The sequence below is a fragment of the Pseudonocardia yuanmonensis genome (genome assembly GCF_039542425.1).
Taxonomy (GTDB): Bacteria; Actinomycetota; Actinomycetes; order Mycobacteriales; family Pseudonocardiaceae; genus Pseudonocardia; species Pseudonocardia yuanmonensis.
On sequence record NZ_BAABIC010000001.1, the window covers coordinates 456,926 to 513,109 of the forward strand.

General features: G+C 74.3%; 57 protein-coding genes (1 of these 57 running past the window's edge). 28 read left to right on the forward strand and 29 right to left on the reverse strand.

The window, feature by feature from the left end; all coding sequences use genetic code 11:
• Positions 1-39 precede the first annotated feature (39 nt).
• A complete protein-coding gene (locus tag ABD990_RS34275) occupies positions 40-114 on the forward strand; it encodes a 50S ribosomal protein bL37 (protein ID WP_370467464.1) in 75 nt (24 codons plus the stop codon).
• Between the two features lie 69 nt (positions 115-183).
• On the opposite strand, the gene rsrA is transcribed toward ABD990_RS34275, so the two are convergent.
• A complete protein-coding gene (gene rsrA, locus ABD990_RS02060; protein WP_345377904.1) occupies positions 184-531 on the reverse strand; it encodes a mycothiol system anti-sigma-R factor in 348 nt (115 codons plus the stop codon).
• Positions 528-1,208 carry a sigma-70 family RNA polymerase sigma factor gene (locus ABD990_RS02065; protein WP_345377906.1) on the reverse strand — a complete coding sequence of 227 codons (681 nt, stop codon included), beginning with the start codon at positions 1,206-1,208 and terminating at the stop codon, positions 528-530. The genes rsrA and ABD990_RS02065 overlap by 4 nt, the downstream gene beginning before the upstream one ends.
• A 200-nt stretch (positions 1,209-1,408) precedes the next feature.
• On the opposite strand from ABD990_RS02065, the gene ybaK reads away from it, so the two are divergent.
• A complete protein-coding gene (gene ybaK / locus ABD990_RS02070; protein WP_345377907.1) occupies positions 1,409-1,888 on the forward strand; it encodes a Cys-tRNA(Pro) deacylase in 480 nt (159 codons plus the stop codon).
• Between the two features lie 29 nt (positions 1,889-1,917).
• Here ybaK and ABD990_RS02075 read toward each other — a convergent pair whose 3' ends face one another.
• Together ABD990_RS02075 and ABD990_RS02080 are read right to left on the reverse strand one after the other, a co-directional pair.
• Positions 1,918-2,631: an alpha/beta hydrolase family protein gene (locus tag ABD990_RS02075; protein WP_345377909.1), complete on the reverse strand. Its 714-nt coding sequence runs from the start codon at positions 2,629-2,631 to the stop codon at positions 1,918-1,920.
• On the reverse strand, positions 2,628-3,440 hold the full coding sequence (locus tag ABD990_RS02080; RefSeq protein ID WP_345377910.1) for an SOS response-associated peptidase: 813 nt from the start codon (positions 3,438-3,440) through the stop codon (positions 2,628-2,630). Before ABD990_RS02080 ends, ABD990_RS02075 begins: the two co-directional genes overlap by 4 nt.
• A gap of 92 nt (positions 3,441-3,532) precedes the next feature.
• On the opposite strand from ABD990_RS02080, the gene aroA reads away from it, so the two are divergent.
• Genes aroA through ABD990_RS02100 form a run of 4 tightly spaced genes read left to right on the forward strand, consistent with a single transcriptional unit; the run spans position 3,533 to position 8,164 of the window.
• Positions 3,533-4,825 carry a 3-phosphoshikimate 1-carboxyvinyltransferase gene (gene aroA / locus ABD990_RS02085; protein WP_345377912.1) on the forward strand — a complete coding sequence of 431 codons (1,293 nt, stop codon included), beginning with the start codon at positions 3,533-3,535 and terminating at the stop codon, positions 4,823-4,825.
• Positions 4,822-5,847 carry a ribosome small subunit-dependent GTPase A gene (gene rsgA, locus ABD990_RS02090; protein ID WP_345377913.1) on the forward strand — a complete coding sequence of 342 codons (1,026 nt, stop codon included), beginning with the start codon at positions 4,822-4,824 and terminating at the stop codon, positions 5,845-5,847. Before aroA ends, rsgA begins: the two co-directional genes overlap by 4 nt.
• Positions 5,848-5,880: 33 nt before the next feature.
• On the forward strand, positions 5,881-6,717 hold the full coding sequence (locus ABD990_RS02095; RefSeq protein ID WP_345377914.1) for an SCO4651 family lipoprotein: 837 nt from the start codon (positions 5,881-5,883) through the stop codon (positions 6,715-6,717).
• Positions 6,718-6,739: 22 nt separating this feature from the next.
• Positions 6,740-8,164: a protein kinase domain-containing protein gene (locus ABD990_RS02100; protein ID WP_345377915.1), complete on the forward strand. Its 1,425-nt coding sequence runs from the start codon at positions 6,740-6,742 to the stop codon at positions 8,162-8,164.
• Between the two features lie 62 nt (positions 8,165-8,226).
• On the opposite strand, the gene ABD990_RS02105 is transcribed toward ABD990_RS02100, so the two are convergent.
• On the reverse strand, positions 8,227-8,370 hold the full coding sequence (locus ABD990_RS02105) for a hypothetical protein (RefSeq protein ID WP_345377916.1): 144 nt from the start codon (positions 8,368-8,370) through the stop codon (positions 8,227-8,229).
• Between the two features lie 639 nt (positions 8,371-9,009).
• Here ABD990_RS02105 and ABD990_RS02110 point away from each other — a divergent pair.
• Entirely contained in the window at positions 9,010-9,498 is a 489-nt protein-coding gene (locus ABD990_RS02110) for a DUF1707 SHOCT-like domain-containing protein (RefSeq protein WP_345377918.1), read from the forward strand.
• Between the two features lie 6 nt (positions 9,499-9,504).
• On the opposite strand, the gene ABD990_RS02115 is transcribed toward ABD990_RS02110, so the two are convergent.
• From ABD990_RS02115 to ABD990_RS02130, 4 genes are read right to left on the reverse strand one after another with little or no spacing between them, the layout of a single operon-like run.
• Positions 9,505-10,422 (reverse strand): crotonase/enoyl-CoA hydratase family protein, encoded by a 918-nt coding sequence (locus ABD990_RS02115; protein ID WP_345377920.1) that lies wholly within the window; start codon positions 10,420-10,422, stop codon positions 9,505-9,507.
• Positions 10,419-11,216 carry an enoyl-CoA hydratase/isomerase family protein gene (locus ABD990_RS02120; RefSeq protein WP_345377922.1) on the reverse strand — a complete coding sequence of 266 codons (798 nt, stop codon included), beginning with the start codon at positions 11,214-11,216 and terminating at the stop codon, positions 10,419-10,421. Before ABD990_RS02120 ends, ABD990_RS02115 begins: the two co-directional genes overlap by 4 nt.
• A gap of 13 nt (positions 11,217-11,229) precedes the next feature.
• Positions 11,230-12,330: an acyl-CoA dehydrogenase family protein gene (locus ABD990_RS02125; protein ID WP_345377923.1), complete on the reverse strand. Its 1,101-nt coding sequence runs from the start codon at positions 12,328-12,330 to the stop codon at positions 11,230-11,232.
• Positions 12,327-13,544: an acyl-CoA dehydrogenase family protein gene (locus ABD990_RS02130; RefSeq protein WP_345377924.1), complete on the reverse strand. Its 1,218-nt coding sequence runs from the start codon at positions 13,542-13,544 to the stop codon at positions 12,327-12,329. The genes ABD990_RS02125 and ABD990_RS02130 overlap by 4 nt, the downstream gene beginning before the upstream one ends.
• A 105-nt stretch (positions 13,545-13,649) precedes the next feature.
• On the opposite strand from ABD990_RS02130, the gene ABD990_RS02135 reads away from it, so the two are divergent.
• Both ABD990_RS02135 and ABD990_RS02140 read left to right on the forward strand, forming a co-directional pair.
• On the forward strand, positions 13,650-14,270 hold the full coding sequence (locus ABD990_RS02135) for a TetR/AcrR family transcriptional regulator (RefSeq protein WP_345377926.1): 621 nt from the start codon (positions 13,650-13,652) through the stop codon (positions 14,268-14,270).
• 113 nt (positions 14,271-14,383) lie between these two features.
• Entirely contained in the window at positions 14,384-15,526 is a 1,143-nt protein-coding gene (locus ABD990_RS02140) for an acetyl-CoA C-acetyltransferase (RefSeq protein ID WP_345377928.1), read from the forward strand.
• Between the two features lie 132 nt (positions 15,527-15,658).
• Here the strand turns inward: ABD990_RS02140 and ABD990_RS02145 are convergent, their stop codons facing one another.
• From ABD990_RS02145 to ABD990_RS02160, 4 genes are read right to left on the reverse strand one after another with little or no spacing between them, the layout of a single operon-like run.
• Positions 15,659-16,690: an ABC transporter ATP-binding protein gene (locus ABD990_RS02145; RefSeq protein ID WP_345377929.1), complete on the reverse strand. Its 1,032-nt coding sequence runs from the start codon at positions 16,688-16,690 to the stop codon at positions 15,659-15,661.
• Positions 16,687-17,679: an ABC transporter ATP-binding protein gene (locus ABD990_RS02150; RefSeq protein WP_345377930.1), complete on the reverse strand. Its 993-nt coding sequence runs from the start codon at positions 17,677-17,679 to the stop codon at positions 16,687-16,689. The genes ABD990_RS02145 and ABD990_RS02150 overlap by 4 nt, the downstream gene beginning before the upstream one ends.
• A complete protein-coding gene (locus ABD990_RS02155; protein ID WP_345377931.1) occupies positions 17,676-18,569 on the reverse strand; it encodes an ABC transporter permease in 894 nt (297 codons plus the stop codon). Before ABD990_RS02155 ends, ABD990_RS02150 begins: the two co-directional genes overlap by 4 nt.
• Positions 18,566-19,510 (reverse strand): ABC transporter permease, encoded by a 945-nt coding sequence (locus tag ABD990_RS02160; protein ID WP_345377932.1) that lies wholly within the window; start codon positions 19,508-19,510, stop codon positions 18,566-18,568. The genes ABD990_RS02155 and ABD990_RS02160 overlap by 4 nt, the downstream gene beginning before the upstream one ends.
• A 450-nt stretch (positions 19,511-19,960) precedes the next feature.
• Between ABD990_RS02160 and ABD990_RS02165 the strand changes: the two genes are divergently transcribed.
• The 13 genes from ABD990_RS02165 (at position 19,961) to ABD990_RS02225 (ending at position 36,205) form a co-directional block, all read left to right on the forward strand.
• Positions 19,961-21,544 (forward strand): ABC transporter substrate-binding protein, encoded by a 1,584-nt coding sequence (locus ABD990_RS02165; RefSeq protein WP_345377934.1) that lies wholly within the window; start codon positions 19,961-19,963, stop codon positions 21,542-21,544.
• Positions 21,541-23,067 (forward strand): ABC transporter substrate-binding protein, encoded by a 1,527-nt coding sequence (locus ABD990_RS02170; protein ID WP_345377936.1) that lies wholly within the window; start codon positions 21,541-21,543, stop codon positions 23,065-23,067. The genes ABD990_RS02165 and ABD990_RS02170 overlap by 4 nt, the downstream gene beginning before the upstream one ends.
• A complete protein-coding gene (locus ABD990_RS02175) occupies positions 23,064-24,611 on the forward strand; it encodes an ABC transporter substrate-binding protein (protein WP_345377937.1) in 1,548 nt (515 codons plus the stop codon). Before ABD990_RS02170 ends, ABD990_RS02175 begins: the two co-directional genes overlap by 4 nt.
• Complete coding sequence (locus ABD990_RS02180) at positions 24,608-26,188, forward strand: ABC transporter substrate-binding protein (RefSeq protein ID WP_345377938.1); 1,581 nt, start codon at positions 24,608-24,610, stop codon at positions 26,186-26,188. The genes ABD990_RS02175 and ABD990_RS02180 overlap by 4 nt, the downstream gene beginning before the upstream one ends.
• 102 nt (positions 26,189-26,290) lie before the next feature.
• Positions 26,291-27,850 carry an ABC transporter substrate-binding protein gene (locus ABD990_RS02185; RefSeq protein ID WP_345377939.1) on the forward strand — a complete coding sequence of 520 codons (1,560 nt, stop codon included), beginning with the start codon at positions 26,291-26,293 and terminating at the stop codon, positions 27,848-27,850.
• A 99-nt stretch (positions 27,851-27,949) separates the two neighbouring features.
• The gene (locus ABD990_RS02190; protein ID WP_345377940.1) at positions 27,950-28,531 is read left to right on the forward strand and encodes a TetR/AcrR family transcriptional regulator; all 582 of its coding nucleotides are present in this window, start codon (positions 27,950-27,952) and stop codon (positions 28,529-28,531) included.
• Positions 28,532-28,677: 146 nt separating this feature from the next.
• A complete protein-coding gene (locus tag ABD990_RS02195) occupies positions 28,678-29,082 on the forward strand; it encodes a hypothetical protein (protein ID WP_345377941.1) in 405 nt (134 codons plus the stop codon).
• Complete coding sequence (locus ABD990_RS02200) at positions 29,079-30,521, forward strand: APC family permease (protein WP_345377942.1); 1,443 nt, start codon at positions 29,079-29,081, stop codon at positions 30,519-30,521. The genes ABD990_RS02195 and ABD990_RS02200 overlap by 4 nt, the downstream gene beginning before the upstream one ends.
• Entirely contained in the window at positions 30,518-31,741 is a 1,224-nt protein-coding gene (locus tag ABD990_RS02205; RefSeq protein ID WP_345377943.1) for an acyl-CoA dehydrogenase family protein, read from the forward strand. Before ABD990_RS02200 ends, ABD990_RS02205 begins: the two co-directional genes overlap by 4 nt.
• Positions 31,738-32,667, forward strand: coding sequence for an alpha/beta hydrolase fold domain-containing protein (locus ABD990_RS02210; protein ID WP_345377944.1), 930 nt, complete (start codon positions 31,738-31,740; stop codon positions 32,665-32,667). Before ABD990_RS02205 ends, ABD990_RS02210 begins: the two co-directional genes overlap by 4 nt.
• Positions 32,664-33,743, forward strand: a complete 1,080-nt coding sequence (locus tag ABD990_RS02215) for a Glu/Leu/Phe/Val dehydrogenase dimerization domain-containing protein (RefSeq protein WP_345377945.1) — start codon at positions 32,664-32,666, stop codon at positions 33,741-33,743. Before ABD990_RS02210 ends, ABD990_RS02215 begins: the two co-directional genes overlap by 4 nt.
• 32 nt (positions 33,744-33,775) lie before the next feature.
• A complete protein-coding gene (locus tag ABD990_RS02220) occupies positions 33,776-35,497 on the forward strand; it encodes a gamma-glutamyltransferase family protein (protein ID WP_345378011.1) in 1,722 nt (573 codons plus the stop codon).
• Between the two features lie 24 nt (positions 35,498-35,521).
• Entirely contained in the window at positions 35,522-36,205 is a 684-nt protein-coding gene (locus tag ABD990_RS02225) for a GntR family transcriptional regulator (protein ID WP_345377946.1), read from the forward strand.
• 95 nt (positions 36,206-36,300) lie between these two features.
• Here the strand turns inward: ABD990_RS02225 and ABD990_RS02230 are convergent, their stop codons facing one another.
• The 11 genes from ABD990_RS02230 to ABD990_RS02280 form a co-directional block, all read right to left on the reverse strand.
• Positions 36,301-36,918 (reverse strand): GNAT family N-acetyltransferase, encoded by a 618-nt coding sequence (locus ABD990_RS02230; RefSeq protein WP_345377947.1) that lies wholly within the window; start codon positions 36,916-36,918, stop codon positions 36,301-36,303.
• 163 nt (positions 36,919-37,081) lie between these two features.
• Complete coding sequence (locus ABD990_RS02235; protein WP_345377948.1) at positions 37,082-37,315, reverse strand: DUF7661 family protein; 234 nt, start codon at positions 37,313-37,315, stop codon at positions 37,082-37,084.
• Positions 37,316-37,441: 126 nt separating this feature from the next.
• Positions 37,442-38,491, reverse strand: coding sequence for a phosphotransferase family protein (locus ABD990_RS02240; protein ID WP_345377949.1), 1,050 nt, complete (start codon positions 38,489-38,491; stop codon positions 37,442-37,444).
• Positions 38,488-39,279, reverse strand: a complete 792-nt coding sequence (locus ABD990_RS02245; RefSeq protein WP_345377950.1) for an enoyl-CoA hydratase/isomerase family protein — start codon at positions 39,277-39,279, stop codon at positions 38,488-38,490. The genes ABD990_RS02240 and ABD990_RS02245 overlap by 4 nt, the downstream gene beginning before the upstream one ends.
• The gene (locus tag ABD990_RS02250) at positions 39,276-40,952 is read right to left on the reverse strand and encodes a class I adenylate-forming enzyme family protein (RefSeq protein WP_345377951.1); all 1,677 of its coding nucleotides are present in this window, start codon (positions 40,950-40,952) and stop codon (positions 39,276-39,278) included. Before ABD990_RS02250 ends, ABD990_RS02245 begins: the two co-directional genes overlap by 4 nt.
• A complete protein-coding gene (locus ABD990_RS02255) occupies positions 40,949-41,923 on the reverse strand; it encodes an SMP-30/gluconolactonase/LRE family protein (RefSeq protein WP_345377952.1) in 975 nt (324 codons plus the stop codon). The genes ABD990_RS02250 and ABD990_RS02255 overlap by 4 nt, the downstream gene beginning before the upstream one ends.
• A 64-nt stretch (positions 41,924-41,987) precedes the next feature.
• Positions 41,988-43,541, reverse strand: coding sequence for a class I adenylate-forming enzyme family protein (locus ABD990_RS02260; RefSeq protein WP_345377953.1), 1,554 nt, complete (start codon positions 43,539-43,541; stop codon positions 41,988-41,990).
• Between the two features lie 39 nt (positions 43,542-43,580).
• Positions 43,581-44,975 carry a phosphotransferase family protein gene (locus ABD990_RS02265; protein ID WP_345377956.1) on the reverse strand — a complete coding sequence of 465 codons (1,395 nt, stop codon included), beginning with the start codon at positions 44,973-44,975 and terminating at the stop codon, positions 43,581-43,583.
• Positions 44,976-44,991: 16 nt separating this feature from the next.
• Entirely contained in the window at positions 44,992-45,633 is a 642-nt protein-coding gene (locus ABD990_RS02270) for a TetR/AcrR family transcriptional regulator (protein ID WP_345377957.1), read from the reverse strand.
• A gap of 87 nt (positions 45,634-45,720) precedes the next feature.
• Complete coding sequence (locus tag ABD990_RS02275) at positions 45,721-46,644, reverse strand: cyclase family protein (RefSeq protein ID WP_345377959.1); 924 nt, start codon at positions 46,642-46,644, stop codon at positions 45,721-45,723.
• Positions 46,644-47,900: an acyl-CoA dehydrogenase family protein gene (locus tag ABD990_RS02280; protein ID WP_345377961.1), complete on the reverse strand. Its 1,257-nt coding sequence runs from the start codon at positions 47,898-47,900 to the stop codon at positions 46,644-46,646. The genes ABD990_RS02275 and ABD990_RS02280 overlap by 1 nt, the downstream gene beginning before the upstream one ends.
• Before the next feature lie 63 nt (positions 47,901-47,963).
• Between ABD990_RS02280 and ABD990_RS02285 the strand changes: the two genes are divergently transcribed.
• The gene (locus ABD990_RS02285) at positions 47,964-48,731 is read left to right on the forward strand and encodes an enoyl-CoA hydratase/isomerase family protein (protein WP_345377962.1); all 768 of its coding nucleotides are present in this window, start codon (positions 47,964-47,966) and stop codon (positions 48,729-48,731) included.
• Between the two features lie 4 nt (positions 48,732-48,735).
• Positions 48,736-49,566: a crotonase/enoyl-CoA hydratase family protein gene (locus tag ABD990_RS02290; protein ID WP_345377964.1), complete on the forward strand. Its 831-nt coding sequence runs from the start codon at positions 48,736-48,738 to the stop codon at positions 49,564-49,566.
• A gap of 200 nt (positions 49,567-49,766) precedes the next feature.
• Here the strand turns inward: ABD990_RS02290 and ABD990_RS02295 are convergent, their stop codons facing one another.
• Both ABD990_RS02295 and ABD990_RS02300 read right to left on the reverse strand, forming a co-directional pair.
• Complete coding sequence (locus ABD990_RS02295; protein WP_345377966.1) at positions 49,767-50,279, reverse strand: DUF6912 family protein; 513 nt, start codon at positions 50,277-50,279, stop codon at positions 49,767-49,769.
• Positions 50,280-50,295: 16 nt separating this feature from the next.
• A complete protein-coding gene (locus ABD990_RS02300; protein WP_345377967.1) occupies positions 50,296-51,708 on the reverse strand; it encodes a WS/DGAT/MGAT family O-acyltransferase in 1,413 nt (470 codons plus the stop codon).
• Positions 51,709-51,744: 36 nt separating this feature from the next.
• Here ABD990_RS02300 and ABD990_RS02305 point away from each other — a divergent pair, with 36 nt between their 5' ends.
• From ABD990_RS02305 to ABD990_RS02315, 3 genes are all read left to right on the forward strand, one after another.
• Complete coding sequence (locus ABD990_RS02305; protein WP_345377968.1) at positions 51,745-52,500, forward strand: TrmH family RNA methyltransferase; 756 nt, start codon at positions 51,745-51,747, stop codon at positions 52,498-52,500.
• Positions 52,501-52,692: 192 nt separating this feature from the next.
• Positions 52,693-53,913 carry an alpha-hydroxy acid oxidase gene (locus tag ABD990_RS02310; protein ID WP_345377970.1) on the forward strand — a complete coding sequence of 407 codons (1,221 nt, stop codon included), beginning with the start codon at positions 52,693-52,695 and terminating at the stop codon, positions 53,911-53,913.
• A 44-nt stretch (positions 53,914-53,957) separates the two neighbouring features.
• Positions 53,958-54,185, forward strand: a complete 228-nt coding sequence (locus tag ABD990_RS02315) for an antitoxin (RefSeq protein WP_345377971.1) — start codon at positions 53,958-53,960, stop codon at positions 54,183-54,185.
• 60 nt (positions 54,186-54,245) lie between these two features.
• On the opposite strand, the gene ABD990_RS02320 is transcribed toward ABD990_RS02315, so the two are convergent.
• Both ABD990_RS02320 and ABD990_RS02325 read right to left on the reverse strand, forming a co-directional pair.
• Complete coding sequence (locus ABD990_RS02320; protein ID WP_345377972.1) at positions 54,246-54,620, reverse strand: HAD-IA family hydrolase; 375 nt, start codon at positions 54,618-54,620, stop codon at positions 54,246-54,248.
• Positions 54,617-55,033, reverse strand: a complete 417-nt coding sequence (locus ABD990_RS02325) for a MarR family winged helix-turn-helix transcriptional regulator (RefSeq protein WP_345377973.1) — start codon at positions 55,031-55,033, stop codon at positions 54,617-54,619. Before ABD990_RS02325 ends, ABD990_RS02320 begins: the two co-directional genes overlap by 4 nt.
• Positions 55,034-55,134: 101 nt before the next feature.
• Between ABD990_RS02325 and ABD990_RS02330 the strand changes: the two genes are divergently transcribed.
• Complete coding sequence (locus ABD990_RS02330; RefSeq protein WP_345377974.1) at positions 55,135-55,746, forward strand: Rv3235 family protein; 612 nt, start codon at positions 55,135-55,137, stop codon at positions 55,744-55,746.
• Between the two features lie 62 nt (positions 55,747-55,808).
• On the opposite strand, the gene secA is transcribed toward ABD990_RS02330, so the two are convergent.
• Positions 55,809-56,184: the 3' portion of a preprotein translocase subunit SecA gene (gene secA / locus ABD990_RS02335; RefSeq protein WP_345377975.1), read on the reverse strand. Its footprint extends 2,591 nt past the window's final position; the window shows 376 of its 2,967 coding nt (coding positions 2,592-2,967); the start codon falls outside the window, past its right edge; its stop codon occupies positions 55,809-55,811.

Here is a 56,184-nt window from a genome sequence, read left to right on the forward strand (position 1 = left end):
CTGGTGCCAGTCCTGCGTACATGTGAAGGAGGGACGAGCATGTCGAAGCGCGCGCGCAAGCGTCGCGACCGCAAGAAGGGCGGCGCGAACCACGGCAAGCGGCCCAACACCTGAGGGCCCACCCCGGAACGCACGAACGGCCCCTCCGCTCCCGCCGGGAGCCGAGGGGCCGTTCGTGTGCGGTCAGGCGTGACGTTCGATCCGGGTCGTGCTGATCTCGGTGCGGACCTCGACGGTCGTGCCGCCGGGCCCGGACTCGACGCTCACCTCGGCCTGCTCCAGCACCGCGGTGCGGATCTGCCGGCGCAGCCGGTCCTTGAGCCCGTCCGGCGCGATCTCGCCGCTGCACTTGCGGGCGAGGAGCTGCTTGAGCTTCTCGTCGATCCCGTACTCCTGCAGGCACGGGGCGCACTCGTCGAGGTGCTGCACGAGCTGGCGCTTCCGCTCCGGGTCGCACTCGCCGTCGAGGTACAGCCACACCTCGGCGAGGACCTCCGAGCAGTCCGTGTCGTGGTGGTTGCCGCAGCTCATGAGCTCGTCACCTCCTGCTCGCCCCGGATGAACCCGCGCTCCCGAGCGGTGTCGGTGAGCATGTCGCGGAGCTGCCGGCGCCCGCGGTGCAGGCGCGACATCACGGTGCCGATCGGCGTCCCCATGATCTCCGCGATCTCCTTGTAGGCGAACCCCTCGACGTCGGCCAGGTATACCGCCATCCGGAAGTCCTCGGGAAGCCGCTGCAGCGCTTCCTTCACGTCCGAATCGGGAAGATTGTCCAGCGCCTCGACCTCGGCCGAGCGCAGGCCCGTCGACGAGTGCTCACCGGCCTGGGCGAGCTGCCAATCCGTGATCTCGTCCGTGGGCGCCTGGATCGGCTGCCGCTGCCGCTTGCGGTACCCGTTGATGTAGGTGTTCGTCAGGATCCGGTACAGCCACGCCTTGAGATTCGTGCCCTCGCGGAAGGTCCGGAACGCCGAGTACGCCTTGAGGTAGGTCTCCTGGACCAGGTCCTCGGCGTCCGCCGGGTTGCGGGTCATGCGCAGGGCGGCGCCGTAGAGCTGGTCGAGCATCGGCATCGCGTCCCGCTCGAAGCGGGCGGCGCGCTCGGTCTCGGTCTCCTCCGGGGCCCGGTCGAGCGACTCGGTCCCGTCCGCCCGCCCCGGATCCCGTCCCGGGTCCTGCTCGGTCTCGGCCGCCGTCTCGTCCGGCACCGCGCTCCTCTCCCCCGCGACCGTGTCCACGATCGTCCGTGAGCCTGCGGGGGTCGAGCGTACGCGCCCACGACGTGACGGGCGCGGGCGAGCCGGTCGGGTCGCGACCGGGGCGTCCATCAGTGCTGGGGTCACGTACGGTCTCAACACCTCCGGCCGGGCGCCGATTCCCGGCCGGTCCGGCGAGGAGGGCGGGACGAGTGGCAGGGCGGGGCACCCCGGCGACGGCGCTGCTGACCAGGAAGAAGATCGGTTTCACCCTGCACTCGTACGAGCACGAGGGCGGCGCGGCGTACGGCCAGGAGGCCGTCGACGCGCTCGGGCTCGAGGCCGCACGGGTGTTCAAGACGCTCGTCGCGGAGGTCGACGGGAACCTCACCGTCGGGGTGGTCCCGGTCGACGCCACGCTCGACCTGAAGGCCCTCGCCGCCGCCGTCGGCGGGAAGCGGGCACGCATGGCCGAGGTCGCCGCGGCCGAGCGCGCGACGGGCTACGTCGCCGGCGGGATCTCCCCGCTCGGGCAGAAGAAGCGGCTGCCGGTGGTGGTCGACGCCTCCGCCACCGACTGGGAGACCGTCTTCTGCAGCGCCGGGCGGCGGGGGCTGGAGGTGGAGCTGGCGCCGGGCGACCTGATCGCCGCGGTCGACGCCCGCACCGCCCCCATCGCCGCGCGGGGGTAGGAACCGGACGGCGCCGAGTCGCCGCGCACCTACGGGAGGAGGCGGGCCAGCCAGTCCGCCACCGCCTTCTCGACGGCCGGCACGTCCTTCCTCAACGAGTGGTCGCCCGGCAGCAGGACGACCTCGCGGGTGGCGGTGGGCCCGGGGCGGCCGAAGGGGTCGGACTCGCCCTGCACCACCAGCACCGGCACCGTGACGCCGTCGATCTCGGCCATCCGGTGCTTCTCCGGCCTGCCCGGCGGGTGCACGGGGAAGGCCAGGCACACGATGCCGACCACCCCGCCCGCGGCGGCACACCGACACGCCACGCGGGCGCCGGAGCTGCGGCCGCCGAACAGCAGCGGCAGGTCCTCGAGCAGGCCCGCGACGTCGGCGGCGCCGGACCCCGCGGCGGCCCCGTCGGCGGACCCGTCGGACCCGGCTGCCCCGGCGCGGCCACCGGACTCGTCGGCCCCGGTCAGCACCCCCACCACCGCCTCCCACGCGGCGTCGAGCTGGGTCGCCGGGGCGGGGGCGCGGCGGCCCGCCACCCGGTACGGCTGCTCGACGAGCACGACGTGGAGGCCGGCGTCGAGCCCGGCGCGGGCGGCGGCGCGGAGGTCCGGCGCGTCGACCCCGCCCCCGGCCCCGTGCCCCATCAGCAGCGCCCCCCGCGCCGCACCGGGCGCACGCCGGACGTGCACGCGGGCCGGCCCGTGCGGCGTCGGGACCTCGGCGGTCTCGGCGGCCGTGAGGTTCGTCAACTGAGCAGGTCCAGCTGGATCGGCTCCTCGACCTGCGCGGGGTCCAGCGGCTCCAGCAGCTCCTTGCCGTTGTTCTTCACGCTGTTGACCTTGTCCGACACCGGCACGATGTCGAGCTTGCCGATCAGCTCGATCGACGGCGGGGCGAGCCAGCGCTTCACCTCGTCCGCCTGCGCGTCCGTGTCCGGGTCCAGCCACGCGTCCCACGCCTCGGGCGGCAGGACCAGCGGCATGCGGTCGTGGACCTGGGTCAGCGGGCCGACGGCCTCGGTGGTCAGCACCGAGCAGGTCACAAGCCCGTCGGGGTACTTCTCGAGGAGCTCGCCCTCCTTGGGCCGCCAGAACTCCCACAGCCCGGCCATCGCGAGCGAGCGCCCGTCCTTGTAGTGGGTGAAGTACGGCTGCTTGCTCGCCTTGTGGTCCTTGGTGGCGGCCCGGCGCTGCCACTCGTACCAGCCGTCGGCCGGGAGCAGGCAGCGGCGGGCGGCGAGGGCGCGGCGGAAGGCGGGCTTCTCCGCGGCCGTCTCGCTGCGGGCGTTGATCATGCGGGCGCCCGCGGACGGGTCCTTGGCCCACGACGGCACCAGCCCCCAGCGCACGAGCCGCAGGCTGCGCTCGGTCGTGCTCGGGTCGGGGGTGCCGTCCGCGTCCCGCGGGTGGCGCTGCACGACCGCGATCACGTCCCGCGTGGGCGCGACGTTGTAGTCCGGCCGCCGCTCCTCGCCGGCCTTCTCGGTCACGGCGTCGACGGCGGTGAACTCCTCCGCCAGGTCCGTCGGCGCCTTCGTCGAGGCGTACCTCCCGCACATGACCCCATCGTGGCACGCCGGACCGACAGTTCGTCCGGACACGATCTCCCGGCCGGCGCCCCGCCCCGGGGGGCATGGGGAATCATGGGCCCGTGGCCCCGTCCAGTGCCGAGACCAGTGCCCCGACCGGCCCCTACGCCGCGCCGACGGCGAGCGGACCCGTGCGCGGGACGGTGTCCGTCCCCGGCTCGAAGTCCGTCACCAACCGCGCGCTGCTGCTGTCCGGGCTCGCGCACGGCCGCTCGGTGGTGCACGGCGTCCCCGCCACCCGGGACTCCGCGCTGATGTGCGGCGCGCTGCGCTCGCTCGGCGTCCCGGTGGAGGTCGCGGACGAGACCGTCACGATCACGGGCGGCGCCCTGGCCGGCGGCGGCGCGGTCGACTGCGGGCTGGCCGGCACGGTGATGCGGTTCGTCCCGCCCGCCGCGACCCTGGCGGACGGCGCCGTGGTCTTCGACGGCGACCCGCACGCCCGGGAGCGCCCGATGGGCACCGTGCTCGACGCCCTGCGCGCGCTCGGCGCGGTGATCGACGGCGACCGGCTGCCGTTCGTCCTGCACGGCGCGGGCGGGCTGCCGGGCGGCGCGGTGACGATCGACGCCTCGGCGTCCAGCCAGTTCGTGTCCGGCCTGCTGCTCTCGGGCGCCCGGTTCGACAAGGGCGTCACCGTGCACCACGACGGCAGGCCGGTGCCGAGCCTGCCGCACATCGACATGACCGTGGCGATGCTCCGCGAGGCCGGCGTGAGCGTCGACGACGCCGAACCCGACACGTGGCGCGTCGAGCCGGGGCCGATCGCGGCCCGGGAGTGGGCCGTGGAGCCCGACCTGTCCAACGCGTCCGTCTTCCTCGCCGCGGCCGCGGTCACCGGCGGGGAGGTGACGGTCGCGGGCTGGCCCGCCGGCTCCACGCAGCCCGGGGCGGAGATCCTCGGGGTGCTGGAGCGGATGGGTGCCACCGTGACGGCGTCGGGGGCGGGCATGACCGTCACCGGCCCGGACCGGCTGCAGGGCGTGGACGTCGACCTGCACGAGGCCTCCGAGCTCACCCCGACGGTCGCCGCACTGGCCGCGCTGGCCGAGGGCCCGAGCGTGATCCGCGGCGTCGCGCACATCCGCGGGCACGAGACGGACCGGCTCGCCGCCCTGCGCACCGAGCTCGCCGCGCTCGGCGCCGCGGTCCGGGAGACCGAGGACGGCCTGGAGATCCGGCCCGCCCGGCTCACCGCGGGCGAGCGGCCGTGGGGTGCCTACGCCGACCACCGGATGGCGACGGCCGGGGCGATCCTCGGCCTCGTCGTCCCCGGTGTCCGGATCGACGACGTGACCTGCACCGACAAGACCATCCCGGACTTCCCCGGGCGCTGGGCCTCGCTGGTCGCGTGAGTCGGGCGCGGCAGTACGACGAGTCCGACGTCCGGGTCCGCCCGGGCCGCGGTTCCCGCCCGCGCACCAAGCGCCGGCCGGACCACGCCGACGCCGAGGAGGCCATGGTCGTCGCGGTCGACCGGGGCCGCTGGACCTGCGCCCCGGGGGGCGACGCGGACCGGCCGCCGGTCACGGCCATGCGGGCACGCGAGCTCGGCCGGACCCCGATCGTCGTCGGGGACCGGGTCGGGCTGGTCGGGGACCTCTCGGGCGCGCCGGACACCCTCGCCCGGATCGTGCGGGTCGAGGAGCGGCGCACCCTGCTGCGCCGCACCGCGGACGACACCGACCCCTTCGAGCGGGTGGTCGTGGCCAACGCCGACCGGCTCGTCGTCGTGACCTCGCTGGCCGAGCCGGAGCCGCGGACCGGCTTCGTCGACCGCTGCCTGGTCGCGGCCTACGCGGGCGGGCTGGAACCGGTGCTCTGCCTGACGAAGGCCGACCTCGCCGACCCGGGGCCGTTCGCCGCGCACTACGCCGAGCTGGAGTTCCCGGTCGTCGTGACCCGCCGCGGGGAGTTCCCGACGGCGTTGGCCGAGCTGCTCGACGGGCGGGTGTCCGCCCTCGTCGGGCACTCCGGCGTCGGCAAGTCCACCCTGGTCAACGTCCTGGTGCCGGACGCCGAGCAGCGCACCGGGCGGGTCTCGGGCGTCGGCAAGGGCCGGCACACCACCACCGCGGCGCTCGCCCTGCCGCTGCCCGACGGGCGCGGCTGGGTGGTCGACACCCCCGGCGTCCGGTCCTTCGGGCTCGCCCACGTGACGCCGGACGACGTCATCGCCGCCTTCGACGACCTCGCCGCCGCCGTGGAGGAGTGCCCGCGCGGCTGCGGGCACCTCGGGCCGCCCGCCGACCCGGAGTGCGCGCTCGACGCGCTGGTCGGCGAGGGCGCGCTGCGTCCGGGGCGACTCGCCGCTCTCCGCCGCGTGCTCGTCGCTCTGCGCGCGGCGCCGCCGGGAGCACTCACAGCAGACCGATAATCTCGGGGCTTCCCTGTCGTGAGGAGGCGGAAGGTGCCGCACGGGAGAGCGCCGGCAGCGGGTGCGGTCCGCAGGCCGTTCGCGCTCGTCCTCGCGGCGATCGCCGTCGTCGCGGTCCTGGCCGCCGCGGTGTCCTGCGCCCGCGGCAACTCCGAGGACGCCGGCCCGGGGCACGGCCTCCCCAAGTACTACGCCGCGGCGGACCTGCTCACCGCGGTCACCCACCGCCAGCACGCGGACCGGACGGCCCTGCTGCACCTGTCCGGCCGGGTCGAGGCCCCCCAGGGCGGCCCGACCGAGCTCGGCGGGGACGGCGCCCTGCGCGTCGAGCCGGGCGGCATCTCCGCGCAGTTCACCCAGACCCTCAGCACACCCGGCGGGGCCACGCAGAGCGCGGCGTTCGTGGTGCTGCCCGGCGGGCAGGTGTGGCGGCAGACGGGCGGCGGATGGACCCGGGTCGACGAGGCGGCCACCGGCACGCCGGACAAGACCCTGGCGACGACAGCGGCCAACGTCGTGGCCGGGGCGGACCCCACCGCCCACCTGGCCCGCTACCGGGACGCCGCCCTGGTCGCCGACGCCGCGGACGACACGGTCGACGGCGTCCCGGCGGTCCGGTACCTGGTGGTCGTCGACCTGGTGCGCGCGGCGGAGCTGGAACAGGACCCGGCCGCGCGGGAGGCGCTGCAGGCGCAGGCCGCGGGCGGGGTCACCCGGATCTCCTCCACGCTGTGGGTCGACGAGGCCAACCGGCCGCTGCGCAGCGAGACCCGACAGACGATGCCGGGCGTCGGCACGCTGACCCTGACCTCGGACTACCGCGACTGGGGCACCCCCGTGGCGATCGCCTCCCCCGGGTCCGCCGCCTGATCGCATGCGGTTGACTGGGCCCGTGCCCGGCTCCCGCGTCGATCCGCGCAGCATCGGCGGCTTCACGATCACGCGCCTGCTCGGCGAGGGCGGGATGGGCCGGGTCTTCCTCGGGCGGCGCGGCGGCGTGCAGGCGGCGGTGAAGGTCGTGCGGTCGGACCTCGCCGGCGACCCGGAGTTCCGGGCCCGCTTCGGCCACGAGATCGAGGCCGCGACCCGGGTCCGCAGCCCGTACACGGTGGCGCTGCTCGGGGCGGACGCGGACGGGGACCCGCCGTGGATGGCCACGGAGTACGTGCCGGCGCCGTCGTTGCGCGAGGCCGTCGGGATCCACGGGCCGATGCCCGTCGAGCAGGTCCGGCTGCTCGGCATCGGGCTGGCCGACGCGCTCGCCGCGATCCACGGCGCCGGGATCGTGCACCGCGACCTCAAGCCGGGCAACGTCCTGCTCGGCGCCGACGGGCCGAAGGTGATCGACTTCGGGATCGCCCGGGCCGCCGACGCGACCGTGCTGACCCGCACCGGCGCCGTCGTCGGGTCGCCGGGGTTCATCGCCCCGGAGCAGATCACGCACGCCCGCTCCGAGCCCGCCGGGGACGTCTTCGCGCTCGGCGGGGTCCTCGCCTACGCCGCGACGGGCCGGGCCCCGTTCGGCACGGGCGACGTCAACGCCCTGCTCTACCGCACGGTCCACGGCGAGCCGGACCTCGCCGGGATCCCCGAACCGCTGCTCGGGCTGGTCCGCGCGTGCCTCGACCGCGAACCCAGCCGGCGGCCCGGCACGGAGCGGATCCGCGAGGTGCTCTCCTCGGGACCCGAGGACCGGCCGACCGGCGGCTGGCTCCCGGCGGTGCTGGAGCCGACGCCGCCGCGCCCGGTGTCGCGGGCGCCGCGCCGGCGGGTGCCGGTGGCGGTCGGGGTGGCCGTGGCGGTGCTCGCCGCGGCCGCGGTGGTCGGGGTGCTCGCGCTGCGGGGGCAGGGCGGGCCTGCCGCTCCCCCGGCTCCTCCGACCGCGGCGCCACCCGCGACCTCGAGCGCGGCCGCGGCGACGAGTGCGACCCCGACGGCCGCTCCTTCCGAGGACGTCCGGGTGTCCACCGAGCCCGCCGGGCTCAGCAGCCCGAGCGGCAACATCGCCTGCTACCTCCAGCCCAACTCCGTGCGCTGCGACATCGCGCAGGCCGAGTGGGACCCGACGACGGTCCCCGAGCGGCCGCCGGGGTGCGAGGGCGTGTGGGGCGACTCGCTGCAGATCACGGGCACGGACCGGGCCGACTTCACGTGCCACACCGACACCGTCTTCGGTACCGGCCCGATCCTCGACTACGGCCGCTCCCTGCGGGTCGGGGACGTCACCTGCACCAGCCGGCAGACCGGTGTGGAGTGCCGGGTCGGCACCAGCGGGCGCGGCTTCAGCCTCTCCCGCACCGCGTACCAGCTCTTCTGATGCCGCCCACCGAGGCAGCCGCTCAAGGCGGACGCGGCACCCCGGGATCTCGCACCACCCGGCTACGGCACCTTGCGCTGCGGCACCTTGCGCTGCGGCACCTTGCGCTGCGGCACCTTGCGCTGCGGCACCTTGCGCTGCGGCACCTTGCGCTGCGGCACCTTGCGCCACCGCCGGGACGTGGCACACCCCGCGAGACCTCGCACAACCGCCAGAGCGCGGCACCCCGCGGAACCTGCCAACCGCTGGGATGGGGCACACCCCTCGGGACCTCCCACAACCGCCAGAGCGGCGTCCCACACCCGAGAGGGCCGCGGCACAGGCCGTCGACGGGCCGCGGGACGCCCGACGGGGTGTGCGGCGCTGCCCGCGGCCGCCCGCGCACGCTGATCGACCTCGAGCGCCCGGCCGGAGCCCACCGACTTCTGGCCCCGGGTCGGCGCTGATCGATCTGGGTCGCCTGGTCGTGGCTGATCGACCTCGCGGCGCTGTTCGATCGGCCGAACTCCACCCGCTGCTCGCACATCCACTGCCCCACCACTCCCCGCACACCCGTCGGAGCGCGGTACATGCCGTCAACCGGGTGTGCCGCGCTCACTCGAGGTGTGGGAGCAGGCAGGAGCGGGTGTGAGAGGTACAGACGGTTGTGCGAGATGCACGACCCGCCGGCACGCCCCTGCGCCCGGCTCACGCGTCGAATTGCCCGCCCCACCGCACCCTGGAGCTCATCACGTGTCGAATTCGTGGAGCCATGACGCGGACACATCGCCCGTTCCAGGCGCGTCGTGGATCCACGACGCGGCGGATCCTCCGTCCCCCGCGCACCGTGGATCCATAATGCGGGCATGACCACGGGGGGCGACGGGAAGCTGCGCATCGGGACGGCCGAGCGGGAGGCGGCGGCCGCGGCGCTGAACGCGCATCTCGAGGCCGGCCGCCTCGGCGTCGAGGAGTACGCGGACCGCTCGGCGGTGGCGGCCAACGCCGTGACCGCCGACGAGCTGTCCGCGCTGTTCACCGACCTGCCGGAGCCGCACCCGCAGCTGCCCGGCAGCCCCGGGAGCGCTCCCGTCGTGCGGCCCGGGCAGGCCGCGGCCCCGCAGCGGCGGTTCGGGGGCAGCTGGGGCACCCGGATCGCCGCCGCGAGCCCGATCGTCGCGTTGATCCTGTTCTTCGTGCTGAACAGCGCGGGCGTGCCGATGGCCTGGCTCGCCTTCCTGCTCATCCCGCTCGTCGGGGCGCTCGGATTCTCGAAGGAGCGCCAGGACGAGCGGGACGAGCGGGACGAGCGACGGGCACTCCGGGACGAGCGCCGGGACGAGCTCGACCGCTGACGGGGCTCAGTCCATCCCCGCCGGCCGGCTCGGCCAGCGCTCCATGATCTCCGGGTAGTCGGCGCTGACCGTGTTCGGGAACGCGGGCGACCGCTTCTCCAGGAAGGACTGCACGCCCTCGACCACGTCGGCGCTCTGCCCGAGCCGGTAGATCGCCTGCGAGTCGACGCGGTGCGCCTCCCACGGCGTGTCCGCGCCGAGCATCGCCCACAGCATCTGCTTGCTCACCGCGACGGACACCGCGGACGTGTTCTCCGCGATCTCCTGCGCGATCCCGTAGGCGTGGGGCAGCAGCTCGTCCGGCGGGAGGACCTTCGACACCAGCCGGCCGGCGAGGGCCTCCTCGGCGCCGAACACCCGGCCCGTCGCGACCCACTCCATGGCCTGCGAGATGCCGACGATCCGGGGCAGGAACCAGCTCGACGCCGCCTCCGGCACCAGCCCGCGCCGGGCGAAGACGAAGCCGAACTTCGCCGTCTCCGAGGCCAGCCGGATGTCCATCGGCAGGGTCATCGTGGCGCCGATGCCCACGGCCGGCCCGTTGATGGCGGCGATGACCGGCTTGCGGCAGGCGGCCGACGCCAGCGAGGTGACCCCGCCGCCGTCGCGCGGGGCGCCGCCGATGGTGCCGATGTCGCGGCGCTCGGCGGCCCGCGCAGGGTCCTCGGCGTTGAAGGTCGAGCCGCCCCGCTGCAGGTCCGCGCCGGCGCAGAACCCCCGCCCCCGCCCGGTGACGACGACGGCGCGTACGGCGTCGTCCGCGTCCGCCTCGCCGTAGGCCCGGACCAGCTCCCGCATCATGGTGGTGGTGAAGGCGTTGAGCCGGTCCGGCCGGTCGAGGGTGATCGTGGCGACGCCGTCCGAGACCTCGTAGGCGATCTCGGTGTACGCCTGCTCGGTGACGGGGTCCTGGGTGCTCGTCACTTGACCGCCCACTCGCCCGTGAAGACCGGGTCCCGCTTGGCCATGAAGGCCTCGAAGGCGGCCGGCGCGTCGGTGCCCGCGAAGTTGATCGTCTGGGCGCGGGCCTCGCTCTCCAGCGCCTCGCGGAGGGTCTTGTCGGTGTTCTCGTTGAGCATCCGCTTGGACTGCGCGAGCGCCATCGGCGCCCCTGCGGCGAGCGTCTTGGCCAGGTCGGCCGTGAACGCGTCGATCGTGCCGGGCTCGACGACGTAGGTCACCAGGCCGAGCCGCTCGGCCTCCTCGGCCCCGATGATCTCGGCCAGCAGCGCGAGCCGCTTCGCCTGCTGCAGCCCCACGATCTTGGGCAGCAGCCAGGAGCCGCCGAAGTCCAGCGACAGCCCCCGCTTGGCGAAGATCTGCGAGAACCGGGCGTCCCGCTCGGCGACGACGAGGTCGCAGCCCAGCGCCAGGTTCCAGCCCGCGCCGACGGCCACGCCGCTCACCTTCGCGACGGTCGGCATCGGCAGGCTGTGCAGCGCCATCGCGATCTCGTTGATGCGGTGCATCCGGCTCAGCGGGTGTCCCCCGGCCGGGCCGCCGGACAGGTCCGCCCCCGCGCAGAAGTCGCCGCCGGCGCCGGTCAGCACCAGCACCCGGACGGACGGGTCGTTCGCCGCGTCGGCGAAGGCCCTCTGCAGCCCGTCCCAGGACCCCGCGTTCAGGGCGTTCTTCCGCCGCGGCCGGTTCAGGGTCACCGTACGGATCCCGTCCGCCGTCTCGACGAGTACGGGGTTCTCGGTCGTGCTCTCGGTCATGTGCCGCCCTTCCTCAGACGCCCAGCCGGTCGGCCAGCCGCGCGCGGTCGCGCCCCGGGGCCCCGAACAGCAGCTCGGTGCTCTTGGCGCGCTTGTAGTACAGGTGCGCGTCGTGCTCCCACGTGTAGCCGATGCCGCCGTGGTACTGCACGCACGCCTCGGCGGCGCGGAAGTACGCCGGGCCGAGGTAGGTCGCGACGAGCGCGGCCGCCACCGGCACCTCCTCCGGCGCCTCGTCGGCCGTCCACGCGGCGTAGCGCAGCGCGGACAGGCCCAGCTCCCAGTCCGAGTGGACGTCGGCCAGCCCGTGCTTGACCGCCTGGTAGGAGCCGATGGCCCGGCCGAACTGCACGCGCACCTTCGCGTAGTCGGTGGCCATCTCCAGGACCCGCTGCAGGCCGCCGAGCTGCTCGGCGGCCAGCGCGATCGTGGCGAGGTCGGCGACCCGCTCGAGCACGGCCGTCGGATCGGCCGACTCGAGCTTCCGCGCGAGCGTGCCACGCAGGACGAGCCGCGCGAGCCGCCGCGTCGGGTCGAGCGTGGTCAGCGTGGTCCGCTCGACGTCCGCGGCGTCGACCCGGAACCAGGCAGGGCCCTCCGGCGTGGTCGCCACGACGAGGAACACGTCGGCCAGGTCGCCGGCGACCACCGGCGTCTTGGTCCCGTCGAGGGTCCAGCCGTCCCCGGCGGCGGTCGCGGTGGTGGCCCCCGGGCCCCACGGCGCACCGGGCTCGGCGACGGCGACCGCCGCGATCAGCTCGCCGGAGACCAGGCGCGGCAGCAGCTCGCGCCGCGCCTCCTCGTCATCGAGGGCGAGCAGGGCGTCCGTGGCCAGGACCGCCGAGCCGAGGAACGGCGTGGGCACGACCGCGCGGCCGAGCTCCTCCAGCACGACCGCCCGCTCGACGTGCCCGGCGCCGGCGCCCCCGTACTCCTCGGGCACGACCAGCCCCAGGACATCGAGGTCGCGGCCGAGCCGCGTCCACAGGTCCCGGTCGATCCCGGTCTCCGACTCCATGGCCGCCCGCACCTGCGCCGACCCGGCCCGGTCGGTGAGCAGGTCGCGCACCGCGGCGCGCAGGGCCTGCTGCTCCTCGGTGAGCACCAGCTTCACTTCTGCGTCCCCACCTTCAGCTCGCGGAACGGCACGCCCTTGTCCACCGACGGCTCCTTCGGCAGGCCGAGGACGCGCTCGCCGATGATCCCGCGCTGGATCTCGTTGGTCCCCCCGGCGATGCTCGACGACGGCGTGGAGTTGATCCCCAGCGCCACCGCGGCCCCGGTGGTGTCCTCCGGGTCCCAGGCCACGATCTCCGGCCCGGCGATCTCGCCGACCGTGTCGACGGCCAGCCGCGCCAGCATCGAGCCGGCCAGCTTGGCGACGGAGCCGCGTGCCCCGGGCGCGATGCCCGCGGCGGCCTCCTGGCGCAGCCGGACGTTGAACAGCTCCAGGACGCGCTCACGCGCGTACAGCTCGGCCAGCCGCTCCCGCGTGGCGGGCTCGCCCGACACGCCCAGCCGCTGCGCCAGCGCGGTGATCGCGGTGAAGTCCAGTGGGTTGGTCTTGGGCCGGCGCCGGGACCCGATGGAGACGCGCTCGTGCCCCAGCATCGTGACGGCGGCGTGCCAGCCGCCGTTGACCTCGCCGATCACGGCGTCGGCAGGGATCCGCACCGAGTCGAAGTAGATCTCGTTGAACGGCGCCCGGCCGGACATGTCCTTGAGCGGCCGGACGGTCACGCCCGGCGCGTGCATGTCCACCACGAACATCGTGAGCCCGGAGTGCTTGGGCCGGTCGGGGTCCGTGCGGGCGAGGAGCGCACCGAAGTCCGCCCACTGCGCGTTGGTGGTCCACACCTTCTGCCCGTCGACGACCCAGGAGTCCCCGTCGAGGACCGCGCGGGTCTGCAGGCTCGCGACGTCCGACCCCGCGCCCGGCTCGGAGAACAGCTGGCACCAGATGTCCTCGCCGCGCAGCAGCCGCGGCAGGTAGCGGGTGCGCTGCTCGGGTGTGCCCAGGTCGTTGACCGTGGGGCCGCACATGCCCATCCCGATCGTGAACGGGTAGGTCGGCAGCTCGTACTCGGCCTCCTCGTCGGAGAAGGCCTGCTGGTAGGCCGTGGAGAGGCCACGGCCACCCACGTCCTGCGGCCAGGTGATGCCGGCGAACCCGGCGTCGTACAGCGCGGCCTGGAAGGCGCGCGCCGCCTCGATGTCGGTGACCGGCGACGGGGCCGGCACGTGCTCACGGAGCCAGGCGCGCGCCTGCTCGCGGAACGCGTCGAGATCGGGGGGACTCCCCGTCGCGATGGTGGTCGCCGCAGTCATCCGCTTACCTCCCGGCGTCACTGACGGACCTTTGAACGATCACTCGTTAAGTTAACACCGCCGTGGAGCCGCCAGAAGGGGCATCCGGGCCCTATCCTCTCCGGTGTGAGCACCGCAATCGACCGATCGCCCGAGGGCGGACCGATCCCTCGCGGCGGCGGCCGCGAGGCGATCGCCGCGGCCGCGCGGGAGGTCTTCGAGCAGCGCGGCTACCACGGCGCGTCCATCCGCGACATCGCCAAGCGCGCCGGGCTGTCCCTCTCGGCGCTCTACTACTGGCACCCGAGCAAGCAGGACCTGCTCGCGGCGCTGATCGAGGAGAACACCCTCGACTACTTCCGTCGCTGCGACGAGGCGCTGGCCTCCGCCGGGGAGGATCCCGCAGAGCGGCTCCGCGCCCTGGTCAGGGCCACGGTCGAGTACCGGGTGCAGCGCCAGACGGAGAGCAACATCTCCTCCCGGGAGTGGCGCAACCTCGAGCCCGCCCACGAGGAGCGGCTCGCCGGGCTGCGCACCAAGGCCAGCACGATCTGGTCGGACATCGTCGACGCCGGCGTGGAGCAGGGGACCTTCCGCTGCGAGCACCCGGCGGACGCGCGCCGCTCCGCACAGGCCGCGTGCAACGCCATCGCGCAGTGGTACGACCCCTCCGGCCCGGTGACGATGGAGGAGCTCGTCGACCACTACACCCGGATCGTCATGCGAATCGTCGACCTCCGCCCCTGACCGGCATCGGGTCGGGGATCGAGCACGTCACAGTCCCGGGGTCTGCCGCTGACCCGGAAACTGAATGTACGATCGTTCAGTTCGCCGAATCCGCAGCGTAGGGGAGTCCTCCGGTGGCTGAAGCCTTCATCGTCGGTGCCGTCCGCACACCCGTCGGGACGCGCAAGGGAGCCCTGGCCGGGGTGCACCCGGCCGACCTCGGCGCGCACGTGCTGCGCGAGCTCGTGGAGCGGACCGGGGTCGACCCGGCCGCCGTCGAGGACGTGATCATGGGCTGCGTCAGCCAGACGGGCGCGCAGGCGGGCGACATCGCGCGCACCGCCTGGCTGTCCGCCGGCCTGCCGCAGAGCGTGCCGGGCGTGACCATCGACCGGCAGTGCGGCTCGTCGCAGCAGGCCCTGCACTTCGCCGCCCAGGGCGTGATGTCCGGGACCCAGGACCTGGTCGTCGCCGCCGGCGTCGAGCAGATGGCCATGGTCCCGATGACGGCCAACGGGATCGTCAACAAGGAGCTGGGCACCTCCACCAAGGGCGAGGGCTGGATCGACCGCTACGGCGACCAGGAGATCTCGCAGTTCCGCGGCGCCCAGCTGATCACCGAGAAGTGGGGCTTCAGCCGCGAGGACCTCGAGAAGTTCTCACTGGAGAGCCACCGGCGCGCGATCACCGCGATCGACGAGGGCCGCTTCCGCGACCAGATCGCCCCGATCGCCGGCCTCGACACGGACGAGGGCGCCCGCCGCGACACCTCGCTGGAGAAGCTCGCCGGGCTGAAGCCGCTGCGCGAGGGCTGGGCGATCACCGCCGGCGTCGCGAGCCAGATCTCGATCGGCGCGGCCGCGCTGCTGGTGGCGTCGGAGGACGCGGTGCGCCGCTTCGACCTCACCCCGCTCGCCCGGGTGCACACCCTCGCCGTGGTCGGCGACGACCCGGTCTACATGCTGACCGGCCCGATCCCGGCCACCCAGGCGGCGCTGAAGAAGTCCGGGCTGGGCATCGACGACATCGACACCTTCGAGATCAACGAGGCCTTCGCGCCCGTCGTGCTCGCGTGGGCGCAGGACACCGGCGCCGACCTGGCGAGGACCAACCCGAACGGCGGTGCGATCGCCCTCGGCCACCCGCTCGGCGGCACCGGCGCCATCCTGGCCACCAAGATGATCCACGAGCTGCACCGCACCGGCGGCCGCTACGGCCTGCAGTCCATGTGCGAGGGCGGCGGCCAGGCCAACGCCACCATCCTCGAGCGCGTCTGACGGCTCCGCCGCCCGCGCGCGGTGAGTGATGCTCCGGCACCACCCACCGCGCACGGCTCGATCCCGGAACGCACGAACGGCGCTCTCGCTCACTAGGTATGAGCGAGAGCGCCGTTCGTGTGTCCGGGCTCGTCAGGTGTGGAGGTGGCAGCGCACCGTGCCGCCGCCGGGAGCGGCGACGACGGGCGGGACCTCCACCTTGCAGACGTCCATCACGTGCGGGCAGCGGGTGTGGAAGGCGCAGCCCGAGGGCGGGTTGGCCGCGTCGGGCACCTCGCCCTTGAGCACGATCCGTTCCCGCTCGCGCTGACGCCGCGGGTTCGGCACCGGCACCGCCGAGAGCAGCGCCTCCGTGTACGGGTGCGCCGGCCGGTCGAACAGCCGGTCCGTCGGCGCCGTCTCCACGATCTCGCCCAGGTACATCACCGCCACGCGGTGCGCGATGTGCCGGACGACGGCGAGGTCGTGCGCGATGAACAGGTACGACAGCCCGAACTCGGCCTGCAGGTCCTCCAGCAGGTTGAGGATCTGGTTCTGCGTGGAGACGTCGAGCGCGCTGACCGCCTCGTCGCACACCAGCAGCCGCGGGTTGAGCGCGATCGCGCGTGCGATCGCCAGCCGCTGCCGCTGCCCGCCGGAGAACTCGTAGGGGTAGCGCTGGGCGTACGTCGGGGACAGCCCGACGTGCTCGAGCAGGTCCCCGACCCGTTGCGACCGCTCGGACCGGGAGAGCGACTCGTGGACGTCGAGCGGCTCGCCGATGCTCTCCCCCACCACCATGGCGGGGTCCAGCGAGGAGTACGGGTCCTGGAACACCATCTGCATCCGCCGGCGGGCCAGCCGCAGGTCCCCGCGGCCCAGCGCGGTGATCTCCTCGCCGTCGAGCCGGACCGAGCCCGCCGTCGGCTCGACGAGCCGCAGCATCGCGCGGCCCGTCGTCGACTTGCCGGACCCGGACTCGCCGACCAGCCCGAGCGTCTCCCGCTCGCCGATCTCCAGGCTCACCGCCCGCACCGCGCGCAGGGTGCCGCCGCGGCCGAGGATCCCGCCCCGCAGCCGGAAGTCGACGGTCAGGTCCTCGACCTCGGCGACCGGGCCGGTGGGGTCCGCCCGCGGCGCCGTCGGCCCCTGCGTCGACTCGGACGCGTTCACCGCGTTCGTCATGCACTCCCCTTCAGGACCAGGTCGGACACGCGCAGGCAGCGACTGGTGCCGCCCTCGGCGAGCGGGTGTTCGGCGACGGGGGTGCCCCGGCAGGCGTCGACCACGTGCCCGCACCGCGGGTGGAACCGGCAGCCGGGCGGCATCGCCCCCGCGGGCGGGGTGGAGCCGGGGATCGTGGCCAGCCGCCCCGACCGGGCCGCGAGCTGCGGCATCGCGGACAGCAGCGCCTCGGTGTAGGGGTGGCGCGGGTGCTCGTAGAGCGCGTCGATCCCGGACCGCTCCACGACCTGCCCGGCGTACATGACGACGGCCCGGTCGCAGATGTCGGCGACCACCCCGAGGTCGTGGGTCACGAACACCACGGCGGTGCCGAACTCGTCCCGCATCGCGCGCAGCAGGTCGAGCACCTGGGCCTGGATCGTCACGTCGAGCGCGGTGGTCGGTTCGTCGGCGATCACCAGCTTGGGCTCGCAGGACAACGCCATCGCGATCATCACGCGCTGGCGCATGCCGCCGGAGAACTCGTGCGGATAGCTGCGGGCGCGGCGCTCGGCGTGCGGGATGCCGACGGTCGAGAGCACCTCCACCGCCCGGGCCCACGCCGCCCGCTTCGACCCGCCGCGGTGCCGCCGCACGACCTCCGCGATCTGGTCCCCCACCCGGAACGCCGGGTCGAGGCTGGTCATCGGCTCCTGGAAGATCATCGACAGCTCGTCGCCGCGGAGCGCCTCCATCTTGCGCCGCGGCAGCCCGACGAGCTCGCGCCCGTCGAGCCGGATGCTGCCGGCGGTGATCCGCGAGGACTCCGGGGGCAGCAGCCCGAGCACCGCCAGGCTGGTGACGGTCTTGCCGGAGCCGGACTCGCCGACCAGGCCGACGGTCTCGCCGCGGCCGACGGCGAACGACACGCCGTCGAGCACCTGCACCCAGCCGCGATCGGTGGCGAACTCGACCTCCAGGCCGTCCACCACGAGGAGCGGTTCGGTCACGACCCCCTCCGGATCTCCCGGCCGAGCGAGTCCCGCAGGCCGTCGCCGAGGATGTTGAACGCGAGCACGGTCAGCGCGATGAGCAGGCCGGGGAACACCGTCAGCCAGGGTGCGGTGGCGGTGTAGCGGAAGCCGCGCTCGATCATCGAGCCCCAGCTCGCGTCGGGCGGCTGGACGCCCAGGCCCAGGAAGCTCAGGCTCGCCTCGGCGAGCATCGCCATCGCCGCGGTGAGCGAGATCTGCACGATCAGCGGCGAGAGCGCGTTGGGCAGCACGTGCCGGAGGATGACCCGCGGGGTGGGCGTGCCGATCGAGCGGGAGGCCTCGACGAAGGTCTCCTCGCGGATCGACAGCACGGTGCCGCGGACGAGCCGGACGAACCGCGGCGCGAAGATCACGCCGATCACGAACATCGCGTTGGTGAGGCTCGGGCCGAGCACGCCGACGAAGGCGATCGCGAGGATCAGCGGCGGGAAGCTCATCAGCGCGTCGGTGAGCCGCATGATCACCGCGTCCACCCGGCGGCCGGCGTAGCCGGCGACCAGCCCGGGGATCACGCCGAGCAGCACGGCGACGCCGACGGCCTGGGCGGCCGCCAGGAGCGAGACGCGGCCGGCGTAGAGGGCCCGGCTGAACACGTCCCGGCCCAGGTCGTCCGTGCCGAGCACGTGCCCGCCGCCGGGTTGCTGCAGCACCGAGGCGAGGTTCTGGGCCAGCGGGTCGTGCGTCGCCAGCAGCGGGGCGAGCGCGGTCGCGAGGACGACGAGGACCAGGTAGACCAGCGCGCCGAGGGCGAGCCGCTGGCGCCGGAAGCGGCGCAGGAACCTGGCCCGGGCGCTCGGTTCGGGCGGCGCGAGGGCCTCGCGCCGGTCGACGGCGGTGGCGGTCACGCCTGCCTCACCTTCGGGTTGAGCCAGCCGTAGGACAGGTCCACGGCCAGGTTCACGAGCATCACGATCAGCGCGGCGACCACGACGATCCCCTGGATCATCGGGATGTCCCGCTGCAGCACGGCCCGGATCGCGAGGTCGCCGAGCCCGGGCAGGCCGAACACCCGCTCGACGATCACCGAGCCGCCGAGCAGGAACCCGACCTGGAAGCCGATCACCGTGACCACCGGGACCGCGGCGTTCTTCATCCCGTGCTTGAGGATCACGGCGCGCCCGCTGAGCCCGTTGGCCCGCGCGGTCCGGATGAAGTCCTGCTGCAGGGTGTCGGTGAGCGAGCCGCGCAGCTGGCGGGTGATCTCGGCGGCGACCGCCGTGCCGAGGGTGATGCCGGGCAGCACCAGGCCGCGGGCCCAGGCGCCGACGCCCTCGGAGATCGGGGTGTAGCCGACCGCCGGGAAGATCGGGAAGGCCAGCGCGAAGGCCATGATCAGCAGGATCCCGACCCAGAAGTTGGGCAGGGAGATGCCGACGGAGGCGAACAGCGTGGCCCCGCGGTCCTGCCAGCGGCCGCGGCGCAGCGCCGCGACCGTCCCGGCCGGCACGGCGATCAGCAGCGCGATCACCATGGCGGCCAGGGTCAGGGCGAGCGTGACGGGGAACCGGCCGGCGATCGCGCCGGTCACGGACTCGTTGCTGAACAGGGAGCTGCCGAGGTCGCCGGTGAGGGCGTTGCCGGCCCAGGCGGCGTACTGCACGAGGACGGGGTCGTTGAGGCCGAGGCGTTCCCGGGTGGCATCGATCTGCGCCTCGGTGGCGTTCTCGCCCGCGATCGTGATGGCCGGGTCGCCCGGGATCATCAGGACCAGCGCGAAGACGCCGAGGGACACGAGGAAGAGCAGCGGGACCATCATCAGGACGCGCCGGACGGTGTACCGGAGCACGGGCGGGCACCCTCCCAGCGGACGGCGGTGTCGCGAGGGGAACTGCGACCAGGTGGCGGGAAAAAGGACTCGGGATCGAGCGGTGGATCGGAACGGGAAATGGGCACGGAGAATCGTCCGCCGCGCCCGGGCACGCCCCCGTCGCGCAGCACCTCCGCACTAAACGATCGTTCGGAAAGGTAGCAAGCGACACCCGGCCCGTCAACCGCGTCTTTACCTGGACAAGCGTCTGAGCTGCGAACCTACTCGACAGTATCGCGGGTGCTTGACCTTCGCACGACCCCCGCCGCGCCCCAAGATCAGCTTGGTGGAGGTCGACAATGCGGCGAAACAGCGTCTTGTGAAACGCGCCGACCCATGACCAGAATGGCGCCACGCCGGCACGTCCCCGGTGATCCTTCGTATTCTTGCGCCCCGCACCGTCGCGGGCCCTGCAGAACTGGACCGCCCATGCCGATCCGTCGTGTCCCGGCCGTGTTCACGGCCCTGCTGACCGCGTTGCTCGCGGTCGCGCTGGCCGGCTGCGCCCCGATCTCGCCGTCGGAGGGCGGCGGCGGTGCCTCCACCGCACCGGTCGCCCGGGAGGACCTCGACCCCGAGGCGACGATCCGGTACGCCGACGCCGTCGGCCCCAGCCGGTTCGACCCGCACCGCTCCACGAACGGCCAGGACATCCGCTACCTCGCCCCGGTGTACGACCGGCTCGTGCACCTGTCGTCGGCGGGCGACCCGATCCCCGGGCTCGCCACCGCGTGGGAGTGGCAGGACGACGGCCTCGCGCTGCGGATGACGTTGCGGCAGAACGTCCGCTTCCACGACGGCGCCCCGTTCGACTCGGCCGCGGTCAAGGCCAACATCGAGCGGGAGAAGACCGTCGAGGGCTCCTCGGTGGCCGCGGACCTCGCGAGCGTGACGACCGTGGAGACGCCCGACCCGACCACGGTCGTGCTGCGCCTGTCGAAGCGCAACAGCATGCTGCTCGGCCTGCTCTCCCACCGCGCCGGCGCGATGGTGAGCCCCACCGCGTTCGACAACCCCGATCTCGACCTCGCGCCCGTCGGCACCGGCATGTACAAGGTGACCTCGTACCGGCCGAACGACGTGATCGTCTACGAGCGCAACCCCGACTACTGGAACCGCGACGTCGTCGGGGCGAAGAGCATCGAGCTGCGCATCCTGCCCGACGAGGTCACCCGGATGAACGCGATGCGCACCGGCGAGGTCGACGTCGCGCTGCTGTCCGGCCGGCTGGCCGGCGAGGCGAGCGGGCTGCCCGGGATGACCGTGCACCGCGACACCACGCTGACCTACCTGGTGCTGTACCTGAACCGGGCCCGCTCCGAGTTCGGCAACCCCAAGGTGCGCCAGGCGCTCAACTACGCGGTGAACCGACAGGCCATCGCCCAGGGCATCTACTTCGGGGCCGCCCAGCCGACCGTGCAGCCCTTCCCGCCGGACTACTACGCCTACAACCCCGCCTACCCCGGCGACTACTACCCGCACGACCCGGCGAAGGCCCGGCAGCTGCTCGCCGAGGCGGGCCTGCCGAACGGGTTCGAGTTCGAGATGCTGGTGACCGCGCTGTCCACCTACACCCAGGCCGGCGAGGCGATCCAGCAGATGCTGGCCGAGGTCGGGATCAAGGCGAACATCCGCAACGTCGAGGCGGCCCAGACAGCGGACGTCTACTACCGCCAGCAGCAGGGTGACGCACTGGTCTCGCAGTGGGGCGGCCGGCCGGACCCGTCGATGACCATCGACCTGCAGTTCACCTCCACCGGGTTCTCCAACCCCGGCCGCGTCACCACCCCGCGGCTGGAGGAGCTGCAGCGCACCGCCCTCGACACCCTCGACCCGGACAAGCGCCGCGAGACCATCCACCAGGAGGTCGGCGAGCTCGTCGACCAGGCCTTCCAGGTGCCGATCGTGCTCGACGAGTCGGTGATCGCGACCAGCCAGAAGATCGCCGGCTTCGAGCTGCTGGTGACCGGCCAGGTCGACTTCCAGAAGCTGGCCGTGAGGAAGCAGCAGTGAGGCGCAGGACCTTCCTCGGCCTCGTCCCGGTAGCCGGGCTCGTCACGGTCACGGGCTGCGCCCCGATCCCGTCGTCCGGCCCGGCCTCGCAGGGCCCGCCCGGGGTGTTCCGGTACGCCTACGAGCTCACGCCCAGCCGGCTGGACCCGCACCGGGCGTCGATCAGCCAGGACGGGGTCACCCTGTTCCCGGCCTACGACCGGTTGGTGCACCAGTCCCCGGTCGGCGAGCCCGAGCCGGGCCTGGCCCGGGCGTGGGCCTGGGAGGACCCGTTGGCGCTGCGCCTGGACCTGCGGGCCGGGGTGACCTTCCACGACGGCACGCCGTTCGACGCCGCCGCGGTGAAGGCCAACATCGAGCGGGCCAAGACGGTGCAGGGGTCCGCGGTGCGGACCGAGCTGGACCCGATCGCGTCCGTCGAGGTGCGGGACCCGATGACCGCCGTGCTCCGGCTGTCGTATCCCTCGGCGTCGTTGCCGGCCGTGCTGTCCGACCGGGCCGGGGCGATGGTGAGCCCGAAGGCGCTGGCCGACGGTCTCGACCTCGACGCGGTGGCGGTCGGCGCCGGGATGTACCGGATGGTCGAGCACCGCCGAGGGCAGATCACCCGGTTCGAGCGGCACCCCGGATACTGGGACCCCGCCGCGGCCGCCGCGGAGAAGCTGGAGATCCACCACATCGCCGACGCGGCCACCCGGCTCAACGCCGTGCGCACCGGTGTCGTCGACGCCTGCCGGGTGCCGCCGGCCCTGCTCGACCAGGCGAAGCAGACCGGGCTCGAGGTCAGCACCGCGGGCTCGCTGAACTTCAACTACTTCGTGCTCAACCGCGCCCGCTCCGCCTTCGGCGACCTGCGGGTGCGGCGCGCCCTCAACCACGCGCTGGACCGGGAGGCGATCCGGCAGGGCGTCTACCGCGGCCTCGCCACGGTGTCCGCGCAGCCCTTCGTCCCCGGCTACTGGGCCTACGACCCGGACCTCGGGGACGAGGCGATCCGGTTCGACCCCGACCTCGCCCGCCGGCTGCTGGCCGAGGCCGGGGTCGGCGACGGGCTCCGGTTCTCGACGGTCATCCCGACCGGCTCGGACTACCAGCCGCTGGCCGAGGCGATCCAGGCCCAGCTCGCGGCCGTCGGCGTCACGATGGAGATCTCGCCGGCCGCCCCGGACACGATGGGTGACCTGATGTTCGTGCAGGAGCGGTACGACGCGATGCTCGCCTCCTGGGGCCCGCGGGCCGACCCGTCGATGACGGTCGCCACGCGCTACACCGCGAACGGCTTCGGCAACCCGGGCGGACAGACCACGCCGCGGCTGGAGGAGCTGCACAAGCAGGTGCTCGCCACGACCGACCCGACCGCCCGGGCCGCCGTGATGCACGACCTGGTCGACGAGGTGGTCGACCAGGTGCTGGAGATCCCGGTGGTGTTCCCGGAGGACGTCGTCGTGCAGTCGTCGCGGGTCGTCGGGCTCGTGCCGCGATTGATGCACCGGCCGGAGTTTCGCGGGGTGACCGTCCGATGAAGGCGGTGCGGTCCCTCGTCGCGGCCCTGCTCCTGGTCCTGGTGGCCGCCTGCGCGCCGATCTCCCCGTCCGGCGGCGGTGCCGAGCAGGCCTCGGGCCCGGCGGACCCGAACGCGATCCTCCGGTGGGCCAACGCCGTGGGGCTCAGCCGGTTCGACCCGCACCGGGCCAGCTCCAGCAACGACAACACCCACCTGTTCCTCACCTACGACCGGCTCGTGCACACGGACGCGGACGGCCGCGCCGTGCCGGGGCTCGCCACCGCCTGGGAGTTCGGGCCGGACGGGACGACGATGGACATGACGCTGCGCCAGGGCGTCACGTTCCACGACGGCACGCCCTTCGACGCGGCCGCGGTGAAGGCCAACATCGAGCGGGCCAAGACCGCGGCCGGCAGCGCCGTCGCGCCCGAGCTGCGCCCGGTGCGGGCGGTCGAGGTGTTGGCGCCGGATCGGGTGCGCTTCGTGCTCACCGCACCCACCGCCTCGCTGCCCCTGGTGCTGTCCGACCGGGCCGGCGCGATGGTCAGCCCGGCCGCGTTCGACAACCCCGACCTGGACCAGAACCCCGTCGGCGCCGGCATGTACCGGGTGACCGCCTACCAGCCCGGGGCGCGGATCGAGTACCGCGCCGCGCAGAACTACTGGGATCCCGCGGCGGTGCGCCTGGCCGGCATCGACATGCCGATCTACACCGACTCCGTCACGCGGCTCAACGCGCTGCGCGGCGGCCAGATCGACGGGGCCGTGCTCTCCCCGGAGCAGGTCGCCGAGGCACAGGCCTCCGGCATCCGCGTCGAGCCGGGCCGGACCAGCAACTTCTGGTACTTCCAGCCCAACCGGACGCGCTCGGCGTTCGGCGACGTCCGGGTGCGGCGGGCGATCTGGCACGCGATCAACCGGCAGGCCCTGGTCGACGTCCTCGCCCGCGGCTTCGGCGAGGTGGACGCCCAGCCGCTGCCGAAGTGGAACCCCGGGCACGACCCGTCCATCGGCCCCGACCCGTACCCCTACGACCCCGCGCGGGCGCGGCAGCTGCTCGCCGAGGCGGGCCTGCCGAACGGGTTCACGTTCGAGGCGCTCGTCGCGACCAGCCCGGACGTCCAGCGGGTGGCCGAGGCCATCCAGGCCGACCTCGCCGCCGTCGGGATCACGATGACCAGCCGGGTCCTCGAGGGCGCCCAGATCACGGACGAGTTCTTCGTGCGCAAGCAGGGCGACCTCCTGCTCGGCCCGGGCGGCGGCCGTCCCGACCCCGCCCAGACCACCGGCCTGCGGTACATGCCGGACGGCTTCAACAACCCCGGCGGGCACACCAGCCCGGAGATGCAACGCCTGCAGGAGACCGTGCTGCGCACCGTCGACCCGGCCGCCCGGGCGGACGCCCTGCACGCGCAGATGCGGGAGTTCGTCGACCAGGCCTTCGAGGTCATCCTGTACTACGCGACCCCGCCGGTGGCGCTGTCGCCGCAGGTCCTGGACTTCCGTCCCGGTCTCGCGGACCGACCCGAGTTCCGCGGCGTGGCGAAGGCGGCGAACCAGTGAGCGGGCGCGGGTACGGCCCGGTCGGCGCGCAGCTGACCCGGCGGTCCGTGCTGGCGGGCGCCCTCTCCCTGCCGCTGCTCGCCGCCTGTGCGCCGCTCGGGAACCAGGGCGCCGCCCGCCCGGCGGCCGGGCCCGCCGATCCGTCGGCGGTGTTCCGCTACGCCAACACGATCGGGGTGAGCCGTTTCGACCCGCACCGGGCGTCGTCGAGCACGGACAACACGCTGCTGTTCCTCACCTACGACCGGCTGGTGCACACCGACACCGAGGGCCGGGCGGTCCCGGGCCTCGCGACCGCGTGGCGCACCTCCGGGGACGGGCGGGTGCTCGAGCTCGACCTGCGCGAGGGCGTGCGGTTCCACGACGGCACGCCGTTCGACGCCGCCGCGGTCAAGGCGAACATCGAGCGGGCCAAGACCGTCCAGGCCTCGGCCGTACGGGCCGAGCTCGCGAGCATCGCGTCCGTGGAGGTCATCGGGCCGCTGCAGGTCCGGCTCGGCCTCTCCGCCCCGAACGCGGCGCTGCCGCTGATCCTCTCCGACCGGGCGGGCGCCATGGTCAGCCCGGCCGCCTTCGACAATCCCGATCTCGACCAGGCCCCGGTCGGCGCCGGTATGTACCGGGTCACGGCCTACCGGCCCGGGGCGAGCGTGACCTACCGGCCGACGGAGGGCTACTGGGATCCCGGCGCCGTGCGGGTGGCCGGGATCGACATGCTGATCTACACGGACGCGGTCACCCGGCTCAACGCCCTGCGTACGGGCGAGATCGACGCCACCGTGCTCTCCCCCGACCAGGTCGCCGAGGCGCAGGCCGCGGGCATCGCCGTCACCGCGGGACGCACGAACAACTTCTACTACCTGCAGCCCAACCGGGCCCGGCCGTTCTTCTCCGACGTGCGGGTGCGCCGGGCCCTCTGGCACGCGGTGGACCGGCAGTCCCTCGTCGACGGGCTCGCCCGGGGCTACGGGAAGATCGCCGCGCAGCCGGTGCCGGACTGGAGCTTCGCCCACTCACCGGACGTCGGGCCGGATCCCTACCCGTACGACCCCGAACTCGCACGGCGGCTGCTCGCCGAGGCCGGCTACCCGAACGGGTTCAGCTTCGAAGTCTTCGCCTCCGCGGGCAGCGACCAGGGCAAGCACGCCGAGGCGCTGCAGGACTTCTACGCCGCGGTCGGCATCGACATGCGCATCAGGATCATGGACAGCGCGCAGATCGCGGACGTGTTCTTCGTCCGCGAGGAGGGCGACGGTCTGCCGTCCGTCGGCGGCGGGCGGGCCGATCCGGCCCAGACGACCGCGCTGCGCTACACCGCGGACGGCTTCAACAACCCCGGCGGTTCGGCGCCGCCGGAGTTCGAGCAGCTGCAGGCGGACGTCGTGGCGGTGAGCGACGAGGCGGCGCGGGCCGCGGCGTTCCACCGGATGATGAACGCCATGGTCGAGCAGGCGCTCGAGGTCATCCTCTACTTCCCCACGCCTCCGATCGCCACGGGCCCGGCCGTCCTGGACTACCACCCGTTCCTGGCCGACCGACCCGAGTTCCGCGGCGTGGCGAAGGCCGCCACCTCCTGATCCTCCTTCAGCCTCCTGCACGAACGGCACCTGCGCGGACCTCCCGCACGGAGGTGCCGTTCGCGCAGGTCGAGTCCTGTTCGACGACGAGAGAGGGGCGCGATGAGGCGCATCCGAGCGGTTGTCCGGGGCACGGCGGTCGCACTGTTGCTGGGGCTGGTGGCGGCGTGTGCGCCGCTGCCGTCCGGCGGCGGGCAGGCGGCCGGGCCGAGTGGGCCCGCCGACCCGAACGCGATCTTCGGTTGGGCGCACATCGTGGGCCTGAGCCGGTTCGACCCGCACCGGGCCACGTCGAGCTACGACAACACGTTCCTGTTCCTGACCTACGACCGGCTCGTGCACGTCGACAAGGACCTGAACCCGGTTCCCGGGCTCGCGACGTCCTGGCGGTTCAGCCCGGACGGCCGGGCGCTCGACCTGCAACTGCGCGAGGGCGTGACCTTCCACGACGGCACGCCCTTCGACGCGGCCGCGGTCAAGGCCAACATCGAGCGCGCGAAGACGGTCGAGGGCTCGTCCGTGCGCAACGAGCTCGCGTCCGTGCAGTCGGTCGACGTGACCGGCCCGCTGGCCGTCCGGCTGACCCTGTCGACGCCCAACGCGGCGCTCCCGCTGATCCTCTCCGACCGGGCGGGCGCCATGGTCAGCCCGGCCGCCTTCGACGATCCCGACCTCGACCAGGCCCCCGTGGGCGCCGGCATGTTCCGGGTAGCCTCCTACCAACCCCAGGCCAAGATCGAGTACCGCCGGGTCGACGGGTACTGGGACCCCGCGGCCGTGCAGGTCGCGGGCGTCGACATGTACGTCTACGTCGACCCCACGACCCGGCTCAACGCCCTGCGCACCGGGAAGATCGACGGCTCGATCATCTCCGCGGAGCAGGTGCCCGAGGCCGAGGCCGCGGGCCTGCGGCTCGAGCGGGGGCGGTCGAACAACTTCTACTTCTTCCACCCCAACCGGTCCCGCTCCGAGTTCGGGAAGCTGGAGGTCCGGCAGGCCCTGGCGCACGCGATCAACCGCAAGGCCATCGTCGACTCGGTGTTCCGCGGCTACGCCACCGTGTCCGAGCAGCCGCTGCCCGGGTGGAGCTTCGCGCACAACCCCGACCTGCCGCCCGAGCCGCACCCCTACGCCCCGGAGCGGGCCCGGCAGCTGCTCGCGCAGGCGGGGCTGCCGAACGGGTTCGCCTTCGAGGCGCTCGTGCCCTCCAGCCCGGACTCGATCCGGATCGCGGAGGCCGTGCAGGCCGACCTCGCCGCCGTCGGCGTCCGGATGTCCACCCGCGTGATGGAGGGCCAGCAGCTCACGGACGTGTTCTTCGCCCGCAAGGAGGGCGACCTGCTGATGGGCTCGGGCGGCGGGCGCGCCGACCCGGCGCAGATGACGGCGCTGCGGTACCTGCCGACCGGCTTCAACAACCCGGGCGGGACCAGCACGGCGACGATCGAGCGGCTGCAGCAGGAGGCACTGGCGACCACCGACCAGGCGCAGCGAGCCGAGATCTTCCGGCGGATGATGCAGGAGGTCTCCGACCAGGTCCTCGACGGCGTGCTCTTCTACCCGGAGTCGCCGGTTGCCACGACCAGCCAGGTGATCGGCTTCGACCCCGCCCTCTCCGACCGTCCGGAGTTCCGCGGGGTGTCCAAGGCCGCCGCCTCCTGATCGTTCCGCCAAGGCCCTTCCGATCATGTCGTCGGGACGGTACCGTCTCGTCCACAACAGGACGGGACGGTACCGTCCCGTCGGCGATGGGAGGTCCCCGTGAGACGCACGCCCACCGGCGCCGCGGTCCTGCAGCCGGCGAAGACGGCCTCGATCACCACGGCCGTGCTCGAGGAGCTCGCGGAGAGCGGCTACGGGCGGCTCGCCATGGAGGCGGTGGCCCGGCGCGCCGGCGTCGGGAAGAGCGCGCTGTACCGGCGTTGGCCGGGCAAGCCGGAGATGGTCACCGCCGCCCTGTCCGAGCTGAGCGTGCCGGCCGTGCCCACGCCCGACACGGGCACGCTGCGCGCCGACCTCCGCGTGCTGGTCGAGGCGATGCACGAGTGGCTCACGCACCCGCTCATCGCCCGGATCCTGCCGGACGTCAGCTCCGAGGCCGTGCGCAACCCGGACCTGGCCGACGCCCTCCGCCGCACCGTCGGCGACCCGCGTCGCGACATGGCGAGACCGGTGTTCGACCGGGCCGTGGCGCGGGGTGAGCTGGCCGTGGACGTGGACCTGGCGCTCGACCTCGTCGGGGCGCCGCTGTACTGGCGACTGTCGGTCCGGCACGTGCCGCTCACCCCCGGGTACCTGAACGACCTCACGGACGCGCTGCTCCGCGCCCTCTCCCACCCCTGACCTCCCGCTCCCCCCTGACCTCCGGCTCCTGATCGCTCCGATCGGGATGCGAGGACCCCGCCCACCGCCACCCGTCGCACGTCTCGTACCGCACTCGATCCGCAGATTGGATCCAATCTGCTTTGGATTGCACTCAGGAGGACAGCATGACCGCGAGCACGGACGTCCCCACCGCCCCCGGGGACACCCTGATCTTCGAGAACGACCGGGTCCGGGTCTGGTCCATGACCCTGGAACCCGGCGGGATGTTCGACTTCCACCAGCACCACCACGACCACGTGGTGCTGTGGCCCGACGCGGGCGACGCCCAGGCCCAGGAGCTGGGCGACCCCGACTGGGGCCTGGTGCAGCACGCCGAGCCCGGCTTCGTCCTCTACCGCACGGTCGGCCGCGCCCGTCCCCTGCCGCCGCACCGGATCCGCAACCTCGGGTCGGAACCGGTGACCCACTACATCGTCGAGCTGCTCGAGCCCTCGCCGTCCGAGGCGAGCGAGCCGTGGGTCTTCAACGACCGCGGCCGGGTCGGGCGTGCCGACGGGTCGGCGCTGTGACCGCCCCGGAGGCCGCCGGACCCGCCGTCCCGGCCGCCGTACCGGGCGACACCCCGGCCCCGGCCACCGCGGGGTCGCTGCGCCGCAACGCGATCGGCGTGCCGGGCATGATCTTCATGGTGGTCGCGGCGACCGCGCCGCTGACGGCCCTGTCGTCGAACATCTCGCTGAGCCTCGGCTTCGGCACCGGCCCCTCGACGGTCCTCCTGCTGGTGCTGGTCGGGGTCGTGCTGGCGGTCTTCGCCGCGGGGTACGTGGTGCTCAGCCGGTACGTGACCAGCGCGGGCGCCTACCAGGCCTTCGTCGAGTTCGGTCTGGGCCGGCGCGCGGGCGCCGCCACCGCCTTCGTCGCCACCCTCGCCTACACCATCGCCGCGGCCGGCATGGTGGCCGCGACCGGCTACTTCGCCGCGCTCACCTGGACGGCGCTGACCGGTGCGGAGGTGCCGTGGTGGGCCTTCGCCGCGGTCGCGCTGGTGATCACCTACGGCCTGGGCGTGCGCGGGGTGGAGATCGCCCAGCACGTCACCACCGGGATCTCGGTGCTGCAGTTCGCGATCATCGCCGCCCTCGCCGTCGCCGTGCTCGTGCGGAACCCGGACGGCTGGGCGGTCCCGGCCCTCTCGCCGACCGCGGCGTTCGGTCCCGGGCTGGCGATGACGCTGGTCTTCTGCCTGCTCTGCTTCGGCGGGTTCGAGGCCACCGCGGCGTACGGGGAGGAGGCACGGGCGCCGCGGCGGAGCATCGCGGTCGCGACCTACGCCGCGCTCGGCATCCTCGTGGTGGTCTTCGCGTTCGGCACCTGGACCCTCGCGGCGGCCTTCGACGACGTGCGGGCCGTGGCCGCCGAGGACCCCGGAGCCCTCGTCGTCACCGCCGCCGACCGCTACCTCGGCGCCTGGTCCGGCCCGGTGCTGAGCGGGCTCGTCACGATCAGCTTCCTGGCCGCCGCGGTCGCCTTCCACAACCTGGCCTCGCGCTACCTGTTCGCCCTCGGCCGGTCCGGCCTGCTGCCCCGCGCGCTCGCCACCGTGCACCACCGGCACGACACCCCGTTCGTCGGCTGCCGGACCCAGGCCGTCGTCGCGGTTCTGCTGCTGGTCCCCTTCGCGATCGCGGGTGCGGACCCGATCGTCAACCTCTTCCCGGCGCTGTCCGGGATCACCTCGCTGGCCCTGGTGGCGATGATGGCCGGCTGCTGCGCCAGCCTCGTCGTGGCCGCGCTGCGCCGCCGGGTCACCGAGTCCCGGTGGGTCACGGTCCTCGCGCCCGCGGCCGCCGGGACCGTGCTCGTCGCGGTGCTGGTGCTGATCGTCGGCCACTACACCGAGGTCACCGGCAGCGACGCCCTCGTCGTCGCCCTCATGCCCCTCTCCCTGCTCGTCGTCGCCGCGTACGGCGTCGGCGCGGCCACCCTCCGAGGAAAGGACGAGTCATGACCACCGAACTGCTGCGCGCCACGCACCTCCCGGCCACCCGGCGCGAGGTCGTCGAGCGGGCCCGCGCCCTGCGGCCCCTCCTCGCCGAGGCCGGCCCGGGGATCGACGCGACCGGCGCCGACCCCACCGCCGCGATGGCCCTGCTCGGCGAGGCCGGCCTGCACCGCATCAACGTGCCGGTGGAGTTCGGGGGCCTGTGGGACGGTCCCGCCTTCGGCGGCTGGCGCGAGCTGATCGAGGCGCAGATCGAGATCTGCGCCGGGGACGGCTCGACCGGGCAGTGCTGGAGCACGACCACGCTGGTCGCCCGCGAGCTCTTCACCTCGGACGAGCTGCCGCGCGAGACGAAGCAGCAGCTGGCCGACGAGCTGATGCACGAGGGCCGCCGGTTCGTGGCGTCCAACGCCGAGACCGGCGGCACCGGCCGGGTCGTCGGCCGGCGTGTGCCGGGCGGTGTGGTGGTCTCCGGGACCAAGACCTTCAACACCAACAGCGGTGGCGGCGGCCGCGACATCGCCAGCGTGAGCTTCGCGCTGGTCGGCGACGACGGCGTCGTGGAGACCGCCCCGCGCTGGCACGCCCTGGTCCGGCTCGACGATCCCGCGCTCGAGCTGCTCGGCGACTGGGACAACATGGGCCAGCGCGGCACGGTCAGCCAGACCATCCGCTACCGGGACGTGTTCGTGCCCGACGGCTGGCACTTCCGCGCCCACGTCGCCGACCCGTACTTCTTCGGCGCGGTGATGCTGATGCACGGCGCGCTGCTGCAGGGCATCGGTGAGGGCGGGTTCGCGGCGGCGGTCGCGTACGTGCAGGAGCTGAACCGGCCCAGCATGCCGCGGTTCGGCACCGCGACGGAGGACCCGTTGATGCACCGGCAGCTGGGCGAGATGTCCAGCGAGCTGGCGGCGGCGCGGGCCCTGCTGCTCTCGGTCGCCGACGAGCTGGAGGCACCGGAGCTGGTCACCCGCCCCGAGGAGATGGCGATCAAGGGCTTCCGGGCCAAGGTGGCGAGCACCCGCGCCGGGCTCGACGTGACCGCCCGGATCCACGACCTCACCGGTGCGCGCAGCACGGCGAACCGGTTCCGGCTGGACCGGTTCTGGCGCAACGCCCGCACCTTCGGCAGCCACGACTCGATCGACGCCAAGAACGCGTTCGTCGGGGCGTTCGAGCTGGCCGGCACGCTGCCCGCGATCCCCGACTACATCCGGGTGTGACGGTGCACCCGTCGGAGATCCTCCCGGTGCCGGACTACGCGGCCCTGGTCCCGGCGCCCTTCCTCGACCCGCCCGCGGTGCGCGTGCTGCCCGGGGCGCGCAGCCACCTCGGCGTCCCCTACGCCACCCCGCCCGGCTGGCGGGCGCTGCGGCTGGACCTGCACCTGCCGGAGGGGCCGGGTCCGCACCCGGTCGTCGTCTACGCGCACGGCGGGAGCTGGCTGGGCGGGATGCCCGGGCACGGCCCGTGGCACGGCCTGCCCGCCCGCGGCATCGCCGTCGCGTCCGTCGGCTACCGACTGGCGGGCGAGGTGCCCTTCCCGGAACCCGTCGAGGACCTCCGGGCGGCGATCCGGTGGGTGCGGGCCCACGCGGACCGCTACGACCTGGACCCGCGGCGGGTGGCCGGCTGGGGCAGCTCCGCCGGCGCCTATCTGATGACGATGGCGGCGCTCTCGGGCGAGCACCCGCTCGGCCGTCCGGTCGGCGACGGGGTCGGCGCGGCCGGCCTGGACGCCGTCGTCGACCACTACGGGCCCGCCGACCTCGGCCGGCTGCTCGACGACGCGCACGAGCCTTCGCCGGAGGGCCAGGCCGGGACCGCCGCGATCGTCCGCACCTTCCTCGGGCGCGAGCCGGACGGTGTCGACGACCCGGCCAACCCGCTGCGGCTCGCCGGGCCGGGCGCGCCGCCCTTCCTGATCGTGCACGGCGACGCGGACCACCGCGTCGGGCTCGCCCAGAGCCGCTGGCTCCACGCGGGCCTGCGGGCCGCCGGGGTGCCGGCCGAGCTCGTCGTGCTGCCCGGCGCCGACCACGCCGACCCGGCCTTCTTCCGCCCGGGCGAGCTCGGGCGCGTCGTCGCCTTCCTGACCACCGTCTGGGACCGCGCCGCGGTCCCCGTCCCCTCGAGGAGCAGTCCGTGACCGTCACCCCGCTCGATCCGCGCTCGCTCCCGCCGTGGGCGGGCGAGCTCACCTCCCTGCGCCACGACGAGCCGACCGGGACCTGGTCGGTGATCGCGGTGCACTCCACCCGGCTCGGCCCGGCCGTCGGCGGGACCCGCGCGATGGTCTACCCGTCCCTGCCGGCGGCGGTCGCCGACGCCCGGCGCCTGGCCGGGGCGATGACCCTCAAGGTCGCCGTCGCCGGCCTGCCGATGGGCGGCGGCAAGTCGGTGCTGGCGCTCCCCGCCGCGCGGCACCGGCTCGACGACGCCACATGGCGCCGGGCGCTGGAGGTGCACGCGCGGCACATCGAGCTCCTGCGCGGCACCTACTGGACCGGCCCGGACATCGGCACCGACACGGCGGACATGGACGTGCTGCGCCGGCACACGACCTACGCGTTCGGCCGCGCGGAGGCCGACGGCGGGTCGGGGACGAGCGCCGAGGCGACCGCGGTCGGCGTCGTCGCCGCCGTGCGGGCGGCGGCCCGCGAGGCGGGGCACCCCGGCCTCGCCGGGCTACGGATCCTGGTGCAGGGCCTCGGCGCGGTCGGCATGCGGGTGGCGAGGGCGATGGCGGCGGCCGGCGCGCGCCTGCTCGTCGCCGACGTCGATCCCGCCCGGGTCGCCATGGCCGTCGGGCTCGCGGCCGCCGTCGAGGTCGTGGCCCCCGAGGAGGTCGTCCGCACGCCGTGCGACGTGCTGGTGCCCTGCGCCGTCGGCGGCCTGATCGACGCCCGGGTGGCCCGCACCCTGCCCGCCGGCGCCGTGGTGGGCGGGGCCAACAACGTCCTCGCCGACGACGAGGCCGCGGACGTGCTGGCCGCGCGCGGCGCCGTCGTCGCCCCGGACTTCGTGGCCAACGCGGGCGGGGCGATCCACCTCGTCGGCCGCGAGGTGCTCGGCTGGTCCGCCGAGCGGGTCCGCGAGCGGGCCGAGGCGATCGAGGGCACGCTCGCGGAGATCTTCGCCGACGCCCGGGCCCGTGGCGTCGGCAGCGTGCGGGCCGCTCTCGAGCGCGCCGAGCGGTCGCTCACGGTGGAGCCGGCGGCGTGACCACCCGCCCGACCCTGCGCGGCCGCTTCGGGATGTCCGCCTCCACCCACTGGCTCGCGACCGGCGCCGCCCAGTCGGTGCTGGAGCGCGGGGGCACCGCGGTGGACGCGGCGACGGCCGCGGCGTTCGTCCTGCACGTGGTGGAGCCGCACCTCAACGGCCCCGGCGGGGATCTCGTCGCCCTGGTCGCGCCCGCGGGCGGTGCGCCGTTCGTGCTGTGCGGCCAGGGCCCGGCCCCCGCCGGCGCGACCCGGGAGCACCTCGCGGCCGAGGGGCTCGACCACGTGCCCGGGGCCGGGGCGCTCGCCGCGGCGGTGCCCGGCGCCGTCGTCGCGTGGCTGCGGCTGCTGGCCGAGCACGGCACGTGGGAGCTCGCCGACGTGCTGGAGTACGCCCTGGACCTCGCCGAGCACGGGTACCCCGTGGTGCCGCGGCTCACGGCCACGATCGCCGCGGTCGCGGATCTGTTCCGGGAGCACTGGCCGTCGTCGGTCGAGCTGTGGCTGCCCGGCGGCCGCGTGCCGGAGGCCGGCACGACCCTGACCAACCCCGAGTACGCGTCCACGCTGCGCGCCCTGCTCGCAGCAGGCCGCCCGGCCGCCGACCGGCTCGGGCGTATCGAGCTCGCGCGACGCGCGTGGCAGGAGGGCGCGGTGGCGCAGGCCCTGGAGGAGTTCGCAGCCAAGCCGCACCGGCACTCTGACGGCCGCGACCACGCCGGGGTCCTGCGGGCCGCGGACCTCGCGGCCTTCCGCGCCACCACCGAGGAGCCCGTGTGCCGCGACTTCCGCGGCACCACGGTGGCGAAGGCCGGGCCGTGGAGCCAGGGCCCGGTGCTGCTGCAGGCCCTGGGCATCCTCGACCACGTCGGCGACGGCCGGCTGGACCCGGGAACCGCGGAGGGCGCGCACACCGTCGCCGAGGCGCTCAAGCTCGCGCTCGCCGACCGCGAGGCCCACTACGGCGCCGCCGCCGCGCCGGGGCTCCTCGACCGGCTGCTCGACCCGGCCCATGCCCGGGCGCGCGCGGCGCTCATCGGCCCCGCGGCCTCCCGGGAGCTGCGCCCCAGCCGGCTCGACGGTGACCCGGTGCTGCCGCCGCTGCACGTCGACGGCGCCGCCGCGGCCGGGACCGGCGAGCCGACGGTGGCCCGGGACGGCGAGACGCGCGGCGACACCTGCCACGTCGACGTGGTCGACCGCTGGGGGACGATGGTCTCCGCGACGCCGTCGGGCGGCTGGCTGCAGTCCTCGCCCACCGTCCCCGGCCTCGGGTTCTGCCTCGGCACCCGGTTGCAGATGTCCTGGCTGGACCCGCGCTCGCCGTCGCGGCTCGACCCCGGCCGGCGCCCGCGCACCACGCTCAGCCCCACCCTCCTGCTCCGCGACGGGGCCGCGGTCGCCGCGCTGGGCACGCCCGGCGGCGACCAGCAGGACCAGTGGCAGCTGCTCTACCTGCTGCGCACGCTGGTCGGCGGGCAGTCGCCGCAGGAGGCGATCGACGCGCCCGCCTTCCACACCACGGCGGTGCCCGGCTCCTTCTGGCCGCGCACCTGGACGCCGGCCGGGCTGGTCGTCGAGGAGCGCCTGGGGCCGGAGGTGGTCGCGGAGCTGCGCGGGCGCGGGCACGCCGTGACCGTCTCCGGGCCGTGGACGCTCGGCCGGCTCTCGGTCGTCACGCGGGACCCGGCGACCGGGCAGCTCGGTGCCGCGGCGAACCCGCGCGGGGCACAGGGCTACGCGGCCGGGCGGTGACCGGCCGCCGACTACGATCGCGCCGTGGCCGCCCGGGGTTCCGCCGACGTCGCCTCGGTGCGGGACATCGTCGATCGGCTCCAGGAGCGGATCGGCAGCGGCGAGATCCCCATCGGCGGCTGGATCCGGCAGGAGCAGGTGGCCCAGCAGCACGGGGTCAGCCGCACCCCGGTCCGGGAGGCGCTGCGCCAGCTCGAGGCACTGGGCGTCGTCGAGATGGTGGCGCACCGGGGCGCGCGGGTGACGCTGCCGTCGACCCGGGACATCGCCGAGGCCCTCGAGGTGCGCGGGGTCCTGGAGGGGCACGCCGCGCAGCTCGCCGCGGACCGCATCACCGAGGCCCAGCTCGAGGTGCTCGCGGGGACGGACGCGACCTTCCGGCGGGTCGTCGTGCTGGCGCGGGACCCGGACGCGCAGGAGGAGGCCCGCGAGCTCTGGTACCGGACCAACTCGCTGTTCCACGCGACGGTCGTCGAGGCCGCGGGGAACCGGCAGCTCACCGCCAGCCTCGACGCGCTGCACCACCGGCTGCCCCGCAACCTGACCTGGGCCGGGCTGGCCGGCGACCCGCGGCTGCTCGACCGCAACGCGGACGACCACATCGCGATCACCGCCGCGATCCGCGCCGGCGAGGGCGAGCGCGCCCGCTCGCTCACGCTCCAGCACGCCCGCCGCGCCGCCGAGATGATCCTCGTGCGCCGGGCCTGACCCGGTGAACGGCACTCTCGCTCACTAGATGTGAACGAGAGCGCCGTTCGCTCAGGGGCATGTCGCTCCGGGGTCGCTCCGGGGTCACTGCGGGGTCACTGCGGGTCGCGCCACATGGGCCAGAGAGGCGGGCTGCCGGCGGCGGAGATCGGCGCCTCGGCGACGAAGCCGTGCCGCTCGTACAGCGCCTTGCTGCGGAGGCTCGTCGCCTCCAGGTACGCCCGGTGGCCGGCCCGGTCGGCGCGGGCGAGGACCGGCGCCATCGTGGCACTCCCGATGCCCCGGCCCTGCTCGTCCGGCCGCACGCCGAGGAACCACAGGTACTCGTGCGGCTCGTGCGGGTGGTGCTCCTCCATCACGGTCATCAGCGCGAACAGCCGCTCGGCGTCGGCCCCGGCGCGTTCCGCGAGCGCGCCCCCGAAGGCCTCGCCCTCCTCGTCGGACATCGGGGCGCTGCCGTGCGGCACCCAGAGGGCGGCGCCGGCGACGTCCGGTCCGGCGGCCCAGATGTCGTCGTGCTGCGCGAGCACCTCGACGGCACGCTCGAAGAAGAACAGCGTCCGGTCCGCCCGGTCTGCCGGGTCCGGGTGGATCCAGGCGAAGATCGGGTCGTCGACGAAGGCGGCGGCGAGCGTTGCGGCGACCGCGGCGTGCTCGCTCCGCCCCGCCCTGCGGACGGTGGTGGGAGCAGTGGTCCGGATCGTCGTCGTCATCGTGTGGTCCCCTCGGCTCGGTGACGGGTTCGACGACGACGGTGCGGCCCGGCGGTGTCAGGCCCCTGTCATCCCCCTGTCGACCGACCGGCGAACGGCACACTCGCTCACTCCTACTGAGCGACAGCGCCGTTCGCTCACCGGGACAGCGGTGCAGGGACGGTCACCGGAGGCGGCGGACGCTCGTACCGGGTCGGGCGTACTCGTGGAAGAGCACGTCGAGGTGGTCGGCGAGGGAGTCCGCGGGCGCCTCGGGCGGGAGCCGCACGTCCTCGGCGGGGCGCCGGCGGCCCTCCCCGACGTACGAGGCGACCCAGCGCCCGTCCCGCCGCTCGACCTCGATCACGGCGCGGCCGTACAGCTCGAAGCGCAGGCGAGCGCCCTCCGGTGTGTCCATACCGGGCAGTGTCGCGGCCGGCGCTGTCCCGCGCCTGGCGCTGTCCCGGCGCAGTCGCTGTCCCGGCGCAGTCGCATGGACGAACGGCGCTCTCGCTCACTCCTACTGAGCGAGAGCGCCGTTCGCTCATCCCAGCCCGGCGGCCTCGAGCGCCTCCTTCGCGGACTCGCCGAGGAGCCGGCCGGTGGCGATCCGGGCGCGGACCTGGTCGGCGAAGCCGTCGTCGGCCATCACGCCGGCGAGGTACCGCGCCTGCACCCCGGCGAGGATGCACGCCGAGCGCCAGCGGTTGAAGGCGATCCAGTAGGGCAGGTGGGAGACGTCCCGGCCGGTGATCCGGGCGTACCGGGCGACCAGCTCGTCCCGGGTCGGGAAGCCGGGCAGGGTCGTCGGACCGGGGTCGGCCCCCTCGGGCAGATCGTCGCCGGGCTCCTGCCACAGCGAGATCAGGTAGCCGAGGTCGGCCAACGGGTCGCCGAGGGTCGACAGCTCCCAGTCGAAGACCGCGCGGACCGTCCCGTCGGGGCCGAAGGTCATGTTCCCCGGCCGGAAGTCGCCGTGCACGATCCCGCGGGACTGCGGCGGGACGTGCGCGGCGAGCGCCGCGTGGATCTCGTCGAGCAGCGCGAGCTCGGCGCCCTCGACCCCGGAGTTCCGGATCTGCTGGTGCCAGCGCGCGAGCTGGCGCTCGGCGAACCCCTTCCGCGAGCCCTCCAGCCCCACCTCCTCGGGGTCGAGCGCGTGCAGCGCCGCCAGCACCTCGACGACGTGCTCGCCCGCCCGGGCGCGCGCCGCGGGCGTCAGCGACTCCGCGGCCGCGGGATCGGCGAGGACCGTGCCCTCCACGAAGTCCATGACGTAGAACTCCGCGCCGCTCACCGCCGGGTCGGCGCAGTACGCCCGCGGCGGCGCGACCGGGACCGCGGTCGGCGCCATCGCCGAGATGAACCGCCACTCGCGGCTCATGTCGTGCGCGGTGCTGAGCACGCCCCCGAGGGGTGGGCGGCGCAGCGCGTAGGTGTGCCCCGCCGCGTCGTCGATCCGGTAGGTCAGGTTGGACCGCCCGCCCGCGACCAGGGCGAACCGGGCCGGGCCTGCGAAACCGTCGACGTTGTCGGTCAGCCACGCCTCCACGGCGGGCGCGTCGAGACCGGCGAAGGTCCTGCTGGTCGTCATCGCCCCACGTACCTCGGCTCCCGCTTCTCCAGGAAGGACCGCACGCCCTCGCGGTGGTCCTCGGTGGCGAACAGCTCGCCCAGCCGGGTGCTCACCCAGCGGCCCAGCTCGGTCCAGTCCGGGTCGAGCGCCTCGCGCAACCCGGCCTTGAGCGCGCCGACGGCCAGCGGCGGGTTCGCCGCGATCCGCCCGGCCAGCTCGAGCGCGGTCGGGAGCAGCTGGTCGTCGTCGACGACGCGGCCGACCAGCCCGATCCGGCCGGCCTCCTCGGCGTCGATGATCTCGCCGGTGAACAGCAGCTCCGCCGCCTTCTCCCGGCCGACGAGCTGGGCGAGCCGGGCGATCCCGGCTACGTCGCTGCACAGCCCGCGCTTGACGAACAGCTCGCCGAACTTCGCGCGACGGGCCGCCACGCGGAAGTCCGCCATCAGCGCCATCTCCATGCCCCACCCGACCGCCGCGCCGTTGACGGCGGCGATCACCGGGACGTCGGACGTCAGCAGCGCGCCGGCCGCGGGCGTGAGCCGCGGGGCGGGCCGCGGCGGGCGCTTCTCCGGGTCGCCCCCGCCCATCAGCTCGCGGACGTCGTCGCCCGAGCAGAAGGAGCGCCCCTCGCCCGTGATCACCAGGACCCGGGCGGTGGTGGTGCGGACCAGCTCCTCCAGCTCGTCGTACGTCCTGCGGCGCAGGGCGTTGTGCACCTCCGGCCGGGCGATCGTGAGCACGCCGACGTGCCCGTCCTCCTCGTACCGGACGTCGGTGAGCGCCGTCTCCGGGCTCGCGGTCATGCCTGCACCTCCGTGCGCAGCTCGCGCTTCAGGACCTTGCCGCTGGGAGTGCGCGGCAGCGGCTCCGCGCGGAACACGACCTGTTCGGGCACCTTGAACTCCGCCAGCCGCTCGCGGACGTGCTGCTGCAGCTCCTCCGCGCTCACCTCGGCCCGGGTGTTCACGACCGCGACCGCCTGCTCGCCGAGCCGGGCGTGCGGGATCCCGACGATGGCGACGTCCGCCACCGCGGGGTGCTCGAACAGTGCGGCCTCGACCTCGGCACAGTAGATGTTCTCGCCGCCGCGGATGACCACGTCCTTCATCCGGTCGACGACGTAGACCCAGCCGTCGCGGACCAGCCCGAGGTCCCCGGTGTGGAACCAGCCGTCCGTGAAGGCCGCGGCCGTCCCCTCCGGGTTGTTCCAGTACCCGCGCACCACATTGGGCCCGCGGAACCAGAGCTCGCCGATCTCCTCCGGCCCGGCGTCCTCCCCGGTCCCGGGGTCGACGACGCGGATGTCCGCGCCCGGGGCGAGCCGGCCGACGCTGTCCGGGTGGGTCACGTAGTCCTGCCCGGTGTTGGAGACGACGGCACTGGTCGTCTCGGTCAGCCCGTAGCCGTTGGCCGGGGAGACCAGCGAGGCGAACTGGCTGTCGATCAGGCCGATCAGGTCGGGCGGGATCGGCGCCCCGCCCATGCTCAGCGCCGCCAGCGTGTCCAGCCCGCCGCCCTCGCGTGCGGCCTGCTCGACCAGCTGGCGCCCGACCGTCGGCACGCCCGAGACGCCGGTGAGCGACTCCCGGCGGACCAGCTCGAGCGCCTCGACCGGGTCCCACCGGTACTGCGTGACGAGCTTCCCGCCGGTCAGCGCGGTGTAGGTCAGGCTGGTGATGCCGGCGATGTGGAACAGCGGGAAGGTGCACAGCCCGCCCGGCTGCGGCGCGTCCGGGTCCGGGTCCGGCGGGGTCCCGCCGTTGGCGATCGTCGCCGCGACCCGCGCGCCGAGCAGGGTGTTCAGGATGTTGGTGCAGTGGTTGCGGTGCGTCCCGACCGCGCCCTTGGGCCGGCCCGTGGTGCCGGAGGTGTAGAGGATCGTGGCGTCGTCGTCCGGGGAGATCGTGACGTCCGGCAGCGCGGCGTCCCGGTCCAGCGAGGCCAGCACCTCCGCCCACGGCCGGCCCCTGCCCTCGCCCCGGACCTCGATCATCGGGATGTCGATGCCCTCGAGGATCGCCGCCCGCTCGCCGTCGGCCACGATGAGCCGGGCCTCGCAGTTGCCGAGCGCGTAGCGCAGCTCGGGGCCGGTCCACCAGGCGTTGAGCGGCACGAACACCAGCCCGGACACCTGGCAGGCGTAGAACCACGGCGCCCACTCCGGGTAGTTCCGCATCGTGACGGCCACCCGGTCGCCCTGCCGCAGCCCGTACTCGTCGTGCAGCAGCCGGGCCAGCCCGGCGACGATCCCCGCGTGCTCGGCGTAGGTGACGTGCTCGTCCTTGTAGACGGTGAAGACGCGGTCGCCCCAGGTCCGGGTGAGCTCGAACAGCTCCCGCAGGGTGTGCGGGCCGCGCTCGTACACCCGCCACGGCACCCCGCGGACCTCGGTGTCGACGAGCGCGAACTCGCCCCCGGGCGCGGTGAAGGCGGCGGTGAGCTCGGCGCGCACGCTCCCGCCCGACGTGACGGTCATGCCCGGAACGCCAGGTCGAGGCCCGCGAAGGGCCACTCCGCCGCGTACAGCTTCCCGCGCCCGGAGGAGGTGATGTAGGCGGTGCGCGAGTCCGCCCCGGCGAAGCAGATGTTCGTGACGAACGGGTCCGGCTCGGGGACCGGGATCTGCCGGTCGAGCGTGCCGTCCGGCCGGATGACGCTCACCGCGCCGGTGACCAGCGTGGCGACGCAGACGTTGCCGGCGCCGTCGACGGCCAGCGAGTCGAGCAGCTGGTAGCCGGGGAAGCCGTGCAGCAGGTGCGCCCCGCCCGGCCCCCGCGGCGGGTCGCCGCACGGCCCGAGGTGTGCCGGGCCGAGGACCTCCCACTCCCAGACCCGCCCGGTCTGGGTCTCCGCCACGTAGACCCGGGAACCGTCCGGGGACAGCCCGACCCCGTTCGGCGTCATCAGCGGGTGCACCACCTCGGTGATCGACGACCCGTCCGGCAGCGCGTAGCAGAGCCGGCCGACGTCCATCTCCCGGCCGCGGTTCTTCCCGAGGTCGGTGAACCAGAAGCCGCCCGCGGAGTCGAACACGATGTCGTTGGGCCCGCGCAGCGGCCGCCCGTCGACCTCGGTGTAGAGGTCCTTGACCTCACCCTCGAGCGTGACGCGCTGGATCCGGCCGCCGCTGTAGTCCGCGGGCTGGTGTCCCGGCGCGACGATGCCCCCGGGCCGGTCGTGCCACTCGAAGCCGCCGTTGTTGCAGACGTAGATCGCTCCGTCGGGGCCCACGGCGGCGCCGTTGGGGCCACCGCCGAGCTCCGCGACGACGTCGACCGAGCCGTCCGGCCACACGCGGGACAGCGTCCCGCGGCGGATCTCGACGAGGACCACCGAACCGTCCGCGAGGGCGATCGGTCCCTCGGGGAACTGCAGGCCCGAGGCCACTTCACGGAGGACGGGGGTGCCGGTGTCGGCGGGGTCGGCGGCGGGGTCGGCGCTGACCATGCGGGGTCTCCTTCCGACGCTGGAAGTCGTGACGGGATCGCGCTGAACGATCGTTCAGATCACGCTAGGAGGGGGTCCGGGCGGTGTCAACGGCCTCGCGCGTCACCAGCTCGCGCAGCACCGGCTTGCGGACCTTCCCGGTGGTGGTGCGGGGCAGCTCGTCGACCACGAGCACCCGGCGCGGGATCTTGTAGCCCGCCAGGTGCCCACGGCAGAACTCGCGGACGCCGTCCTCGGTCGGGGTGCGCCCCTCGCGGGCCTCCAGCACCGCGACGACGAGCTCGCCCCACACCTCGTCCGGCTGTCCGACGACGGCCGCGGCCGCCACGTCCGGGTGCTGGTGCAGGATCTCCTCGACCTCGCGGGAGTACACGTTCTCGCCGCCGGTGAGGATCATGTCCTTCTTGCGGTCGACGATGTAGAGGTAGCCCCGGGAGTCCCGGCGCGCGAGGTCGCCGCTGTGGAACCAGCCGTCCCGGTAGGCCTCCGCGGTCGCCTCCGGCCGGCCCCAGTACCCGGCGCACACCTGGTCGCCGCGGATCACGAGCTCGCCGACCTCGTCCGGGCCGGTGTCCCGGCCGTCGGGGTCGACGACCCGCACCGCGGAGAGCCACTGCGGCTTCCCGACGCTGGTCAGCAGGGCCTCGTCGGACTCGAGCGCCCGGACGTGGTCGTCCGAGCCGTGCACGACGACGTTGCCGGCCAGCTCGGTCATCCCGAACCCGGTCTGGAACCGGACCTCCGGGAAGGCCGCCATGGCCTCGCGCAGCACGGCCGCGGGCATCGGCGCCGAGCCGTAGCTGATGCGGCGCAGCGAGGAGAGGTCGAACTCGGGGAACCGCGGATGGCGCAGCAGCATCGCGAGCATCGTCGGCGCCACGGAGGTCTGGCTGACGCGGTGGGTCTGCACCGCCTCCAGGAACCCGACGGCGTCGTAGCGGCGCATCAGGACCATCGTGTCGCCCTTGAGGTGCGCCATCGGCACGCCGTAGCCCGCGATGTGGCACAGCGGCCACGGCATCAGCGCCACGCCGGGATCGTGGTCGTGTTCCCAGCTGAGCAGCGAGTTCATCACCGCGGCGACGACGTTGCGGTGGGTCAGCACCGCACCCTTGGCCCGCCCGGTGGTGCCCGAGGTGTAGATCAGCCAGGCCGGCGAGTCCTCGTCCGGGACCTGCAGCGGACCGGGCTCGGCGAGCAGGTCCGACCAGGCCAGCGCCCCCTCGGCCGGGCCGTCGAGGCACACGAGCGTGCGGATCGACGGCACCTCGGCCATCGCCTTCCGGGCCGTCTCCAGGTACTTCAGCTCGGTGACGAGGACCGTCGGGGTCGAATCCTCCAGGTTGAGCACGACCTCGCGCGGGCTCAGCCGGTAGTTGAGGAACACCAGGGCCATCCCCGCCGTCGGGACGCCGTAGTAGGCCTGGATGTACTCGGGGTTGTTCTCGGTCAGGATCGCAATCCGGTCGCCGGGGGCGGCGTACCGGGCCAGGCCGGTCGCGAGCGCCCGGACGTCGCGGTCGAGCTCCGCGAACGTCCAGCTCCGGTCCTCGAACACCAGCGCGGCCTCCTCGCCGCGCCGCGCGGCCGTGAAGGTCAGGATGTCGCCGATCCGCATTCGTGCTCCCTCGCACGGGTCAGAACTGACACCGCCGGCTCACTCACCGGGGTGGGACAGGTACTTCGGGTTGGCCACGCGGAGCCGGTCCGTGATCGCCTCGCGCACCGCCGCCAGCAGCGCCGGGTCCTCCGGGTCGACGACGCCGGCGCGGATCGCGGCGGCGAGGTCGGCCTGGTCGGCGCGGCCGAAGCGGGCGAGCCGCGCACGGTGCCGGCGCTCCTGCTCGGGGCCCAGGGTGAGCTCCCGCGCCACGGTGTCGACGACGTTGGCCGCGACCCGGGCGTTGAAGCTCAGCCGGCCCTGGGTACCGGGCATGACGTCCTGGCGCAGGTAGAGCGCGACCGCCTCGAGCAGCTCGCGGCTCGTCGGCCTCCCGTGCAGGTCCGACGGCGGCGCCTCGACGTCCTCCGGGAGCTCGGCCGGGAGGCCGAGGGCCAGGAACAGGTCGTGCTCCTGCTCGCACACGCGCCGCCCGATCGCGGCCAGCTCCACGGACGGGACGGCACCGGAGAGGTGCCGCTCGGCCATGCCCCGGCAGCCCACGGCCCAGCGCGCGGTGCCGAAGACCTGCCACCAGCGCACCGCCTCGGGGTCCGGGCGGTGCCCGGCGACCTCGGCGTAGCCGTCGAGCAGCTGGTCGAGCGGGCCGAACCCGCCGACCGTCGGCGCGGCGCCGAACCGCCAGCACTTCACGCAGAGCCAGCCGAGGTCCTCGCGGGGGTCGCCGCGGTGCACGACCTCCCAGTCCAGGACCGCCTTCAGCCCGTCCGGCGCGACGATCATGTTCCCGTTGCGGAAGTCGCCGTGCACCACGGTCTCGGGCACCTCGGCGGGCCGGTGCTTCTCCAGCCAGTGCAGCGCGATCTCGATCGACGGCAGGGGCTCGCCCAGCTCGTCGTAGGTCTGCCGGAGCTGCTCCAGCGGGTCCCGGCGTTCCAGGCCGGGCAGGTCGCCCACCGGGATCGCGTGCACGCGCGCGACCGCGCGCCCCAGCTCGGCGGCCAGGGTGCCGCGGACCTGCGCGTACTCGGGGTCGCGCAGCAACCGTCGGGCGAGCGTCTCCCCGTCGACGTGCCGGGTGACCAGGTACGGCGCCCCGACGACCGCCGGGTCCGTGCCGTGGTCCACCAGCGGCGGCACCGGCACGCCGGCCCGCTCCGCGGCCGCGATCGCCCGCGCCTCCATCGCCATGCCGTCCGGCCGGCCGGGGCCGGGCGGGTCGCGGCGCAGCACCAGGCGGTGCGCCACGCCGCCGGAGCGGGCGGTGAAGGACCAGGTCTCGCGGCTCGCGCCGCCGGTCAGCCGGTGCAGCCCGACGACCTCGACGGGTTCGCCGAGGACCTCGGTCAACCGGCCGGCGAGCAGCTCCGCGAGCACGGCCGGGTCCGCGGGGTCGCCGATCGGGCGCCGGGTCTCCGCCGCGGCCGTCATGCCGCACCCCCGTCCGTCAGGCGGGGTCGCCGTCCCAGGGGCCGGGGTCCACCGCGTCGACCATGTCCAGGGCCAGCCGCTGGTAGCGGCGCACCATCTCCTCGCGGGAGGCGGGCCCCTGCGGCGAGAACCAGCTCGCGACGCCCGTGCACATCACGACGATCGCCCGCGAGGCCTCGCCCGGCAGCGGCGTGCGGAAGGCGCCCGTCTCGACGCCCCGGGCCACCACCTCGTCGAACATCCGCTGCTGCGCGTGCCGCTTGGCCAGGTGCGGGGTGCGCACCGGCTCCTCCAGCGCCCGCAGCTCGCTGGTGCCCAGCAGGGTGCCGCGCTGGTCCTCGAGGTGGAACAGCACCTGCACCTCGACCAGCGCCCGCAGCCGGTCGACCGGGTCGTCCCCCGCCGACTCCAGCGCCTCGCGGGTGCGGGCCAGCAGGGCCTCGATCCCCCGCTCCATGATCATCGCGAGAACGGCCTGCTTCGACGGGAAGTGGTGGTACAGCGCGGCGGGGCTCAACCCGGCCCGCAGCGCGATGTCCCGAACGGATGTCCCGTGGTAGCCGTGCTCGGCCATGGTCGCGATCGACGCCTCGAGGATCGCCGCGTCGCCCGGCGGCGCGTTCGGGGGCCGCGAGGCCGGCTGGTGCGCTCGCGCCATCGGTCCCTCCCCCGTCCGCCGGTCCGCCCGGGGCCCCGGACGGTTGCGGGAAGGCTACCCGTCTGTGCCTCAGGAGGTCGGGCCGCGTCACTTGATCGCCAACGGGTTGATCGGCGAGCCGAGGGCCCGGCTGAACTTGATCGGCGGTGCGGTGAGGAAGAAGTCGTACCGGCCGTCGGCGGCACAGTCCTCGGCGAGCTCCTCGAAGTCGAGGATCTCGCCCAGGGTCATCCCCATGTCCCGGATCAGCACCATGTGCACGGGCAACCGCTCGTCGGGGATCTCACCCGGGAGCACCTCGATCGCCCAGTTGTCCGAGCAGACCGCGGCGACCTCGTGCTCGTGCAGCCACTCGCAACAGTCCAGGCCGAGCCCGGGCTCGCCGGCCATGAAGGCGGCGGCGTCCTGCTCCACCAGGAACTTGCGCCGCCAGCCGGTGCGCACGAGCAGGATGTCGCCGCCCTGCAGCGCGACGCCCTGCGCGGCCATCGCCGCGTCGAGCTCGGCCGGCGTGATCACCTCGCCGGCCTCCAGCCACTCGACGCCGCGGTGCCGGGCGACGTCGACCAGCACGCCGCGCCCGGCGATCCCCTTGGCCTGCTTGTCGATCGAGTTCGCGCTCGTGCCGTGCGGGCTCACCACCGAGGCGGGGAACCCGTTGTAGAGCTGGTCGTCGTAGAAGACGTGGGCCAGCCCGTCCCACTGCGAGGCGCTCTGCAGGGGCATGAACACGTAGTCGTCGGCGTAGTGGAACGCACCCGGGAAGTCCTGGTCCGCGCCGGTCTCCGACACGAGGATCATCGGGTTGATCCGGCCGCCACCCGGCTGCGGGCCGCTGCGGCCGAACGGGATGCCCAGGTCGAAGATCCGCCCGTCGCGCACGAGCCCGGCCGCCGCGGCGACCCGCTCGGGCGTGAGCAGGTTCGTGGTGCCGCGCTCGTCGCGGACCCCGTCCCGGTCCCAGCGGCCCCAGTTCGAGAGCCGCTTGCCGAGCGTCCTGAAGTCCTGCATCAGCGCACCTTGTTGGGCCCGGCGAAGCCGAACAGGTAGCCGGCGACCTTGCGCATCTGGACCTCCTCCGCGCCCTCGGTGATCCGGTAGCGGCGGTGGTGGCGGTAGATGTGCTCGAAGGGCTGGTGGCGGGAGTAGCCCAGCCCGCCGTGCACCTGCATGGCCCGGTCGGCGGCGTCGCAGACGAACCGGTTGGCCCGGTAGTTGCACATCGAGACCTTGTCGCTGATCTCCATGTGCGGCACCCGGTCGAGCTCCCAGGCGGTCTTGCGGACCAGCCCGCGCAGCATCTCCGCCTCGGTCTGCAGCTCCACCAGCGGCCACTGGATGGCCTGCCGGGTGGCCAGCGGCGCGCCGAAGGTGACCCGCTTGCGGGCGTACTCCACGGCCCGGTCGATGCAGAACTGGCCGGCGCCGACACCGGAGGCGGCCTGGCGGATCCGGTTCTCGTGCACGAAGGTCTGCGCCACGGCCAGGCCCTCGCCCTCCTCGCCGAAGATCGCCGAGTGCGGCACGCGGACGTCCCGGATGGTCACCTCGGCGTGGTCGGTGGGCATGTTGAACGTCCACCAGTGGAAGTCCACCGAGAAGCCGGGGGTGTCGGTCGGGACGAAGAACGCGGTGATGCCGCGGGCGTCGCCGTCCTTGCCGCCGGTACGGGCGAAAACGACGTCGTGGGTCGCCGAGTGCATCCCCGAGTTCCAGCGCTTGGCGCCGTTGATGATCCAGTCGTCGCCGTCGCGGACGGCGCGGGTCTCCATCCAGGTCGCGTCCGAGCCGTGGTCGGGCTCGGTCAGGCCGAAGCCGATCCGGGCCTGCCCGGTCAGCATCGGCTCGAGGTACTCGTCCTTCTGCTCCGGGGTGGCGAAGGCGAGCAGCATGTGCGCGAACGGGAAGTTCCCGACCACGCTCGACTCGTTCTGCAGGTCGTTGTGCAGACCGAGACCCTTGCGCGCCAGGTGCTCGCGGATCACGGCCATGTCGAAGTTCGTGCCGTCCTGGCCGCCGACCTCCTTGGGCAGCGCGTAGCGCAGCCACCCGGCGGCGTCGGCACGGCGGCGCATCTCACGCAGCAGCTCCTCCCACTCCGGGCGCGGGGTGCCCCCGGCCTCGAAGTCGGTGCGCGCCCACTCACGGCGGTGGTCGAAGAACCGCTCGTTGTCGTCCTGCGCCTGCAGCGGCACGATCTCCCGCTCGATGAACGCGTCGAGCTCCTCGAGCTTCTGGGTCAGCTCCACCGGCAGTGCGAAATCCACGGGCCCTCCTTAACGATCGTTCAGCTAGGATGCATCGGCACGGGCGCCGAGGGAAGGGGTCGGATGCAGGAGATCCGGTACGAGGTGGCGGAGCGGGTCGCCACCCTGACGATCGACCGCCCCGCGAAACGCGGGGCGATGACCTACGCGATGCTGGAGGAGTTCACGGCCCGCGTCGACGAGGCCGGCCACGATCCCGAGGTCGCGGTGCTGCTGGTCACGGGAGTGCCCGGCAGTTTCTGCGCGGGGATCGACCTGGCCGATCTGGCAGGTCGATCCCCCGACGAGCGCGGCGCGGTGCGCTCACGGGAGATCCCGGCGCTGATGGAGTGCCCCAAGCCGGTGCTCTGCGCGGTCGACGGGATGGCCGTCGGGATGGGTGCGGAGTTCGCCACCCAGGCCGACCTGCGGCTCGTCTCCACCCGGGCGCGGTTCCGGTGGAACTTCGTGCACCGCGGGCTGGTCTCCGACACGGGGGCGGGATCGTGGCTGCTGCCGCGTCAGATCGGCACCGCGGCCGCGCTGCGCCTGCTCTACACCGGGGACGACCTGGGCGCCGACGAGGCCGTCGCGCTCGGCTTCGCGGTGTCGGCGCACTCGCCGGAGGAGCTGCCGGACGCGGCCCGCGCGCTGGCGGTGAGGATCGCCACGGCGTCGCCCTTCGCGCTGGCGCGCACCAAGAAGCTGGTGCTCGACGGCGCGGGCATCGGGATGGCCGAGCACGTCGTCGCGACGCGGGACGCGCTCGCCGAGTGCTTCGCGTCGGAGGATCATGCCGAGGGGGTCGCGTCGTTCCTGGAGCGGCGGCCGGCCCGGTTCACGGGGAGGTAGCAGGGTGACCGAGGTTTCCGAGACGTCCGGGACGTCCGCGCAGCGGGTGACCGTCGAGATCACGGACGGGGTGGCCGACGTCCGGCTGGCCCGGCCGGACAAGCGCAACGCCCTCGACCCGGCGATGTTCGCCGCCCTGGTCACGACGGGTGAGCGGCTGCGGACGGAGCCCGGGCTGCGGGCCGTCGTGCTCTCCGGTGAGGGGCCGGACTTCTGCGCGGGGCTCGACTTCGGGTCCTTCCAGGCGATGCGCGACGGGCAGCGGCTCTCCGCCACCGCCGACCTCCCGCCGGGCGACGGGCCGGCGGCGGCGACCGGGCAGCGGGCCGCGCACGTCTGGGCGCAGGTGCCGGTGCCGGTGATCGCCGCGATCACCGGCAACGCGCTGGGCGGCGGGCTGCAGGTCGCGCTCGGCGCGGACATCCGGATCGTCGCGCCGGACGCGTCGCTGTCCGTGCTCGAGGTCAAGTGGGGCCTGATCCCGGACATGACCGGCACCCAGGTCCTGCCCGAGCTGGTGGGGCGGGACATGGCCAAGGAGCTGACCTTCACCGGCCGCAAGGTGCGGGGCGAGGAGGCCGTGACCCTCGGCCTCGCGACGCGGGTCGACCCGGACCCGCGCAAGGCCGCGCTGGAGCTGGCCCGCGAGATCGCCGGGCGCAACCCGCACGCCGTCCGCGCGGCCAAGCGGCTGCTGGAGAGCTCGGGCCGGGTCGACATCGCGACGCAGCTCGCCGCCGAGCAGACCGAGATCGGCGCGCTCATCGGCAGCCCCAACCAGGTCGAGGCGGTCACGGCGTCCTTCGAGAAGCGCGCTCCCCGGTTCACCGACTGACCCGTGAGCGGCAACTGCCCCTCCAGGGGCAGTTGCCACTCGGACCCCGCACGAGCTGCGGGGCCGGGGGTGGCGGCCGTCGCCGGGACGGCGAGTCGGAGCCGACGGAGTCGTCGGAGTCGTCGGAGTCGGGGTGGTCGGATTCCTCGCTGCATCCCGCGGTCGTCAGTGCCTACTGCCCGGGCAGGGGCGGTCGGCACTCACAGCTCGCCGAGGTCCACCAGGAAGGCGATCTCCTCGGGCGAATACCACGCGAGCTCGTGGTCCTCCGCCTCGCCGACGAGGAACTCGGCGTCGAGGTCGCCCAGGTCCGCCTTGTCCACGACCGAGGCAGCCTCCCGCACCGCGTGCTCGGCCTCCTCGGTGTCGACGTGCACCGCGGCGATCGCCGTCATCGGCACGGCGCCGCTGATGCGGACGGCGCCGTCGTCGAGGTCTGGGCGCAGCGTGACGTCCTCGAGGTCGGCGGCCACCACCACCCGCCGCGCCGGGACCTGGTCCTCGCCGAGCCCGAACTCGACGGCGAGCAGGCGCAGCGACGCCCGCGCCGCCTCGTTCATCGCGGCGTACTCCAGCTCCTCGTCGTCGCCGGAGACGTAGGCCTCCCGCAACCGGGGGGTCAGCGCGAACGCGGTCCCCCCGATCGGGTCGAACCGTCCGGTCTTGACCAGCTTCCGCAGCATCGGCCAGGTCCCGGGGATGTAGATCCGCACGGTCTCTCTCCTGCTCTCAGCGGCTCGCGGCCCGCAACTCGTCCAACGCCTCGTCGACCAGCCCGGCGAGGACGTCGACGTCCGGCATGGCGTCCCGGTCGCCGTTGAACCCGTAGTACACCCCGCCGTCGTAACTGGTCAGCCCGATCGCGAGCGCCTGCCCCTTGGCGAGCGGCACGACCGGGAACATCTCCAGCATGCGCGCTCCGGCGGCGTAGAGGGGGAACTGCGGGCCGGGGACGTTCGTCACGACGAGGTTGAAGATCCGCTTGGAGATGCCGCTCGCGGCCCGGGCTCCCAGCGCGTGCAGGGTCGGCGGCGCGAACCCGCCGATCCGGACGAGGGTGTCGGCACCGACGTTCCGGCCGGAGGAGGTGTGCTCGCGCATCGCGTGCGTGACGTGGTGCAGCCGCACGACCGGGCTCGGCTCCCCCACCGGCAGGTCGACCAGGAACGAGGACACCCGGTTGCCGAGCGAGCCCGACGTGGCCGAGCTGGGCACGTCCGCCTCGCCGCGCACGGACATCGGGACCATCGCCCGCACCGACGCCCCGGACGTCACCGGTTCGCCACGGGAGAGCAGCCAGTTCCGCAGGGCGCCGGAGACCACGCTGAGCACGGCGTCGTTGACCGTGCAGCCGTGCGCGGCGCGGATCTGCCGGTACGCCTCGAGGTCCGTACGCGCGATCGCGTAGCGGCGCTGCGTGGAGATGTGGACGTTGAGCGGGGTGCCCGGCGCCGGGCGTGAGGCCGTGCGGGCCATGGTCAGCAGCTTGCCCGCCATGCCGGCGAGCTTGGAGGCCGTCGCGACCGCGTCCCCGGTCGCGGCGCGGACGTTGTCGACGATCTCGCCCGGCCGGGACACCGCGTCGCCCAGGGCCTCGGCGACCAGGCGGAGCTCGCTCGGCTCCGGCCGCGGCATCCACACCTCCTCGACGCCGGACCGCGCGTCGGCCGAGACGTCGAGGATCACCTGGGACAGGTCGATCGCCGAGATGCCGTCGACCATGGCCTGGTGGGTCTTCGTGACGACGGCGACCCGGTTCTTCTCCAGGCCCTCGACCAGGTACATCTCCCAGAGTGGCCGGGTGTGGTCGAGCGGGCGGGACATCAGCCGGGCAACGAGCTCGCAGAGCTGCTCGTCCGTGCCCGGCCGGGGCAGGGCGGAGCGGCGGACGTGGTAGGCGACGTCGAACTCGGTGTCGTCGACCCACACCGGTCTCGCGAGGTTGCCCGGCACGTGCTTGACCTTCTGCCGGTAGCGCGGCACCAGCGAGAGGCGCTGCTCCACCAGCCCGACCAGCTTTTCGTAGTCCAGCCCGCCCTTGCCGGACCGCTTGAAGACGGCGACGCCGCCCACGTGCATCGGCGTGGTCGACTGCTCCAGGTAGAGGAACGACGCGTCGAGCGCGGAGAGCCGGGGCGGCATGGTCGTGATCCTACGTGCGCGTGCGACCCTGCACGGGTGGCATCGCCGGTCTCGCCGAAGGACTCCTTCATCACCGTCTACGGCCGCAAGCCCGTGCTCGAGGCGCTCGACGACGAGTCGCTGGCCGTCGACAAGGTGATCATCGCCGAGGGCACGCGCGGCGACTCGGTGCGCGCCATCACGGACGCGGCCCGCCGCCGCGGCGTGCCGGTGCAGCGGGCAAGCGCGCACCGGGTGAAGGTGCTGGCGGGCAACGGGCGGCACGACCAGGGGGTGCTGGCGGACGTCGTCGCGCCGCGGATGGCGCCGGTGCCGGTGTTCCTGCGCGACCTCGGCTCCCGGCGGCCCGCGTCGGTGCTCGTGCTCGACCGGGTCACGAACCCGTCGAACGTCGGGATGATCCTGCGGACGGCCACGGGCGCCGGGCTCGACGGCGTGCTCCTGCCCCGGCGCGGCGTACCCGCGATCGACCCCCTGGTGATCAAGGCCTCGGCGGGGGTGGCGTTCTCCGCGCCGGTGCTGCGGTCGGCGACGGCCGAGGAGGGCCTCGCACAGCTCAAGGAGGCGGGGTTCGGGGTCTTCGGACTCGACGCCGGCGGGGCCGACCTGCTCACGGCCGACCTCCCGCCCCGGGTCGCCCTCGTGCTCGGCAACGAGACGGACGGGTTGTCCCCCGCGGTCCGCCCGCTGCTCGACGACCTCCTCGCGATCCCGCTGATGGGCGGGGTGGAGTCGCTCAACGTCGCCAGCGCCGCCGCCGTCGCCGCCTACGAGCTGCACCGCCGCCGCTGAGGAGGCGCAGGAACGAACGGCGCTTTCGCTCACTCCTACTGAGCGAACGGCGCTCTCGTTCACCGCGGGTGCGGACGACACCCTCGCGCAGGTCGATGAGCGAACGGCGCTTTCCCTCACTAGGTATGAGCGAGAGCGCCGCTCGCTCATCCGGGGCGTCAGCGGGGCGTCAGGCGGGCTAGCCTCGGGAACATGGTCCAGCGTCGGATGCCCCGGCCGAGCGAGCTGCTGCCCCTGCTGCGGCCCGCCCCCTTCGTCCGCGACGCCACCGAGCGCCGGCTCCGCCGCGCCGCGTCGATCGCCGACCTGCGCGACATCGCCCGCCGACGCACCCCGCGCGCGGTGTTCGACTACACCGACGGCGCCGCGGACGGCGAGCTCTCCCTGAACCGCGCCCGGGACGCCTGGTCGCGGATCGAGTTCACGCCCACCGTGCTGCGGGACGTCAGCACGGTCGACCTGGGGCGGGACATGCTCGGGGCGCGCTCGGCCCTGCCGTTCGCCTTGGCGCCCACCGGGTTCACCCGCATGATGGGCACCGAGGGCGAACCCGCGGTCGCGTCCGTCGCCGCCGACGCGGGCATTCCGTACACGCTCTCCACGATGGGCACCACGACCATCGAGGAGGTCGCCGAGGCCGCCCCCGCCGCCCGGAAGTGGTTCCAGCTCTACCTCTGGCGGGACCGGGCGTTCGCGAAGGACCTGGTCCAGCGCGCGGCCGCGGCCGGTTACGACACCCTCATGCTGACCGTCGACACCCCCGTCGGCGGCAATCGGCGGCGGGACGTGCACAACGGCCTCACCATCCCGCCCGCCCTCACCCTGCGGACGTTCGTCGACGGGGCGCTGCACCCGCACTGGTGGTTCGACCTGCTCACCACCTCGCCGCTCAGCTTCGCGACCCTGGAGCGCACCGAGGGCACGGTCGCCGACCTCATCAACCGGGTCTTCGATCCCGCGCTGACCATGGACGACGTCGAGTGGCTGCGCGGCGCGTGGCCCGGCAAGCTGATGATCAAGGGGATCCAGAACGTCGCCGACGCCCGCCGGGTGGTCGACGCCGGGGTCGACGCGGTGCTGCTCTCCAACCACGGCGGCCGGCAGTTGGACCGCGCCCCCGTCCCGGTCGAGCTGGTCGAGCCGACGGTGCAGGAGGTCGGCGACACCGCGGAGGTCTACGTCGACACCGGGATCATGCACGGGGCGGACGTGGTGGCCGCCCTCGCGCTCGGTGCCCGCGGCGCGCTGGTGGGCCGGGCGTACCTCTACGGGCTGATGGCGGGCGGACGCGCGGGCGTGACGAAGGCCGTCGACATCCTGACCGGCGAGATCACCCGGACCATGCAGCTCCTCGGCGTCACCGCCGTCGACGACCTCCGGCGCGAGCACGCACGACTTCGTCCGATCGGGTGACGTCCGAGGTGCGGGGCCCCGAGGACCGGGCCACTGTGACCGGCATGGGTTTCATGGACAAGGCGAAAGAGATGCTCGGTCAGCACGACGACAAGGTCGACCAGGGTCTCGACAAGGCCGGCGACATGGCCAAGAACAAGTACGCCGGGCACGACGACCAGATCGACAAGGGCGTCGACTTCCTCCAGCAGCGGACCGGCGAGGGCGACACCACGGCCGCGCCGCCGCCGGCCCCCGAGGGCGAGCAGCCGCCGCCCCCGCCGCAGCAGTGACCCGGTGACCTCACGGCGCCGCCCCTCCCGGGGCGGCGCCGTCGTCGTCCGGCCGCCTGCTCACCAGTCGAAGAGGATCTCCAGCTCGCGCAGGGTCGAGTCGGGGTGGGTGTGCCGGACGCCGACCGCCCCGGCCGCGCTCGCCCCGCGGACGTTGACGGGCAGGTCGTCGACGACGACGCAGTCCCCGGGTGCCAGCCCCAGCCGCTCCGCGGTGCGGCGGAACGCCTCGGGATCGGGTTTGCGGGCGCCGGTCGCGCCGCCGAGGACCACGGCGTCGAACCGCGCGGCGTACTCGTCCGGGACGCTGTGGGCGTCGGACAGCAGTGCGACGCGCAGGCCCGCCGCCCGGGCCCGGACCGGCAGGTCCGCCATCTCCGGGCCGTCGGTGAGCACGCCGCCGTAGTCGAGGATCAGCCCGCGGAAGCCCGTCACGTCAGCCGTCCCTCCACCGCCGCGAGGACCTCGCCCAGGTAGCGACGCACCGTCGGCTCGTCGCCCGGCAGCGTGTCCCGCAGCGCCCGGTCGACCTGGTCGGCGACCGTCGCGCGGCGCAGGCGGCCGCCGTCGGTGAGGTACACGCGGACCACCCGTCGGTCGTTCGCGTCGCGTTCGCGCCGGACGTCCCCGGACCGCTCGAGCGCGTCGACGACCGGGGTGAGGGTCGCCGGGGTGAGCCCGAGCCGCCCGGCGAGCTCGCGGTGCGGCAGCCCGTCCTCGCCGCTGAGGGCGGCGAGGAGGTCGAGGGCGGTCGCCGAGAGCCCGTGCGCGGCCACGACCCGTTGCCGGAAGCGGGCGAGCGTCGCGCCGGTGGCGATCAGCAGGCGGTCCAGCGGCTGCTCCCCCACGCCGCGCACCTTAGCCGCCGGACGATCAGGTCGCTGATGGTTCGGCGGCGAAGTACCGCGATCGGCACCGGCGGCGGCCCCGGCGGCCGCACGCTCGTGCCATGACGCTCACCGCTCCGGCGCCCGCGCTGCCGCTGTTCGGCACGGCCGTGTACGAACCGGCCCTGGAACCGCCGGACGCGGACCTGCCCGCCCTCGAGGAGACGGTGGCCGGCGGGTGGACGGTCGAGGGCGACCCGCCGCGGACGCCCGTACCGACCACTGCGGCGGACGCGGGGTCGCGGCCGCCCGGGCAGGCGGGTGGGAGCGGCGAGGTGCCGCCCGCTCCGATCGGCGCGGTGGGCGAGGTGCCGCGGCCGGCGACGTCCGCGGCGACGCGGCGGGAGCGGGAGCGGGCGCTGGCCGCGCGGCGGCGGGCGGAGCTGGTCGTGCGGACCGCGCTCGAGGTGCTCGACGGGCGCCGCCCGGTCACACAGCTCGCCCCCTTCGCCTCGCCCCCGGTGTTGCGGTACGTGAGCGCGGGCGTCCCGCGGCGGGGACACGGGGCCGCGACCGGGGCGTTGCTGCGCTCCCTGCACGTGAGCCTGCCCGCCCGGACCGCCGCCGAGGTCGCCGCCGTCTGCCGTTTCGGCACGCGGGTCCGCGCCCTCGCCGCCCGCCTCGAGCTCACCGGGCAGGGCGAGTGGCGCTGTGTCGCCCTCCGCGTGATCTGAGCGCCGCCGACCCCGCCCTCGCGGAACACGTCAGGGAGCCACGGCGCCCGCCGGACCTGGGCTCAGCGCTGCTTGCGCGCGGCCCGCTCCTGGCGACGGCGCTCGGCGCGGTTGACGCCCGCGCCCTGCGGCTGCCGCTGCGCACCACCACCACGCTGGCCACCCCGCTGGCCGCCGCCGCGGGTGACGACCTCGCCGCCGTCGTCGCTCGGGCCGCTGTAGCTGAGGTTCTGCTGCGGCGGGCCGGCGCGGAAGGCGGTCGGGAGGACCGAGGTCGGGGTGTCGTCCGGGCGGCCGTCCGCGGCCTGGGCGGCCGCGACGCGCGGGATCCGGCTGGTGACCGGCTCGGCGGCGGCCGGCACGCCGGCGACGGCGGCCGCGGCGCCCTGCTGGGCCCCGGCGCCGTTCTGCCCCGCACCGGCCCCCGCACCGGCCTGA

Bases quoted from the DNA above. Each gene is read 5' to 3' on its own strand.
- ABD990_RS02300 (WP_345377967.1), bottom strand. From the start codon at position 51,708: ATGCCGCCCCGGCTCTCCGCGCTCGACGCGTCGTTCCTCTACCTGGAG.
- ABD990_RS02330 (WP_345377974.1), top strand. From the start codon at position 55,135: ATGACGCTCACCGCTCCGGCGCCCGCGCTGCCGCTGTTCGGCACGGCC.
- ABD990_RS02110 (WP_345377918.1), top strand. From the start codon at position 9,010: ATGACCACGGGGGGCGACGGGAAGCTGCGCATCGGGACGGCCGAGCGG.
- ABD990_RS02220 (WP_345378011.1), top strand. From the start codon at position 33,776: ATGTCCGCCTCCACCCACTGGCTCGCGACCGGCGCCGCCCAGTCGGTG.
- ABD990_RS02255 (WP_345377952.1), bottom strand. From the start codon at position 41,923: ATGGTCAGCGCCGACCCCGCCGCCGACCCCGCCGACACCGGCACCCCC.
- ABD990_RS02120 (WP_345377922.1), bottom strand. From the start codon at position 11,216: ATGACCGAGAGCACGACCGAGAACCCCGTACTCGTCGAGACGGCGGAC.
- ABD990_RS02080 (WP_345377910.1), bottom strand. From the start codon at position 3,440: ATGTGCGGGAGGTACGCCTCGACGAAGGCGCCGACGGACCTGGCGGAG.
- ABD990_RS02315 (WP_345377971.1), top strand. From the start codon at position 53,958: ATGGGTTTCATGGACAAGGCGAAAGAGATGCTCGGTCAGCACGACGAC.
- ABD990_RS02130 (WP_345377924.1), bottom strand. From the start codon at position 13,544: ATGACTGCGGCGACCACCATCGCGACGGGGAGTCCCCCCGATCTCGAC.
- ABD990_RS02230 (WP_345377947.1), bottom strand. From the start codon at position 36,918: ATGACGACGACGATCCGGACCACTGCTCCCACCACCGTCCGCAGGGCG.
- ABD990_RS02185 (WP_345377939.1), top strand. From the start codon at position 26,291: ATGAGGCGCATCCGAGCGGTTGTCCGGGGCACGGCGGTCGCACTGTTG.
- ABD990_RS02245 (WP_345377950.1), bottom strand. From the start codon at position 39,279: ATGACCGCGAGCCCGGAGACGGCGCTCACCGACGTCCGGTACGAGGAG.
- ABD990_RS02145 (WP_345377929.1), bottom strand. From the start codon at position 16,690: ATGACGAACGCGGTGAACGCGTCCGAGTCGACGCAGGGGCCGACGGCG.
- ABD990_RS02250 (WP_345377951.1), bottom strand. From the start codon at position 40,952: ATGACCGTCACGTCGGGCGGGAGCGTGCGCGCCGAGCTCACCGCCGCC.
- ABD990_RS02285 (WP_345377962.1), top strand. From the start codon at position 47,964: ATGCAGGAGATCCGGTACGAGGTGGCGGAGCGGGTCGCCACCCTGACG.
- ABD990_RS02195 (WP_345377941.1), top strand. From the start codon at position 28,678: ATGACCGCGAGCACGGACGTCCCCACCGCCCCCGGGGACACCCTGATC.
- ABD990_RS02275 (WP_345377959.1), bottom strand. From the start codon at position 46,644: ATGCAGGACTTCAGGACGCTCGGCAAGCGGCTCTCGAACTGGGGCCGC.
- ABD990_RS02260 (WP_345377953.1), bottom strand. From the start codon at position 43,541: ATGCGGATCGGCGACATCCTGACCTTCACGGCCGCGCGGCGCGGCGAG.
- ABD990_RS02240 (WP_345377949.1), bottom strand. From the start codon at position 38,491: ATGACGACCAGCAGGACCTTCGCCGGTCTCGACGCGCCCGCCGTGGAG.
- ABD990_RS02165 (WP_345377934.1), top strand. From the start codon at position 19,961: ATGCCGATCCGTCGTGTCCCGGCCGTGTTCACGGCCCTGCTGACCGCG.
- ABD990_RS02310 (WP_345377970.1), top strand. From the start codon at position 52,693: ATGGTCCAGCGTCGGATGCCCCGGCCGAGCGAGCTGCTGCCCCTGCTG.
- ABD990_RS02205 (WP_345377943.1), top strand. From the start codon at position 30,518: ATGACCACCGAACTGCTGCGCGCCACGCACCTCCCGGCCACCCGGCGC.
- ABD990_RS02265 (WP_345377956.1), bottom strand. From the start codon at position 44,975: ATGACGGCCGCGGCGGAGACCCGGCGCCCGATCGGCGACCCCGCGGAC.
- ABD990_RS02175 (WP_345377937.1), top strand. From the start codon at position 23,064: ATGAAGGCGGTGCGGTCCCTCGTCGCGGCCCTGCTCCTGGTCCTGGTG.
- rsrA (WP_345377904.1), bottom strand. From the start codon at position 531: ATGAGCTGCGGCAACCACCACGACACGGACTGCTCGGAGGTCCTCGCC.
- ABD990_RS02235 (WP_345377948.1), bottom strand. From the start codon at position 37,315: ATGGACACACCGGAGGGCGCTCGCCTGCGCTTCGAGCTGTACGGCCGC.
- ABD990_RS02270 (WP_345377957.1), bottom strand. From the start codon at position 45,633: ATGGCGCGAGCGCACCAGCCGGCCTCGCGGCCCCCGAACGCGCCGCCG.